The sequence below is a fragment of the Allobosea sp. RAF48 genome (assembly GCF_052114025.1).
Lineage (GTDB): Bacteria > Pseudomonadota > Alphaproteobacteria > Rhizobiales > Beijerinckiaceae > Allobosea.
In genome coordinates this window covers 1-55257 of sequence record NZ_JBFRDZ010000012.1, presented here as the reverse complement: position 1 = coordinate 55257, position 55257 = coordinate 1, and the positions used below count along the sequence as shown (strand labels likewise).

The following is a 55257-nucleotide window of genomic DNA, read 5'->3' as shown; positions in this document are numbered from 1 at the left end:
GGCTTCGACGTCGCCGCGCCAGCTCTCGGTATCGCGGATATAGCGGTGCCCGTCCGTGCCATAGGCGGGCGCCGACACGAAGCGCGCGGCGCCGCCGGCCTCGGTGAAGGCCTTGAGCAGCCTGTTCGCCAGATCCGGCCCGAAGAAGCGGTCGTTGACGCTGTAGATCCAGAGCTCCGGCACATGGGAGTTTCGTCCATAGCGGGCTGCCGCAGCCACGAGTTCGTCAGGCTTGCAGACGTCATCCGGACCGCGCGAGCCGCGCCCGCCTGCGAAGTTCACGACCCCGATCAGCCCTTTGAGCGGCTGCGATGCGGCGGCGATGGACCCCCAGCCGCCGGCGGAGACGCCCATCAGCACGATCCTCGTCGGATCGGCATCGCGACGCGAGGCGACGCTCAACGCAGCGGCCCGGATATCCTCCGCCGTGGCCAGCCCCGCCTGGTAATAGCGCGCACGCTCGCAGCCGCCGTAATCCTCGGCCCAGCGCAAAGGATGCGGGCCGTAGCCGCGCCGGATGGGCACGGCGACCAGAATGCCGCGACGGGCCAGGCTTTCGGCGACCCCGCGGAGCGTGCCTCGGCCGAAATCGCTCCTGCCCGCCGCATCGCGGGGACTGCCATGCGACAGGACGAGCACGGGAAAAGGACCGGCTCCGCTCGGAACGTAGAGATGGACCGGGATCGGCGCGCCGTCGACATGCGCAACGGTGTCTTCGCGTGACTGCGCCCAGAGGGGCGCGCCGGCGAGTATCCACGCAAACGCCAGCGCGAAGGCGGCTGATGCTCTCCGGCGCCGATCAGCGCCAAACCGCCTGAAACGAAGCATATCGAGATTCTCGGGAGCGAGGCAGCGATGACGAAGCAGAATGACACCGGTTGGCGCGATGTCGCAAGGATCGGCCAGGGCAGCTGGTATATCGAGCAAGGCGACAAGAGCGAGGCGATCGCGGCGCTCAGGCGCGGCCTCGATCTCGGTCTCAGCCATATCGACACCGCCGAGATGTATGGCGACGGCCGCTCCGAGGCGATCATCGGCGAGGCCATCGCGGGCCGGCGCGACGAGGTCTTCCTGGTATCGAAGGTGCTGCCGCACAACGCCTCCCGGCAGGGCGTGCGCGCCGCCTGCGAGCGCTCGCTGAAGCATCTGAAGACCGACCGGCTCGATGGCTACCTGCTGCATTGGCGCGGACCGCATCCGCTGGAAGAGACCTTCGCCGCCTTCGAGGCGCTTAAGCAGGAGGGCAAGATCCTCTCCTGGGGCGTCAGCAACTTCGACGAGGACGACCTCGACGAGGCACTCGCCGCCGCCGGCAAGGGCAGGATCGCCTGCAACCAGGTGCTCTACCATCTGCGTGAGCGTGCCATCGAGCACGCCGTGATCCCATGGTGCGAGCGGCACGGCGTCGCCGTCACCGCCTACAGCCCTTTCGGCCATGACGATTTCCCCGCCCCCGGGAGCGCTCAGGGCAAGGTGCTGTCCGAGATCGCCAGGGAGCACGATGCGACGCCGCGGCAGGTCGCGCTCGCCTTCCTGACACGGCGATCGAGCGTCTTTGCGATCCCGAAGGCGGGCAGGGTCACCCATATCGAGGACAATGCCGGGGCGCTGCGTCTTGCCCTCTCGGGGACCGACATCGCCCGCATCGACGCCGCCTTCCCGCGCGGCCGCAAACCACAGGCGTTGCCAATGATTTGATCGGTGCCGGAAACCACGTTCCGTCTTCCCACTTTACAGGCTCCGGCGCCCGCGCTTTCCTAGGGTCAAGGGCGACGGCCACCAGAGCCTCACGAGCGCCCGCTCAGCAGTAGCGTCTTCGGAGTTCGGGCGATGCGTCGCGTTCTCGGCATCTTGGCCGTCTTGTTCCTGTCCGTGCTCAGCGCCGCCCAGGCGCAAGCCGGCGTCGACGTCAGGGTCGACATCGCCGCCCAGCGCATGAAGGTCACCACCAGCGACGGCGAGGTCCATGACTGGAAGATCTCCTCCGGCCGCAGCGGCTTCCGCTCACCGAACGGCGTGTATCGGCCGACCCGTCTCGAGAGGAGCTGGTATTCGCGCAAATATGGCGGAGCGATGCCCTACGCGGTTTTCTTCCGCGGTGGCTACGCCATCCACGGCACGACGGCGGTCGGGGCACTCGGCCGCCCTGCCTCGCATGGCTGCATCCGGCTGCATCCCGCCAATGCCGCCAAGCTGTTCGCACTGGTGAAGAAGTATGGTGCCGGCCAGACCCGGATCGCGCTGAACGGCGCTGCGACCGAAAATCTCTCGCGCTTCGCCAAGGCATCGACGACATCGAAGGCCAAGTTTGCGAAGGCTGCCCCGTCGAAGCAAAAGATCGCCAAGGCCAAGCCTCGCAGCCAGGACAGCACGATCGCGCAGCAACGCCAGGGCCATGGCTGGGAGGCGGCCCGCGGCCAGATCCTGCTGCGCCCGGCCCTGCCGGCCAATGCCTATGGCTACCAGCCCTATTATCCCAGCGGCTATGGCTACGGCTGGCGCTGAGGAGCAAGCCGAAAGCTAGAGCGCTTCCGGCACGATCCTGAGCCAGCCTTCCAGCACCTCGCCCGGCGCAAGCCGCTTCAAGGGAGCAGCCGCGCGTGCCGCCGGCTCGCTCGGCGCGCCGATGGCGTGGCTCTGCGGCTCGACGCAGAGGAAGTCGGCCCCGGGCGGTGCCCAGACGACCGGACAGTTCAGGCTTTCGCTCGCGGTCAGCGTCACGGAGAGTCCGGCCGAGGGCGTCTCGATCCGGGCGCAATCGTCCCAGCCGAGGAAGCTCCAGGCCGTTACGGCACCGGAACGGAACGGGCGCGGGTCGACAAAGGGGCCGCCCTGCACAAAGGTTTCCTGCCCTGTGGCGCGAAAGGCTTCGCCGAAGATGAGCGCACCGCTGGCGCGCATCACGAGGCGCGTATCGGCTGCGCAGGGGAACCAGGGATGGTGGCCGATCCCGAAGGGTAGTGCCGTTTCCGCCTCGTTCTCGATCGAGAGGCGGATGGTCATACCGGCTTCGTCGAGGGAAATGTCCTGGCGGGCGCGGTAGCGATACGGGTCCGCCCCCTCCGTTCGCCGATGCTCGATGAGGGTATGACCGCGGTCATACCGCAGCACCTCCCAAGCGGACTGCCAGCCGAAACCATGGATGGTGCCGGCCGGATCGTTGGCCGGAACCTGGAAGCGGCTCTCACCGTCATCGATCACGCTGCCGAAAGCCCGGTTGGCGAAAGGCAGCATGGCCCAGGTGCCGAAGAAGTTGGGGGAAGCGGTCGTGGCCTCGCTCCCCTGTGGCCGCAGAACATCGTGCCGGCGCCCATCCGGCCCGGTCCAGATCATGCGCGAGACGATGCCGCCGATCTCCGGAATGACCACGGCCTCCAGGCCGCCCGCTTGCAGCTCCAGCATCGCGCTTGTCCGATTCGTCCGTTATCCGAGGTCACAGCGTTGCCGTGATTGCAGGGCGGGCACAAGCCGGCACGCCTTGACCCGGTCCGGCATGGCGGAGACAGTCGCGCGCTAGATCGCCGCGCGTTCTACCGGACGCGGTTACGGCGATCTATATATTTGTTATCGCATCGGATTCTCCCGAGAAGTGGATTCCACTTTTCGGTCCGATGCTATTACCGGAGCCTAGCATGCCCAAACCTCTGATCGCGCTCGACTGGGGCACGACCCGCGCGCGCGCCTTCCTGATCGCGGAGACAGGTGAGGTTCTGCGGCGGCGGATCGCCGATCAGGGCATCCAGTCCGTACCGGCCGGCGGCTACCCCGCCGCCTTCGAGGCCCTCGCCGGGGATTTCCGGCGCGCCGCGCCCGATGCCGCCATCGTGCTCGCCGGCATGGTCGGCAGCCGCAATGGCTGGATCGAAGCGCCTTATGTCGCTTGCCCCGCCTCGCCGGCTGCGATTGCCGCCGCTGCGATCCGCGTCGAGCTCGACAAGGATACGACGGCAACCATCATTCCCGGCCTGAGCTACGACGACGGCGCCTTCGACGTCATGCGCGGCGAGGAAACTCTCATCGTCGGACTTGGTCTCGATGACGGCATCGCCTGCCTGCCGGGCACCCATTCGAAATGGGCAGAGATCAGAGACGGACGGATCACGCGCTTCGCCAGCTTCATGACGGGCGAGATCTACGGGCTGCTACGCAACGGCTCGATCCTGGGCCGCCTGGCGGAGGAAGCTGCCGAAGGCGATGCCGCCAGTGGCGCAGCGCGCGGACGGGCCGGCGCTTTGCGCCCCGGCGGCCTGCTCAATACGGCCTTCGCCGCGCGCACCGAGGTTCTCGCCGGGCGGATGCGCGGCGGCGAGGTCGGCCCCTATCTTTCCGCGCTTCTGGTCGGCCAGGAGATCGCGGGGGCACAGGCTATCTTCGGGAGGCGAAATCAGGTCCACCTCGTCGCCGACGGCGCTCTGGCAGAAAGCTATGGCGGCGCGCTGGCTGCGGCCGGGCTCACCGTGACCATGGTCACGCCCGAGCAGGCCTTTGTCGCGGGCATCCGGCGTCTTGCGAGCGATATCGCCGGATAATCGTCGCCGACGCGCCCCGCCACCGCTGTGCCAATTGCCGAAGCCTCGTGCCGGTAAGCGTGGATTAAGTCTGCGGACAATCCATACCCGGCGCCCGGCCATTGCGGAAAATCCTGCCGAACCTCTTCACCCTTCTTCAGGGCACCATGTTCATGGTCATGGCCTGGATAAGGCTGGGGAAAGATCGTGACATCGCACCCGATGGTATGGGCCTTGGGCGTGGCTGGCTTCGCCATTGTCGGCTCTCTCGGCTACACGCAATGGCTTGCTCCCCGGATCGGGGACCAGACACCATCGGTAGCGGTCGCCTCCGCCGAGCCAGCCGCGCCGGGGCCGCGCCAGCCCGTGACGCTCGCCGTGGCCGCCGACTATCGCGGGCACTACATCGTCCATCCGAGCGTCGAGAACTACCGGATCAAGATGATGGTCGACACCGGCGCCAGCATCGTCGCGCTGACCGCAGCCGACGCCCAGGCGCTCGGCATCAAGTCGGATGCCAATGCGCGCAAGATGATGCTGAGCACGGCCAACGGCACGGTTACGGGCTATCACACGGTGCTGCGCGAAATCCGCCTCGGCGACATCGTCGTGCGCAATGTCGACGCCGTCGTGCTGCCCGAACGCGCCCTTTCGATGAGCCTGCTGGGCAATTCATTTCTGAGCAAGCTACAGGGCTATGAGGTCCAGACCGGGCGGATGGTGCTGCGCGGCTAGAAAAGCGCGCCGGCCGCCCTGAACGAAGGCAGCCTGCCGGCGTCGGCGCTTAGCGTCAGTTGAACTTGGGGCAGCCCGTCACATCGCTGCGAACGATTTGCTCGATATTGTTGTCCCCCGCGGGCTTGCCGTTACGGGGGCGGGAATAGATCGGGTTGTCGCCCAGCGTGGCGTTCGCAATGAACGAGAAGGCATCCTTCCCGATCGGAGGCACGAAGTCATAGCTCGCGCGTGCCATGATCACGGATGTGCTGGGGACTTTGACGCTGCTCGGCAAGGAAACCGTGTCACCACGCGCCGGCACTGTGGCCCCATTGTATCCGCTGGCCCAGCAAATGCGGCCGATGCCGTTGGCATCGATGACGATACTGGCAATCATCATCTTCACTTTCGCGGAGCTGTAAGGCAGCATGATCGTCTCGCCCGCCTTGAAGATGTTGGTGATCTCGGCCGTCGGAATCGTCTGAAGACGTGCCGTCAAATCGCTCAAGGTCGACGTCAGCTGCGTCACTTTGCGATTGATCATGACCATCTGCGCAAGGTTGACCATGCCGAGATATGCCACAGCCAGCACAGGCAGCACCATCGCGAACTCGATGGCGGCCACCCCCCCGCTGTTGCTGCGAAAGCGGAGCCACAGGCCGGGCGATCCCTCGCGGCTCATCTTCGCTCCGAATCTGATCATGGAACGAACGGCTCCGCCCGGAAGGCCACACTCGCAACGATGCCGCGCCGGCCGGAATCCGCGCTGCCTATGTTGGCGAGGCTGGTCGACGCCCAGCTCGTGAGGAACAACTTGTAGTCGAGTACGGCCCGGACGACGACGATCTGGTTCGCGTCGGGCTGGCGGTAGGAAAAGCTGCTCGTATCAAGATTGCGGCCAGCGAGAGGGTTGCTGCTGGAAGTTCCCGTGCTGGCCGCGGAAAAGTCACCATAGGTGCGGACATCGATAGCCAGTTTGCTGCAGTCGATCATGTTCATCGCCCGCGCGCAGACATCGTCGCGGAAAGCGGCTGTATTGACGGAGGCGGTGGTCGAGCTATAGCGGCTACGCGACTCGCCGGTGAGCAGCACGCGCGACGCTTGCGACAGCGATTCCTCCAGGACCTGATTGGTCCAGAACATCAGCCCCGTCTCGATGATCGCCCAGATCAGCATGAAGAAGGGCAATGCGACGAAGCCGAACTCCACCGCCGTCGCCCCGTTCTCGGAACGCCGGAACCGCCGGATGACTGAATGCCCGGCGCGGCTCTCCCGCTCGGCTGCGATGCTCGCCTTCTCCGCTCGCGCAATAGGATGAAACATTTGCTGGCCTCGTCGAGCCCATTGCTCCGACCCGCCGATATCTACGGCAAAACAATTTCAGATCGGTTAGGAGCGTTTCGCCGGCACACCTGGCGAGGCAAAGGTTTCATTTACCTTGCCCGCGGCAAGGCGCCTACGCGCGTGAATCCACTATAGGACAGGATCGCCTGGCAGCGGCATCGCTGCAATTCCGCCGCGGCTCTCACGCATGGGATGCCGCTTGCCGGATCTCTATTTGGACCCAACGCCGGTTGCCTGAGCGTTGCGGCTCGTGGCCTGCGCCCCGACTTCGCCGAAATATTTCTGAGCGTCGCCCAGTTGGGCCGCAGGCTGGCATGTGGGCGTGCAGGAATAGCTTTCGCGCTCCATGCCGCGCTGCACTGTCAGGACCGTATCAGACGCCGCGCCAACCCGAACCACCGATTCCGCGAGCAATGCGCCGGTGCCATCGAGCGCGATCAGATTGGTCACGCCGAAACTCTTGCCGGTGACCACCATCACTCCGTTGCGCTGCACGGACACATCGGCGATGGCGGGATTGCCGACGATGACTGTCTGGGCCTTCTCGGGCAGGCGCACGACCTTGGCGTGATCGACCAGGACCAGTACGCTCTCGTTCTGGCCGTCCTGGGGCGCGGCGACCGCTGGAGCGATGGCCGGACCAACCATGGCGAGGATCATGGCGACCGCCCGAGGCGCGGACAGACGGCACCTTTCCGGCGGGTGATTGGTCGACATGGCGATGCCCCAAGCTCTGCGATGACACCAGACAAGCGCAAACTGATGAACCGAGTCTTAAAACCGCTGGAGGCAGCGAATTCCTGCGTTGTCATCGCAGTTGACGAAGCGGAATAAGCGCGGCACACACGGCTCAAACGCCAAATCAATCCAAATACAACGAACGTATGTCGTCAGTTAAATATCTCATTTACCGATTATTTCATAGATCAAGTCTTGGATATTTTACAGAATCCTTTCTATATATCCGTTAAATGGCCCGTTAACCACAGCGAAGACATCCCGATAAATCAATCAATTCTTGGGTCGCCTTAACCGATCAGCAAGAGGAGGGGGCTAATGTCGTTCTTGTCGCTGACCGAAGCCGCTTCAGAGCGAAGGCAGCCGTCAAACCGTGGTGTAAAGGAGTTCCATCATGACCAATGTTTTCGCTCGCTTCGTCAAGGACGAGTCCGGCGCCACCGCGATCGAGTACGGCCTGATCGCCGCCCTGATCGCCGTCGTCTGCATCACCGTCTGGACCAATATCGGCTCGAACCTCACCGCCAAGTTCCAGAAGGTCGACGACGCACTCAGCAAGTGATCAGAATTCGCGAGCGTAGAGCGCAGCGTCGCTCCCTCGCTTGAACGCCCCGGGTGACCGGGGCGTTCTGCCCTTTACAGCGTGGCTTTGCCATCGGCGTAAGGCTTTGGTGAGACAGTCCTGACAACATCGTCGCGAGGAATGGAGTAGTCGTCCCATGACCCTGTCGCAGATCGTGATCCTCGGCGTCTTTCCCCTCGCCATGGCTTATGCAGCGGCAAGTGATCTCGTCTCGATGACGATCTCGAATCGACTTTGCCTGTCCCTGGTCGTCGCTTTCGCCCTTTGCGCCGTGCTGTTGGGCCTCAGCCTAGAAGACGTCGCCTGGCATCTGGCAGCCGGCATGATCGTTCTCGTCGGGGCCTTCGGCCTGTTCGCGGCAGGCTGGATCGGCGGCGGCGACGCCAAGCTCGCCGCGGCGACCGCTCTCTGGTTCGGCTTCGACCAGCTCATGCCTTACCTCCTGCTTTCCAGCTTCGGTGGCGGCCTGCTGACGCTGCTGATCCTGCGCTTGCGCTCGCACCCGCTGCCTTCTCCTGCAGTGAATTGGGATTGGGCGCAGCGACTGCACGCGCCGAAGGAGGGCGTTCCCTATGGAATAGCTCTTGCGTTCGCCGCTCTGTTCATCCTGCCGGAAACGGCCATCTGGCGCGCCGCGATCGGCGTGTGAACGAGGATGGCGACGTAACGTTACTCCGCGTCAAAAAATATACGTCCGATTAACCATAAGTTGACGTTTCGCGACGACGATCCGGGATGAGGGCCAGCTCCGTCTGGCTGAGGATCGGACGTCGATGAGTCCCGCACGCATCATCATTCTCGTGGTCGCGCTGGCGGCAGGCGTCGGCGCCGCGCTGCTTGTTCAGCAGCCATCGCAGGCCCCGGCGCCGGTCGCCAAGGTCGAGCAGGCGCCAACCGTGCCCGTGCTCGTTGCAGCCAGCGACATCCCGATCGGCAACACGGTGACAGCCAATGATCTGCGGTGGCTGAACTGGCCGATCGCCGGCGTGCCAGGCGGCGTCATCCGCAAGGACGAAACCCCTGAGGCCGAGAAAGAGATCATCGGCCAGGTCGCCCGCTACGCCATTCTCGGCGCCGAGCCGATCCGTCGCGAGAAGCTGATCAGGACCGACGGAACAGGCTTCCTCTCCGCCGTGTTGCCCTCCGGCATGCGCGCGGTGGCGATCAGCACCGACAGCCGCGGTGCCAACACCGCAGGCGGATTCATCCTGCCCAACGACCGTGTCGACGTCATCTGCACCTGGCGCGGCGAGTCCACCTCCGGCCGCGGCGAGGCCCAGGTCAGCGAAACCATCCTCCGCAATATCCGTGTTCTGGCGATCGGCCAGAATGTGCAGGAGCGCAACGGCGAGAAGGTCGTGGTCGGCGAAACCGCGACGCTCGAGGTCGATCCCGGCCAGGTCGAAGTCCTGATCCAGGCGCAGAAGACAGGGACACTCTCCCTGGCTCTGCGCAGCCTGAAGGACGCCAACGAGCCGGCGCCGCCGCCTTCCGCCGACAACTCGATGACCCTCGTGCGCTACGGTGTCATCTCGAAGAGCGCAAAGCCATGACCAGATGCTCGTTTCGCCTCGCCACGGCTCTTGCGCTCGTCTTGATCGCCGACGGCGCCAGCGCGCAGTCGCCCGGCCGGGATGCCGCTCCGGTGCTCAATGTCGGCACCAGCGAGCACGCGATCTCACGCAAGCTCGACCTCTCGATCGGCCGCTCGCTGATCGTCGAACTGCCGCGCGACGCCAAAGAGGTGTTCGTCGCGAATCCGAAGGTCGCCAATGCGGTGGTGAGGACCGCGCGCAAACTCTTCGTCATCGGCATCGCCGATGGCGCGACCTCGATGTTCGTGATGGATGGCGAAGGCCGCCAGATCACTGCGCTCGAGATCAATGTCGGGCGCGATCTCAACGTCCTGCGCCAGACGCTGCGCACCGCGCTGCCGAACTCGCAGATCGAGATCAAGCCCGCCGGCGATTCGATCCTGCTGGTCGGGACTGTTCCCAATGCCTCTGAGGCGACGCAGGCCGTCGACATCGCCAACGCCTTCGTCGGCGTGTCCGACAAGAGCAACGCCAAGGGCGCGGTGATCAACTCGCTGACGATCCGCGACCGCGACCAGGTAATGGTCAAGGTGACGGTGTCGGAGATCTCGCGCAAGGCGATCAAGCAGCTCGGCATCAATTCAACCGGCGAGTGGAAGCTGGGCAAGTTCTCGATCACGCCGAACATCGACAACCCCTTCTCTCTGTCGCCGCAGGCCCTGTCCGCCACAGCGATCGGGGCCGGTATCGGCAATTCGCAGAACTTCACGCTGCGGGCTCTCGAGCGGGCGGGCCTTGCCCGCGTTCTGGCCGAGCCGAACGTCACCGCGATCTCGGGAGAGAGCGCGAAGTTCACGGCCGGCGGCGAAGTTCCGGTCCCCACCGGCTACACCTGCGACCCTGCCAAGGCCGTCTGCTCGCTCGGCGTCCAGTACAAGCCGATCGGCGTCGCCCTCAACTTCACGCCGATCGTGCTCTCGGCCAACAAGATCAGCATGCGTATCGCGACCGAGGTCACCGAGCTCGACTTCGAGAACCAGATCGTACTCCAGGGCGACCGGAACCAGCCCACCGTCACGGTCCCCGCTTTCCGCGTGCGCAAATCCGACACGACGGTCGAATTGCCGTCCGGCGGCACGTTGGCCACCGCCGGCCTGATCCAGCGCGTCTCCAAGACCTCGCTCAACGGCCTGCCCGGGCTGATGAACCTGCCGATCATCGGCGTGCTGTTCCGCTCGCGCGACTACCAGCGCGAGGAGACCGAGCTGATGATCACTGTCACGCCCTACATCGCCAAGCCGATGCAGCCGAACGAGGTCCAAAGGCCCGATGACGGCTTCGTGGAGTCCCATGACGCCCAGGCCGTCCTGCTCGGCCGCCTGAACAAGCTCTACGGCAGCGGCGGCGGCCCAATCCCGCAGGCCTACAAGGGCCGCGTCGGCTTCATCGCCGACTGACCGAACCGGATGGATAGCACCATGATGGATGGCCCGACCATGACGGTTCCTCTCCGGGAGAAAGCCACCGCCACGCACCTGCTGGCACTTGCGCTGACGTTGGGCGCCCTCGCTGGCGGCTGCGCCGGAAAGGGCGCGCAGGCGGACCCTCCTTCCATCTACCCGCCCGATGTCCGGGAAAGGCATCCGATCGTGTTGCGCGACGCGCCACGCTCGCTCGACGTGTTCGTCGGCCGCGCCGGCACCACGCTCGACAGCCGCCAGGCGGAGGACGTCGCGGATTTCGCACAGGCATTCCGCAAGTCCGGCAAGGGCGGCCTTGTCGCGGAAGTTCCGACCGGTTCGAGGCGCGAGCGGGCGACGCACGATACGCTCGCGGGAATCCGCGCGGCGCTGGCGCGCAACGGCGTCTCGCCGAACGCGCTGAACGTCCGCAGCTACCCGGTCCAGGATCCCGGCCTCGCCTCGCCGATCCGGCTGAGCTTCGCGTCGCTGCAAGCCGTCGTGCCACACCAGTGCGGCCAGTGGCCGACGGACCTCGGCGTGTCCGACTTCAAGTTCTCGACATCGAACGAAGCCTACTGGAACTTCGGCTGCGCCACCCAGGCCACATTGGCCGCGCAGGTCGCCGATCCGATCGATCTGGTCAGGGCCCGCGACGAAGGCCGCCCCGACATCGTCAAGCGGATGGGCGCCATCGCGAAGATCCGCGACGGCAAGGATCCCTCGACCCAGTATCGCCAGCAGACACCGCAGATCAATTCAACTGTCGGAGGCAGCAACTGATGCAGCCCGCGACAAGCGAAACACCGGCGGTCGAGGCGAACGGCGACGAGATCATCGCGCCGCTGCCGCGCATCACGCTGCAGGCCTTCTGCGAGACGCCGGCCGTCGCCGCCACGATGCAGGCGGCCATTGCCGACCGGCGCATGGACAAGACCCATGCCCGCATCCAGATGGGCGGAGCGGCCGCAGCCGTCGAAGCCTTCCGGACGGCGCCGACTCCGAACGTCATCGTGCTCGAGACCATGTCCGATGCGGCAACCCTGATCGGGCATCTCGATACGCTGTCGGAGAGCTGCGACCCCGGCACGAAGGTCGTCGTGATCGGCCATGTCAACGACGTGCAGCTCTACCGGGAGCTGCTGCGCCGCGGCGTCAGCGAGTATCTGATCGCGCCGCTCGAGACGCTCGACCTGCTGCGCACCCTCTCGGAACTCTACATCGCACCGGAAGCCCGCCATCTCGGCCGCGTCATCGCGGTGGTCGGCGCCAAGGGCGGCGTCGGCGCCTCGACCATCGCGCACAACATGTCCTGGGCGATCGCCCGGAATCTCGACGCCTCCACCGTGATCGTCGATCTCGACATCGCGTGGGGCACAGCCGGCCTGAACTTCAACCAGGACCCACCTCAAGGGATCGCGGAAGCGGTCTTCGCCCCTGAGCGCCTCGATTCCAACCTGTTGGACAGGCTACTTTCGCGCTGCAGCGACAATCTGGCCCTGCTTGCGGCTCCTGCGGTCCTCGACCGGACCATCGACCTCGATGAGGACGCGCTGGAGCAGCTGCTGGAACTGCTGCGCGCCAGCGTTCCCTGCATCGTCCTCGACGTGCCGCATCAGTGGAGCAGCTGGGTCAAGCGGACGCTCATCGGCGCGGACGAGATCGTGGTAGTCGCCGAGCCGGAGCTCGCCTCCCTGCGCAATGCCAAGAACATCGTCGATCTGTCGCGCGCGACCCGGCCCAACGACGCGGTCGCCCGTCTCGTGCTGAACAAGGTCGGCGTGCCCAAACGACCGGAGATCAATGCCGCCGAGTTCTCCAAGGCGCTCGGCGTCGACGTCCTCTGCACGATCCCTTTCGACGCCCAGCTCTTCGGCACGGCCGCCAACAACGGCCAGATGATCGCCGAGGTCCAGGCCGGCAGCAAGGCAAGCGAGGCTTTCACCCAGATCGCCAGCGCGCTGACCGGACGCGGCGAAGCCAAGCGCGGCCGGCGCAGCCTGTTCGAGCCGCTGGTCGCGAAGCTGAAACGCCGCAAGGCTTCCTGATGACGCGCAACCGGCCAGACGGACAGCCAGTCAGGGGATCGCGCCGAGGAAGCAGGAATGTGCGCGCGCCCGTGGCACGCGCGGGAGTGTGTTGAGATGTTCGGGAAGCGATCCGCGGGCGCGACCGTCGCGCCGAACCTGAGCGCCAGGAGCCCAGCCGCCCTTCAGCCGGCGACGCGCAAGCCGGAGCAGGTCCAGCCCACCGCCGAGGAACGCAAGTTCGCGCCGGTCGAGGCAGCGACGCGCTCCGAAGAATACTATCAGATGAAGAGCATGATCTTCGGGGCGCTGATCGAGGCGATCGATCTGTCGCAGCTTGCGAAGCTCGACTCGGAATCGGCGCGGGAGGAAATCCGCGACATCATCAACGAGATCATCTCGCTGAAGAATGTCGTGCTCTCCATTGCCGAGCAGGAAGAACTGCTCGACGACATCTGCAACGACGTTCTCGGCTACGGACCGCTCGAACCGCTGCTGGCGCGCGACGACATCGCCGACATCATGGTCAACGGTGCGAACCGCACCTTCATCGAGACCGGCGGCAAGATCCAGCTCACCAACATCCGCTTTCGCGACAATGCGCAGTTGATGAACATCTGCCAGCGCATCGTCAGCCAGGTCGGGCGGCGCGTCGACGAAAGCTCGCCGATCTGCGACGCGCGCCTCGCCGACGGCTCGCGCGTCAACGTCATCGGACCGCCGCTCGCGATCGATGGGCCCGCGCTCACCATCCGCAAGTTCAGGAAGGACAAGCTGACGCTCGACCAGCTCGTCAAGTTCGGCGCGATCTCGCCGCCCGGCGCCGAGATCCTGAAGATCATCGGCCGCGTCCGCTGCAACATCGTCATCTCCGGCGGCACCGGTTCCGGCAAGACGACGCTGCTGAACTGCCTGACCAACTTCATCGACGATGACGAGCGCGTCATCACTTGCGAGGACGCCGCCGAGCTCCAGCTCCAGCAGCCGCATGTCGTGCGCCTTGAGACACGCCCGCCCAATCTCGAAGGCACCGGCGCGGTCACGATGCGCGACCTCGTCAAGAACTGCCTGCGCATGCGCCCCGAGCGGATCATCGTCGGCGAGGTGCGCGGACCGGAGGCCTTCGACCTGCTCCAGGCGATGAACACCGGCCATGACGGCTCGATGGGCACGCTCCACGCCAACTCGCCACGCGAATGTCTCAGTCGTATCGAGTCGATGATCACCATGGGCGGCTTCTCGCTGCCGTCGAAGACGCTGCGCGAGATGATCTGCTCCTCGGTCGATGTCATCATCCAGGCACAGCGCCTGCGCGACGGCTCGCGCCGCATCACTCACATCACCGAGGTGATGGGGATGGAAGGCGAGGTCATCACGACGCAGGACCTCATGCTCTACGACGTGCTCGGCGAGGACGCCGCGGGCAAGCTGATCGGCCGCCACCGCTCGACCGGCATCGGCCGCCCGCGCTTCTGGGAGCGGGCTCGTTACTTCGGCGAGGAGCAGCGCCTCGCCACCGCACTCGACCAGCTCGAGCAGGTAAATGATGGCTTTGCAGCCTGAACGGAGGCCCTTGTCGGGAGCCAAGCCATGAATTCGAGCACGCTCGCCATCGCCGCACTGGCCACGCTCGCCGTTGGCGGCGTCGCCTATGCGCTGCTTTATCCTACGCTGAGCGGCGAAAAGCGTGCCGAGAAGCGGCGCAAGGAATTTGCCGGTCCCAGCACGATGCGCAGCATCGACCGGGAAGCACAGGCCAGGGCCAAGCGCGGGCAGGTCGCGCAAAGCCTCAAGGAGATCGAGAACCGCGAGAACGCCCGCAACAAGCTGACGCTCGAAGCGCGCATCGGCCAGGCCGGCCTGAGCTGGACCCGCCAGAAATACTACGTGATCTGCGCTGTGACCGCCGCCGTCGCCGGCCTCGTCCTGCTGATCTTGAGCGGCAATATGATCATGGGGGCTGTCGGTCTGTTCATCGGGGCGCTAGGCCTGCCGGCCTGGTTCCTGAAGCATTGCAAAACGAAACGTCTGAAACGGTTCGCCATTGAGTTCCCCAACGCGCTCGACGTCATCGTCCGCGGCATCAAGGCCGGCCTTCCAGTCAATGATTGCCTGCGCATCATTGCCTCCGAAGCCGTAGAGCCCGTCAGGGGCGAGTTCCGGCAGATCATCGAGGCCCAGACGCTCGGCTTGCCGCTCGCCGAAGCTGCGGGAAAGCTCTACGAGCGGATGCCCTGCGCGGAAGCAAATTTCTTCGGCATCGTGATCGCCATCCAGCAGAGGACCGGCGGCAACCTGTCCGAGACCCTGGCGAACCTCTCGCGCGTCCTGCGCGAGCGGCGCAAGATGCGCGACAAGATCCAGGCGGTCTCGATGGAAGCCAAGGCCTCCGCCGGTATCATCGCCGCCCTGCCGCCGTCGGTTGCTGTTCTCGTCTATCTCTCCACCCCGAGATATATCGAGCTCCTGTGGCTCACCCAGATGGGCAAGCTCGCCCTCGTCGGCTGCGGCATATGGATGCTGATGGGCGTCCTGGTCATGCGCAAGATGATCAATTTCGAGATCTGAGGTGGATGCGTGATTTCCCAGATCGTCGACAAGCTCACCGATCCGCAATTCATGCTTGCGCTGCTGGCCGCCGTCGCGGCCGCGGCCACGGTGCTGACCGTCGCGATCCCGCTGACCGAGGGCAATACCCTCCAGAAGCGTATGAAGAACGTCGCGACGGAGCGCGAGAAGATCCGGGCACGCGAGCGCGATCGGCTCAACCGCCAGAACGAGAAGGTGAGCCTGCGCCAGGAGCCGAAAGCCTACATGCGGCGCATCGTCGAGCAGTTCAAGCTCGGCGACTGGCTGGGAACCGAGAACGCCAGGAAGCAGCTCACCATGGCAGGCTATCGGGGACCGCAGGCGGAAATCGCCTTCCTGTTCTTCCGCCTCGCCGTACCCGTCGGCTTTTTCCTGTTCACGCTGTTCTATCTTTTCGTCATCAACGGTTTCGGCCAGTCGCTGCTTATGAAGATCGCGATCGCGATCGGCGGCGCCTATATCGGCATCAAGGCGCCGGAAGTCTTCCTGTCCAACCAGATCAGCAAGCGGCAGATCTCGATGCGCCTGGCCTTCCCGGACGCGCTAGACCTGCTGCTGATCTGCGTGGAGTCCGGCATGTCGATCGAGCAGGCGTTCCGCAAGGTCGCGAACGAGATCGGCAGCCAGTCCGTGCCCCTGGCCGAGGAGTTCGCTCTCTGCACGGCGGAGCTCTCCTATCTGACCGACCGCAGGGTCGCCTATGAGAACCTCGCGATGCGGACCGGTCTTGAAAGCGTCAAGTCGGTCTCGACGGCGCTGATCCAGGCCGAACGCTATGGCACGCCGCTCGGCACGGCGCTGCGCACCCTGGCGCAGGAGAGCCGCGATCAGCGCATGAACGCCGCCGAGAAGAAGGCCGCCGCCCTGCCGCCTAAACTGACCGTGCCGATGATCCTGTTCTTCCTGCCGGTACTCTTCGTCATCATCATGTTTCCGGCGCTGGTGCAGGTCTTCGGTTGGAAGTGACTTAAGCCTGAACGAGCGACAGGGGCCATCAACGCGGATCGCCGATGATGGCGAGCCGCAGCTATGTAAATCAGCGGTCGCAGGCGGCCGCGCAAACCGTCCGCGCCTCGGCTGCTCCAGCTTTCGCCCGGAGGTTCTGCCAGGCACACCAAGGGAAGCTTCGCAGCTCGGTCAGCCTCGGCGGTCCGTATCGGCCGACCTGTCCGGAGTCTGCGCCAGCGGAGGCTTGGCGGTGGGCTGCCCCCGGCCCTTCGCGCCCTTGAGCAGGTCCCAGCTGTTCTGCTGGCTGACGCTGCGCTTGAGATAGGCGATCGTCGCCGCCGCCTCGGCCGGACTCTGGTCGCGCCGGGCCATGGCCTCGGCCTCGCCGAAGCGGCCCTGAAGCCCGAGCACCAGAACCAGATTCTGGCGCACACGGATGTCGGCCCCCTGCGAGGCTGCCGCCTCGGTGAGAACCCGTTCCGCCTCAGGCAGATGGCGGGACAAGGCGAGCGACAAGCCGTAATTGGACATGATCGTCGGCTCGCCCGGGGCAAGCTTCAGAGCGGCCTGATAAATCTGCTGGGCTCTCTCATGCTCCCCCAGCTGGTCGGCGACCGTGCCCTGCGCCGAGAGGATGCGCCAATCCGGCCGCTCCGGCGAATGGGCACGGGAAAGCACGTCGTCCGCTTCCCGGAAACGCCCGTTATCGGCGAGCGAGCGGCCATAGGCGCCCAGCAGCTCGCGGTCATCCTGGAAGGTCAGGACGGCGCTCTGGAGCACGGCCAGCGCCTGTGCGTTCTGATCGAGCGCCCGCAGCGCCCGCGCATAGGAGAGAGCGGCGTTGCGATCCTTCGGATTGGCCTCATAGCGCTTCGCCCAATTCTCCCGCTCGGCCTGCCAGTCGGCCGCGGTGCGCGGCTGCGCCGCCGGACTGCGTGCAATCGAGCCCGTGACGTCCCCCGGGCCGCCGCGGCTCTGGCAACCCGCAAGGGCCATTGCTCCTAGGCAGACAGCAATCGTCAATCCAAGTCGGCGGGCACGGAAAATCGACAGGTCGGAGGCGAGTTTCGTTCGAATCATGGGCCGGATCGCCTCGCGACAACGTCGTCTGAATGGGTTCCTCTGGTCGTTCGGTGATAAAACGTTAACCCTAATGCATCCTTAATCCCGGCACCCGCCGCTGTCTCAGAACCGATCGACCGACCCGTGAACAGTCTTCTGATCTCCACCTCCGACGCTGCTGTCTCGATTCACGTGGTTTCGTCCCAGACCTGGCCGGCCTTGCAGGCACGGCTCTCGCCGTCCCATCGCAACTTCGCCCTCGCGCAAGGCTTCGCGGCCGGCGCGGGCCAGCATTGCTTCCTTCCGGATTCACAAGGAGCGCTCGCCGCCGTTCTTCTGGGTGTCGAAACTGCGCAGCGGCAGCGCGATCCCTTTGCGCCGTCGCGGCTGTCGGCCCTGCTGCCGGCGGGCGACTATGCGCTCGAAGGCGAGATCGACGATCCGGCGCTCGCTGCGCTCGGCTGGCTGCTGCAGGGCTATCGCTTCGACCGCTACCGCAAGCCGAAGCCACCGCGCGCGCGCCTGTCTCTGCCGGACGGCGTCCACGGCGCAGAGATCAGCCTGATCGCTGAATCGGCTGCACTGGCGCGCGATCTCATCAACACGCCGGCCAATGAGCTGGGACCGGGCGAGATCGAAGCGGCGATCCGCGGGCTGGCCGCCGAGTGCGGCGCGACGATCACCAGCATCGTCGGGGACGACCTGATCACCCGGAACTTCCCGATGATCCACGCGGTCGGCCGCGCCTCCACGCGTGCGCCGCGCCTGGTCGATCTGGTCTGGGGCGATCCGGCCCATCCCAAGGTCACGCTGGTCGGCAAGGGCGTCGCCTTCGACACGGGCGGGCTCAACCTCAAGCCCGACGCCTCGATGCTGCTGATGAAGAAGGACATGGGCGGTGCCGCGGCGGCGATCGCAGCGGCGCGGATGATCATGCTCGCGAAACTGCCGGTGCGGCTGCGGCTCCTGGTGCCGGCGGTGGAGAATGCCGTCTCGGGCAATGCCTTCCGGCCCGGCGATGTGCTGGCGAGCCGCAAGGGGCTCTCGGTCGAGATCGGCAACACCGACGCCGAAGGCCGGCTGATCCTGGCCGACGCGCTGACGCTGGCCGACGAGGAGATGCCGGAACTGCTGATCGATTTCGCCACGCTGACCGGCGCCGCGCGCACTGCGCTCGGACCGGAGCTGCCGCCGTTCTACACCCATGACGAAGGCCTCGCCGCGGAAATCGCGCGGATCGGCATGGCGGTGAACGACCCGGTCTGGCGCATGCCGCTCTGGCGGCCCTATGACGGCCTGCTCGATTCCAAGATCGCCGATGTGAACCATGTCTCCAGCGGCGGCATGGCCGGCTCGGTGACGGCGGCGCTCTTTCTCAACCGCTTCGTCGAGAAGACGCAATCCTACGCGCATTTCGATATCTACGGCTGGAATCCCTCGCCCAAGCCCGGACGACCCGAGGGTGGGGAATGCCAGGGTGCGCGGCTGATCCATGCGCTGGTGAAGCAGCTCTACCCGGCCGGTTAAGGCTGATCGCCGAAGGCGATTGCGCCGCCGCCGGCACAGGATAATGATACGGACCCGTAACGATCGGGAACCGTGCCATCATGCCCTTGGAGATCAGGCCTTCGCAGGCGCTCAGACTGTGGCGGCAGGTGCATCTCGACCTGGTGCGGGACAGCGAAGCCGATCTCTCGGCGCGCCAGACGGCGATCCTGCTGACGGTATATCTCGAACTCCCGCCGCATACGGTGCGGGGGCTGGCGAAGCAGCTCGGCGTGACCAAGCCGGTGATCACCCGCGCGCTCGATACGCTCGGTAAGCTTGGCCTCCTGACACGCAAGCGCGACGAGACCGACCGCCGCAACGTCGTGATCCAGCGCACTGTCGCCGGCGCACTCGCAGTCGAGAGGCTGGCCGATCTGGTGACGGAGCACGCCAAGGAGATCGGCGGAAGCTGACGGCTCTCCCAGCAAGAGCCTCGCCGCGCTAGATTGCACCCATGACGATTCTCGACCGCCGCATCCACGCCTTTCGCCCCGATCTCGCCGCGCGCCATCTGGCCGGGCAGGTCGAGGCCGCCCGCTTCGCCGATCCGCAGCCGATGCGGGTCGTTGTTCCCTCGGCGCCGCTGCGGCGCGAGCCACGCCCCGACGCAGCGCTCGACACCGAGGCGATCGCGGGCGAGCTGGTCGATGTCTACGAGAGCGAGGAGGGCTGGGCCTGGGTCCAGCTCGCGGGCGACGGCTATGTCGGCTACCTGCCCGACGACGCGTTGCGCCCCGACCAGCCCCTGCCGACGCACCGTGTCGCCGCGCTCAGAACTTTCGTCTATCCGGGCCCCTCGATCAAACTGCCGCCGCTTGCGTCGCTTTCGCTGAATGCAGGCGTCGCCGTGCTGGAGGCCAAGGGCGATTTTGCCATCCTCGCCGATGGCGGGCACATCTTCCTGAAGCACCTCGTCCCGGCCGATTGCTTCGAAGCCGATTTCGTCGCGGTCGCCGAGCGTTTCCTCGGGGTGCCCTATCTCTGGGGCGGCAAGACCAGCCTGGGCCTCGACTGCTCCGGACTGACACAGCTTGCGCTCGCCGCAGCCGGGGTCGCTTCGCCGCGCGATTCAGACATGCTGGAGGCCGCACTCGGCCGCGCCGTTTCCTTCGATGAGAGTCTCTCCGGGCTTGAGCGCGGCGATTTGATCTTCTGGAAGGGCCATGTCGGCATCCTGACCGACCCGGATACGCTGCTGCATGCCAACGGCTACACGATGACGGTCCATCGCGAGCCGCTGCGGGAAGCGCGCGACCGCATCCTGACCAAGAGCTTCGGCGCCATCACCAGCATCAAGCGGCTGGGGTAGGGGTCAGGCGAGCCCCTTCAACCGATACAGTGCTTCCAGCGCCTCCCGCGGCGTCATCTCGTCGGGATCGATGGCGGCCAGCGTCTCGCGCAAGCCGTCCGGCTGGTCTTCCGTGACGGCTGGAGCCGACCGGCGCAGCGGCGCGGCGAAGAGCGGGAGATCATCGACCAGCGAGGCGACCGGCTTCTCCCGCTCGGTCTTCTCCAATTCGCCGAGGATGGCGCGGGCCCGCTCGACCACAGCCGGCGGCAGGCCGGCAAGCTTGGCGACCTGAATGCCGTAGGAGCGGTCGGCCGCGCCCGGCACAACCTCATGCAGGAAGACGACCTCGCCCTTCCATTCGGTGACGCGGACGGTGGCGTTGGCCACGCGGTCGAGCCTGTCTCCGAGCGCCGTGAGCTCGTGGTAATGCGTGGCGAACAGGCTGCGGCAGCGGTTGATCTCGTGCAGGTGCTCGATCGCGGCCCAGGCGATGGAGAGGCCGTCGAAAGTCGCCGTCCCGCGGCCGATCTCGTCGAGGATGACGAGCGCGCGCGGGCCGGCCTGATTCAGGATCGCAGCGGTCTCGACCATCTCGACCATGAAGGTCGAACGGCCGCGTGCGAGGTCGTCGGCGGCACCGACCCGCGAGAACAGCCGGTCGACGATGCCGATATGGGCGCGGGCGGCCGGAACGAAGGCCCCCGTCTGGGCGAGAACGGCGATCAGCGCGTTCTGGCGCAGGAAGGTCGATTTACCGGCCATGTTCGGGCCTGTGATCAGGCAGATGCGCCCGCCCCTGGCGTCGGTGCCGGGCGGCGACAATTCGGTGTCGTTGGCGACGAAGGGCTTTCCGTCGCGCTTCAGCGCCGCCTCGACGACGGGATGGCGACCGCGCTCGATGGTGAAGGCGACGCCATCATCGATCTGCGGGCGGCTCCAGCCCTCGCGGACGGCGAGATCGGCGAGAGCCGCGGCGACATCGAGCTCCGCCAACGCCAGAGCCGCGGCCTTGATCGGCTCGGCCTGGGCCAGCACCGCATCGCAGAGCTGAGCGAAGACGGAGAGTTCCAGCTTGAGCGCCCGATCGGCCGCAGAGGCGATCTTGGCCTCGAGCTCGCCGAGCTCGACCGAGGAGAAGCGCATCGCGTCGGACATGGTCTGGCGATGCACGAAAGTCGCGCGCCAGGGCTCCTTCAGGAACTCCTCGCCCATCGCCTGCGGCACCTCGACGAAATAGCCGAGCATGGCGTTGTGCTTGATCCGCAGCGTGCGGCAGCCGGTCTCGGCAGCATAGCGCGCCTGCAATTGCGCGATGACCTTGCGTGAATCGACCTGCAACAGGCGCAGTTCGTCCAGCGTCGCGTCATGCCCCTCGCGGACGAAGCGGCCGTCGCGGCGATTGAGCGGCAGCTCGTCGGCCAGCGCGGCGTTGAGACGAACCGGCAGATCGGGATCGCTCTCGCCCAGCGCCCGCATGGCGCGCGCCAGCTCGGCAGGCAATTCGCCACGCCGGGCGAGCAAGGCGGCGATCGCGCGGGCGGCGTCGAGCCCGGCGCCGAGCGCGGCAAGGTCGCGCGGGCCGCCGCGATCGAGCGAGAGCCGCGCCAGCGCACGCGCAACGTCCGGCACCTTCTCCAGCGCCTGCTGCAGATCCTCGCGCAGGGCACCATCCGCCACCAGGAATTCAACCGCATCGTGGCGCGCCGCAATCGCGGCCGGATCAGTCAACGGGCCGGCGAGGCGCTCGGCCAGCAAGCGCGCTCCGCCCGGCGTCACCGTGCGGTCGATCGTGGCCAACAGACTGCCCTGGCGCTCGCCGCCGAGGGTGCGCGTCAATTCGAGATTGGCGCGGGTGGCGGCATCGATCAGCATCGTCGCCGAGCCGGAATCCCGCACCGGTGCCGACAAGGGCGGCCGGGCGCCGAGCTGGGTGCGCTCGACATAGGCGAGCGCCGCGCCGGCAGCCGCGATCTCAGCGCGGCTGAAAGCGCCGAAGGCGTCGAGCGTGGCGACGCCGAAAAACTCCTTCAGGCGCCGCTCGGCCGAGGCCGCATCGAGCCCGTCGCGCGCGAGCGGTGTCACCGGCACCGCGATCTCGCGCCAGAACTCCTTGAGTTCGGGATCGTCATGGATCGCGTCGGGGCAGACGATCTCGCGCGGCTCCAGACGCGAAAATTCGATGGCGAGCCGCTCCTGCGGGGCCTCCATCACGGTGAAGCGACCGGTCGAGATGTCGATGGCAGCGAGACCGTAGAGCGAGGCCGCCTCTCCCGTTTTGCGGCGTGCGACCGCGACGAGCAGGCTCGCGCGGCCGGGCTCGAGCAGCCGCTCCTCGGTGATGGTGCCGGGGGTGACGAGGCGGACCACGTCGCGCTTCACCACCGATTTATTGCCGCGCTTCTTGGCCTCGGCCGGGTCCTCGGTCTGCTCGCAGACCGCGACGCGATGGCCGGCGGCGATCAGGCGCTGGAGATAATCGTCGGCGCGCTCCACGGGAACGCCGCACATCGGGATATCGTCGCCCTGATGCTTGCCGCGCTTGGTCAGAACGATGCCGAGGGTGCGCGAGGCGATCTCGGCGTCGCGGAAGAACAATTCGTAGAAATCGCCCATCCGGTAGAACAGCAGGCAATCGGGATTGGCCGCCTTGATCTCGACGTACTGCGCCATCATCGGCGTGACGCGCTCGGCGGCAGCGGCCGGCGCGGCGGATTGGGCGGCTTCGGTGGGGGAGCTGTGACGCATCGGGCGGCACGCTAGCAAAAAGCGGCGCCAAGACCATCCGTTAGGACGGCTTTCAACAATTGAAAGCAAGGTTCTTCGGCTCAATCGGCCGAAAGTCTCGACATTGTTGCTGATCAATCTCGCCGAAAGCCTTTTCTTCCTGCTTCTGGCGGGGCTGCTCCTGACCGTCGCCATGCCCCGGATCGGGGAACGATCCTGGCTGCGGCAGGTGATCGTCGGCGTGCTGTTTGCGGCCGGGGCGCTCATCAGCATGGGCAATCCCTTCGAGATCATGCCTGGCCTCGTCGTCGATTCGCGCAACAGCTTCGCCATTCTGGCCGGTCCGATCGGCGGCCCCGGCGCCGCCGTGCTGACGGCCGCGCCGCTCGTCGTGATGCGCTATCTGACCGGCGGTGTCGGCATGGTCACGGGCATTACCGGCATCGTGGCCCGCGCCGTCATCGGAATTGCCTACGCGATCTGGCTGACGCGCCGCCGGCGGCCGCTCGGCGTCGGCGATCTCGCGGCCCTCAGCCTGATAGACGCGCTCTGCCTGCTTGCCTCGGCGGGCCTTATTCCGGGAGAAGCCGGGCAGCGCTTCCTGCGCGAGGCCGTGCCGATCATGATCTTCGTCGGAACGGTCGGCATCTTCCTGACCGGCATCGTCGTCATCAACGACCGTGAAAGGCGCGAAACCGCCTATCGGCTGCGGACGCTGATCGACCGCGCTCCCGGAACGCTCTACCAGCGGATCGTGAGGCCGGACGGGGTCATGACCTACCGGTTCGCTTCCTTCTCCATCGACAAGGTGCTGGGCATCAGCAAGGAGCAGGTCGAACGCGATCCCGACATCTGGCTCGGCAAGATGCTCGCCGAAGATCGCATCCGCTTCGAGCAATTGCGGCGGGAGCAGCAGGAAAGCGAGACGCTGTGGCGCTTCGAGGGCCGTTACCACGCTCCGGATGGCGGCGTCGTCTGGCTGCGCAGCGAGTCGACCAAGCGCCGGCTCGCCGACGGAACTCTCGTCTGGGACGGCATCCTGCTCGACATCACCGCCGAGAAGACGCTGGAAGCGCGCCGCGCCGAAATCGAGATGCTCCGCAAGACCGCGCTCGACGAACTCGCCGGCGATCTGGAACGCACCGTCGGCAAGGCGCTCGCCGATGTCGGGGTTTCGATGCGTGACATGCACGCCGCCGCCAGCCAGATGGTGCAAAGCGCCAGCAAGACGACCCAGCGCGCCGAAGGCGTGACCCGGGAGGCGGAAAGCGCATCGCAGCGGGTCGGCAGCGTCGCGACCGCGGCGGAAGAGATCGAAGCCTCGATCCGGGAACTCACCCGGCAGACGAGCCATGCCGACGAGACGGTGCGCGCCGCCGCCAGCTATGTCCGCAGCACGCGAAGCGACGTTACGGGGCTGACGGAGGCGGCCGACAAGGTTCGCGCCGTGCTCGATTTCATCGAAGAGATCGCAGCCCGCACCAATTTGCTGGCGCTGAACGCCACCATCGAGGCCGCGCGCGCAGGCGCCGCCGGGCGCGGCTTCGCCGTCGTGGCGGGCGAGGTCAAGACGCTCGCGGAGCAGACCCAGAAAGCGACGCGCGACATCGCCGAAACGCTCACCGACATCCGCGGTGCGGCCGCGACTGCCGTCGAGGCCGTGGCCCATATCGAGGACACGATGACGACCATCGAGCGGACATCCGGCGCGATCGCCTCCGTCGTCAGCCGGCAGGCCGACATCGCCTCGACCATCGCCGCCGATGCGCAGGCCGTCGCTCTCAGCGCTGACGCCGTCACCGCCAATGTCAGCGCGGTCGGCACCGAGGTGCGCGTCACCGGCGACGCCGCCATCGGCGTGGCGGACGCCGCCCGCAGGGTCGATGAGCAGGCCGAAGCGCTCGACCGCTATGTCGGTGATTTCGTCCRCAGCGTGCGCAACCGCCTGTAGCATCCGACGCCGCGGTGGTTCACGCGTTACCCGGCAAGAGTTCTGTGGGACTATAACGGCTTGTGGTCCCGTGGCGGGCGGCCGTATGGTCAGCTCCCCCGAGGAAATGCTCAAGAAAAGACGCTTCGATGAACGACCGCCCGACGACCAAGAGAACGCGCCCGACCTTCACGGACCAGGAAGCCCTGCTGTTCCACTCGCAAGGGCGGCCCGGCAAGCTCGAGGTGGTGCCGACGAAGCCGATGGCGACGCAGCGTGACCTGTCGCTGGCCTATTCGCCGGGCGTGGCCGTGCCGGTGCTGGCGATCGCGGAGGACCCGTCGCGCGCCTATGACTACACCACCCGTTCGAACCTCGTCGCGGTGATCTCGAACGGCACCGCCATCCTCGGCCTCGGCAACCTCGGCGCTCTGGCCTCGAAGCCGGTGATGGAGGGCAAATCCGTCCTGTTCAAGCGCTTTGCCGACGTCGACTCGATCGACCTCGAGGTCGACACGGAGGACCCGGACAAGTTCATCGACGCCGTGCGCTATCTCGGCCCGTCCTTCGGCGGCATCAACCTCGAGGACATCAAGGCGCCCGAGTGCTTCATCATCGAGCAGCGCCTGCGCGAATTGATGGACATCCCGGTCTTCCACGACGACCAGCACGGCACCGCGATCATCGCCGCCGCCGGCCTGGTCAACGCGCTCGACCTGACGGGACGCGACATCAAGTCGACAAGGCTCGTCATCAACGGTGCCGGCGCCGCCGCCATCGCCTGCATCGAGCTCCTGAAGGCGATGGGCTTCAAACCCGACAACGTCATCCTCTGCGACACCAAGGGCGTGATCTACCAGGGCCGCACCGAGGGCATGAACCAGTGGAAGTCGGCCCATGCCGCCGTCACCGACCGGCGGACGCTGGCGCAGGCGCTGGAGGGAGCGGACGCCTTCTTCGGCCTCTCGCAGAAGGGTGCGGTGACCAAGGAGATGGTCGCCGCGATGGCGCCGAACCCGATCATCTTCGCCATGGCCAATCCCGATCCGGAGATCACGCCGGAGGAGGTCGCCGCGGTGCGCGACGACGCGATCATGGCGACCGGCCGCTCGGACTATCCCAATCAGGTCAACAACGTCCTCGGCTTCCCCTTCATCTTCCGGGGAGCGCTCGATGTGCGGGCGACCACGATCAACATGGAGATGAAGATCGCTGCAGCGGAGTCGCTGGCGATGCTCGCCCGCGAGGACGTGCCCGACGAGGTTGCGGCAGCCTATCAAGGCGCGCGGCCGCGCTACGGCAAGGATTACATCATCCCCGTGCCGTTCGATCCGCGCCTGATCCATGTCGTGCCGATGGCGGTTGCCAAGGCGGCGATGGATTCCGGCGTCGCCGGCAAGCCGATCGTCGACATGGGGACCTACAAGGCGCAGCTCTCCGCCCGCCGCGACCCGATCGCCGGCACGCTCAACCGCATCTTCGAGCGGGTGAAGCGCTATCCCAAGCGCGTCGTCTTTGCCGAGGGCGAGGAGGAGCAGGTCATCCGCGCCGCAGCGTCCTTCGTCAATCAGGAGCTGGGCCAGGCCATTCTCGTCGGCCGCGAGGAGCGCATCTACGAGACCGCGACCTTCCTCGGCGTCGATCTCGAAGCCAAGGGCATCTCGATCCAGAACGCGCGGCTCTCACACCGCAACAGCGCCTATGCGCAGTATCTCTACGAGCGGCTGCAGCGGCAGGGCTATCTCTTCCGCGACTGCCAGCGCCTGATCAACCAGGACCGCAACCATTTCGCCGCGGCGATGGTGGCGCTCGGCGATGCCGACGCGATGGTGACGGGCGTGACCCGCAACTATTCGATCGCGCTTGAGGAAGTCCGCCGCGTCATCGACGAAAAGCCCGGCCACCGGGTGATCGGCGTCTCGATCGTGATCTCGCGCGACCGCACCGTCCTCGTCGCCGACACCGCGATCACCGAGATGCCGACGGCCCAGGCGCTCTCCGAGATCGCGATCGAGGCGGCCGGCGTCGGCCGCAGGCTCGGCTACGAACCGAAGGTGGCGATGCTCGCCTTCTCGACCTTCGGGCATCCAGCCGGCGAGCGCTCCGAAAAGGTGCGCGACGCGGTGGCGATCCTCGACGGCCAGCGCGTCGATTTCGAGTATGACGGCGAGATGGCGGCGGATGTCGCGCTCAACCGCGAGATCATGACCCAGTACCCGTTCTGCCGACTGTCTGGGCCGGCAAACGTGCTGGTGATGCCGGCCTTCCACTCGGCCTCGATCTCGACAAAGCTGCTGCAGGAACTCGGCGGCGCAACCGTGATCGGGCCGCTGATCGTCGGCCTCGACAAGCCCGTGCAGATCGTGCCGCTCGGCGCGAAGGATTCCGACATCGTCAACATGGCGGCGCTGGCCTCCTTCAACATCGGCGGCTGAGGCGTGCAACTCCGGGGCGGCAAGCCGCCCCGGTTCAGGACGCCTTTTTCTTCCGCGTCTCGGCCGCCTTCTTCGCCGAGGCCGAGCGCTCGGACTGCCGGCGAGCGGCCGCAGCCTCACCGCCGATCCGCCCGCCGCGCTTGGCAGAGACATCGGTGTCGGGCTTGCCGCGGCCGGAGCCCGACTTGTTGCCGCCGCCGCTTTCCTTGTTGACGGTAGCCCAAGCCCGGCGCTCGGCTTCCTCATGCGAGACGCCGCGCTCCTCGTAGCCTTCCTCGATGTGCTCGGCCTTGCGCTTCTGCTTGTCCGTATAGGCTGATTTGTCGCCACGCGGCATGATGAGCCTCCCTTCCTGGAGTCGAGCGTTGAACGCCGGCGGGTAGCGGCTGTTCCCCCGTCCCACCCGTGCCGCCCCGAGGCAGCCGGATTCTACGGGAATGCCGGCATGGCGTGGATCGCCGGCGGCTTCTGGTACCGGCGCACGGCCTGAGCCGGTTGTAGCCCGGCTCTCTCATAGGGCTCATTCGCCGCAGCGGCTTGTGCATCGCTGCCAACGCGCTATCTCTCGGGCCGGGGCGCGGCCGCGCCCTCCCGTCCCCCCCGTGTCGCCGCGATCGAGCTGCGGCGCGCAACCCAGAGAGCGCATGTCGTTCGGCCCGCATGAGCCAGGAATGCACCTGCGCAAGCGCAGCCGCTGGTGGTGGCTCGGCCCGCTGGCGAGCACCGTCATCTTCGGCGCTTCGCTCGTGGTGCTCTGGCACATCATCAGCCAGATGGAGCCGGGCCAGCTCGCCGGTGCCTTCGCCAATGCCAGCCTGCGCCAGCTCGGACTTGCGTCGTGCTTCACGGCGCTGAGCTATCTGCTGCTGACGGGATACGATGCGCTGGCGCTGCGCCGGCTAGGGCTCTCCATCGCCTATCGCACCACGGCGCTCGCCTCCTTCACCAGCTATTCGGTTTCCTTCACGCTCGGCTTCCCGATCGTGACGGGCGGCACGGTTCGCTACTGGATCTATTCACCGAAGGGCGTGCGCGCCTCGGAGGTCGCGAGCCTGACGGTGATCGCCGGCATCACCTTCTGGCTCGGGCTCGGCGCCATCCTCTGCGCCAGCCTGGTCTATTCGGCCGGTTCCGTCGCCATGCTGGCGCGGACCTCGCCACTCGTCGTCCAGATCGTCGGCGGCCTCGTCGGCCTCGGCATCATCGGCTACCTGATCTGGATCGCCACGGGCGAGCGCTCCTTGCGCGTGCGGGGCTGGAACCTGCATCTGCCGGGCCTCGGCACCACGCTCGGCCAGATGGCGCTCGGCGCCTGCGAGGTCAGCGCTGCCGCGGCCGTGCTGTTCGTGCTGCTGCCGGGCGGCTACAATCTCGACTACCCGACCTTCCTGGCCGCCTACATCTTCGCCTGCCTGATCGGCATCGCCAGCCACGCGCCCGGCGGCCTCGGGGTCTTCGAGGCGACGATGCTGGTCGCGCTCAACCGGCTGCCCTACGAGCAGGTGCTCGGAGCGCTGCTGATGTTCCGGGTAATCTACTACGTCGTGCCCTTCATCCTGGCGCTGGCCATGCTGGCGCTGAACGAGATCATCCGCCGGATCCGCCGCCACGAGCCGTGAGGCGGACGCCTATTTCAAGGCGACGATGATCATCAGGAAGGCGAGCAGCAGCAGGAGCTGCCTGAAGCTCCAGTTGATCTTGCGCAGCTGCTCGGCACTGCTCTCCTGCCAATCCTCGTCGGAGTCGTGACCGGGCTCGGCCGCAACCTGATGCGCGGGCACGACCTCGACCAACGGCTCGGGACGGGCCTGCGGCATCCACTCGATGCTGTCGATGAAGCCACGGGCCGGGACAACGGCATTTCCATCGCTTCCCGGCGCTAGATACCAGCGGACCGGACTCCCGGCGGGCAGCTCGCGATCCTCCTCCCGCACCCACAGGCTCGTCGTCGCGCTGAGCGAAACCTCCTGTGCAAGCCCTTTGAGGATGTCCGCCTTGAGCGCCTCGAACACCGATGGGGCCAGAAACACATCGGCAAAGGGCATCTCGGCTCCACCCTCATCGCGATAGCCGAGCATCAGCAGGAGTCGCGGCTGCTCGCTCGACGCGGCGAGCGGACGCAAGGTGAGGCCGATCGCCTCGGCCTCGCCATCGAAGCCGGCGCGCCGCAACACGCCATCCGCCACATGGGCCTCGGCGAGGATGCGCTGCGCGTCCTCGAGGCGCCCGTCGCGGCTCTCGAAGCCGCCGACGATGCGAAGCCGCGCGGCCCTCAGCCGGAAGCGCCGGGCCGAGCCCTGGACGTAGCGGGCCAATGAGCCCTCGATCGCCATCCGCCCTTCACTGACGGAGACGCTGCGCAATGCCGATGATTCGTTCATGCTCCCGTCCTGTTTCGCGGCAACGATAGCAGTTCGAACCGGCGTCGTCAGGCGATGGCTCCTGACAGCATCGCGACAGCGTCGCAGGATAGAGCAATACCGCACCTCGAGGAGGCGATATACATGACGGACGAACTCGTGCTGTACACGAATCCCATGTCGCGCGGTCGGATCGCGCGCTGGATGGTGGAAGAGGTCGGCCAACCCTACCGGGCCGAGATCCTCGGCTTCGGCGCGCCCATGAAGAGCGCGCAATACAAGGCACTCAACCCGATGGGGAAGGTGCCGACACTCGTCCATGGCGACACCGTCGTCACCGAATGCGCCGCGATCTGCGCCTATCTCGCCGATGCCTTTCCGCAGGCCGGGCTGGCGCCGGAGGCGACAAGCCGGCTGCGCGGCCCCTATTATCGCTGGCTGTTTTTCGCTGCCGGGCCGGTCGAAGCCGCCGTCAGCAACAAGGCCTTCGGGCTTGAGGTGCCGCCGGACCGGGCACGCGCGATCGGCTACGGGACCTATGCGGATGTGATGGACACGCTCGAACAGGCCGTCAGCCAGGGGCCGTATCTGCTCGGGGACCGCTTCAGCGCCGCCGACGTCTATGTCGGCTCGCAGATCCTGTGGGGCTTGCAGTTCGGCACGATCGAGAAGCGGCCCGCCTTCGAGGCCTATGGCGCACGATTGGCCAGCAGACCGGCCGCAAAGCGGGCCGACGAGATCGACAGCGCGCTCATGGCCGAGATGCAGAAGACCGGCTGAGCCGGGAAGCGCGCCCGGCGCATGGCGCATGGCCGGCTGGGCGGGTTGCCGGTCCCTGCCGGCAGGTCTAATGCTGCCGCCTGATTATTGCCTGCCGCGGCCATCCGCTTGCAGCCGCCGAGCCAGCTTTCGCGATCGCCATGAACGACATGTCCGCCATCGCCCGGCCGCGCCACGGCATGGGCTTCTACACCTTCGTGGGCCTGACCGCCGCGCTGATGGCCACCAACGCGCTGGCCATCGACTCAATGCTGCCGGCCTTGCCGCAAATGGCGGAGGCGCTGGGCATCGCCGAGGCCAACCAGCGGCAGTGGATCATCACGGCCTATCTGCTCGGTTTCGGCGTCTCCCAGATCTTCTACGGCACGATTTCCGACCGCTACGGCCGCCGGCCGGTGCTGCTCGTCGGCCTGATCGTCTACGTGCTCGCGAGCATCGCCGCGGCCTTCGCCGGCTCGTTCGAGGCGATGATGGCAGCGCGCGTGCTGCAGGGTATCGGCGCTGCGGCGACGCGCGTGCTCGTCGTCTCGATCGTGCGCGACTGCTATTCCGGGCGCGAGATGGCGCGCGTGATGTCGCTCGCCATGATCGTCTTCCTGGCCGTTCCGATCCTGGCGCCCTCGATCGGCCAGGCGATCCTCTGGGTCGCGCCCTGGCGCTGGATCTTCGGCGTGCTGACCGCCTTCGGCGGCGCCGTGCTCATCTGGGTCGCGGTGAAGCTGCCCGAAACCCAGCATCCGGAGGACCGCAAGCCGATCGCCCCCCGGAGCGTCGCCGCCGCCTTCCGCACCACGCTGACGAGCCGCATCGGCGTCGGCTACATGCTGGCGATGGCCTTCGTGCTCGGCGGGCTGTTCGGCTTCATCAATTCGGCGCAGCAGGTCTTCGTCGACGTCTTCCACACACCCGAACTGTTCACGACCGTCTTCGCGCTGATCGCGATGTTCATGGCGGCGTCCTCGCTGTTGAACTCACGCATCGTCGGGCGGCTGGGCATGCGCCGGGTCTCGCATACCGCGCTGCTGGGCTACATCGCGCTGACAAGCGTGCACGCGCTCGTTGCCCTGGCGGGCCATGAGTCGCTATGGAGCTTCGCGATCCTGCAAGGCGGCGCCATGTTCTGCTTCGGCCTGCTCGGCCCGAATTTCGGAGCCATGGCGATGGAGCCGCTCGGCCATGTCGCGGGGACGGCATCCTCGGTGCAGGGCTTCGTCACCACAGTGATCGGCGCGCTTCTGGGCTTCTATATCGGACAGCACTTCAACGGCACCGTCATCCCGCTGACGCTGGGCTTCGCACTCTGCGGCATCGCCGCGCTCGTCATCGTGCTGATCGTGGAAAAGGGCCGGCTGTTCCATCCGGCGCCCGGCCGCGCCTGAGCGGCTCCGCCCGATCCGTCGCCAACGGCGACGGGCATGCCTGGAATCGCCTTCAGTCCGCTCGTGAGCGAAAGAGGTTCGCCGTGGCTCGGGAACAGCGCCGCCGTCGCCGTCCCGCTGTCGCTGCCTGCCCTACGCGACCTTCAGATTCACCGCAGCGCTCTTGCCGGTCTTGCGATCAGGTTCGAGGTCGTAGCTGATCTTCTGGCCTTCGTTCAGGCCACGCAGCCCCGCGCGCGTCACTGCGCTGACGTGCACGAAGATGTCGCCGCCGCCCTCGTCGGGCGTAATGAAGCCGTAGCCCTTGGTCTCGTTGAACCATTTCACGGTTCCCGTACTCACATGCCGCTCCTTCCTTGACGCCTGCCGGACCCGCCCGGCTAGGCAGTGTAGGAGGCAAATCGCGGTGGTTGCAATGACGCGCCGCACAAAACCCTTCCGCGCATGCGAAGACCGGGCCGCAATGCCGCCTGCGCAGGCCCGGTGGCGGTGCAAAGCCGCTTGCGGTCGACGCGTCGCTCCCGCATGAACGGCCCAAGCAAGCGCTGGAGCATTGCGCAAAAAAGTGGGTGCCGGTTTTTTGCAGCAGCAGTGCTCTAAACTTTGAGGACCGAGGGAGCTGCCCGATGAGCAATTATGTGATCGATCCGCCGGCCGCCGTGGCCGTTCCGGTCGCGGGAGGCGGTTCCTTCCCCGTGCGGCGCGTTTTCTGCGTCGGCCGTAATTACGCCGAGCACACCCGCGAGATGGGAGGCGACCCTGATCGCGAGGAGCCGTTCTTCTTCACCAAGCCGGCCGATGCGCTGCTGACCAACGGCGCCGACATGCCTTATCCGACGAAGACCAAGGATCTCCATCATGAGATGGAACTGGTCGTCGCAATCGGCACCGGCGGCAAGGACATCCCGGAATCCGAGGCGCTCGCCCATATCTACGGCTATGCCGCCGGGCTCGACATGACCCGTCGCGACCTGCAGAACGCGGCGAAGAAGACCGGGCGGCCGTGGGACATGTCGAAGGGCTTCGACCTCTCCGGGCCGATCGGAGAGATCGTGTCGGCGAGCCAGGCCGGCCATCCGAGCGCCGGCAAGATCGAACTCACCGTCAACGGCGCCGTGCGCCAGAGCTCCGACCTCGCCAAGCAGATCTGGAACGTCGAGGAGATGATCTCCTATCTCTCGGGCCTGGTCGAGCTCAGGCCCGGCGACCTGATCTTCACCGGCACGCCTGAAGGCGTCGCTGCCGTCGGCAAGGGCGACGTTCTCGAAGGCGAAATCGCCGGCGTCGGCACCGTCCGCACCCGTATCGTCTGAGGCGTCATTCTCGGGCTTGCCCCGAGAATCTCATGACCAGCCGCGCTGGTTTCCGAGATGGTCGGGTCAAGCCCGACCATGACGAGGGTCCAGCCTTCCTCCCCGACAAGACCGAGAGCAGAAACCATGCGCCTGACATCCGACGCCAGCGGCGTCTTCCCGATCGCGCCGACTCCGTTCAACCCGGACGGCAGCATCGACTGGACCTCGGCCGACCGGCTCTTCGAGTTCTACCACGGCATCGGCTCCGACGGCGTCACCGTGCTCGGCATCATGGGCGAGGCGCCCAAGCTCGAGCCCGAGGAGTCGGTCGGCCTCGTCAAGCGCGCGGTCGCGAAGATGGGCGGCAAGCCGATCATCGTCGGCGTCTCCGCGCCCGGCTTCGCGGCGATGCGCTCGCTCGCCGGGCAAGTGATGGATCTCGGCGCCGGCGGGGTAATGATCGCGCCGCCGCCGAGCCTGCGCACCGACGACCAGATCACCGGCTATTATGCCCAGGCGGTCGAGGCCATCGGCTCGGACATCCCCTTCGTCATCCAGGACTATCCGCTGACGCTCTCGGTGGTGATGACGCCGGCGGTGATCCGCAAGATCGTCCAGGACAACCCGTCCTGCGTGATGCTGAAGCACGAGGACTGGCCCGGCCTTGAGAAGATCTCGACGCTGCGCAAGTTCCAGGCGGAAGGGTCGCTGCGGCCGATCTCGATCGTGACCGGCAATGGTGGTCTCTTCCTCGATTTCGAGATGGAGCGCGGGGCAGACGGCGCCAATACCGGCTATGCCTTCCCCGAGTTGCTGATCGACGTGGTGCGCCTGCAGAAGGCCGGCAAGCGCGACGAGGCCCATGACATCTTCGACGCGCATCTGCCGCTGCTGCGCTACGAGCAGCAGCAGGGCGTCGGCCTCGCCGTGCGCAAATACACGATGATGAAGCGCGGCATCCTCACCCACGACGCCCAGCGCAAGCCGGGCGCGGCGCTGAGCGCGGCTGCCAAGACCGAGGTCGACTACCTGCTGGCGCGGCTTGCGAAGCACGACCCGCGCGCGAAGGTCTGATCGGCCAGAACGTCATTCTCGGGCGCCGCGCAGCGGTGACCCGAGAATCGCCGGCAAGAGATGCTCGGGTCAAAGACCGGGCAGGACGCACGAGAATCCGGGCTCAGTGGCCCTTGTGCTCACCCTCGCCGCCCTTGGCGGCGATCGAATCCACCTTGAACTCGACATCGACGGTGCCGGCCTTCTCGAAGGTCAGCGTGCCCTTCATCATCTCGCCCTGCTTCAGCGGCTGCTTCAGCTCCATGAACATGATGTGGTAGCCGCCGGGCTTGAACTCGACCTTGGCGCCGGCCGGGACCTCCACGCCCTGCTCCAGCGGGCGCATGGTCATGATGCCGTCCTTCACCGCCATTTCGTGGACTTCGGCGCGGGCCGCGAACGGTACGGAGACCGAAACCAGCCGATCGGGCGTGGTTCCCGTATTCTCGATGCTGAGATAACCGCCGCCGACCTTGGCGCCGGCCGGAGTCGCGCGCGACCAGGGATGGCCGATCTTGAGCGGGCCCGCCTTGAACTCATGGGCGGCAGCGATGCTGGCGGAAAGCGCGAGCACGGCCGCGGCGAGCGAAAGGGAAAGCTTCATAATGGATATCCTGAACGGACGGGCCGCTGACGCAGCCTCATGAGAAGGTGCCGTCGCTCCTCGGGAGCGGACAGGCCGGAATTCGATGTGAATGGACAGGCGGAGGTTTCAGCCGGCCGGCGGAGCGCGCGACCGCGCGAGCCCGGTTGCGAACCGATGCGGCAGCCCCGCGGCGAGCGACATAGGCGAGGCCAGGCGGACGGCCAACCGCACCGGCGCGGGCGTATCCTCCACCGGAGCGCCGGCGAGGACAGGATTGAGCGGACAGCCCTTGCAATGGGCGAGATCGCTGGCCGGGGCCGGCGCACCTTCCTCGGGCACCGGGGCGCCGGAGCAGAGGATGGCGCCGTCCCTTGCCGTGAAGGCCGCCAGGGCCGGAGCCGGCGCAAGCGCCAAGGCCAGCACGCAAAGCGCATAGGCTGTCGCCAGCCAAGCTCCGAGCCCGGAGCGGCGAAGGCGATCGAGAAGGGCGGCGCGAGCCTGCATGGCGGCAGATGGCGCCGCTTCCCCGGCTTCGTCAAGCCGCGCATTGCCGCATCATTGGCGGAGCGCAAAGAGCGTCTGGAGAATATTATTCTCCGACGTATAGTTTCTTTAAAAGAACGGACCGGTTGACAAAGAGGACGATCCCCGCCAGATTGCGAACGTTCCCGGAGCGATCCGGGCACCGCGGAGATTTGAGCGAGCAGCTTGCGCCGCGTCACCAAACGCTAAAGCGCCACGACCGGGTCGTGGGCTCCAGATTGAGGAGACTGACATGGCCGTTGCCAAAGCAAGCCGAAGCCCGATCCGCTTCCGCCCGACCCTCTGCTGCTGTCGACGCTGAGATCGCAAGGGCCGCAAGGCCGTTTCCATCCGATCGTTTCGACGAACACGCCGCAAGATGCGGCGAAAGGCAGAGCCATGTCCCCGCTTCATTCCGCCTCCAGCCGGCCCCGCCCGGCACTGCAAGCCTATGTCATCGAAATCGGCGAGGATCAGGTCGGCCTCGTCAGCCGCCGCACCGACGAGCGCGACTTCACCTTCATCGCCGCCTCCTCGGCTTTCCGGGCCCTGGACGGGCAACGCTTCGCCACGCCCGGCGCGGCAGAGAACGCCGCGCGCCGGCTTGCCCGGCCGCGCCGCCACGGCCCGCTGCGGCTGGCCTCGTGAGGCAGTGATGCAAATCCTGTCATCCCTCTGGAACGCCGCCGCAGCCTGGTTCAACCGGGCCGTGCCAGCGGCCTTCGACCCGCTCGACGCGACAAGCGCGGACGACCGGCGCCGCTCGATCCACGACCTGACCATCGAGCAGCTCGGCATCGCCCACTGGTCCTGCCACACCCATTTCTGAGGACATGATGAACGCCCCCGTCAGCCCCGGCGCGTTGAGCGCCGGCGCCTTGCCCATCGCCATTGCAGAGCCAGCCATCCGCTTCGAGCAGGTCGGCAAGACCTTTGCGGCGCGCAGCGGCCAGCAGGCCGTGAGCGCGCTCGCCGGCATCGATCTCGACGTGCCCGCCGGCAGCATCCTCGGCGTGATCGGTCGCTCCGGCGCCGGCAAGTCGACGCTGATCCGCCTCGTCAACGGGCTGGAGCGCGCCACGGCGGGCCGCATCCTGATCGAGGGCAAGGAGGTCACGAACCTCACCGAGGCGGGCTGGCGCGCGCAGCGCCGCCGCATCGGCATGATCTTCCAGCACTTCAACCTGCTGTCCTCGCGCACGGTCTTCGACAACGTCGCGCTACCACTGGAGATCGCCGGCACGCCGCGCGCCGAGATCACCGCGAAGGTCGAGCGGCTGCTCAAGCTCGTCGGCCTCGCCGACAAGACCGCGCGTTATCCGGCGGAACTCTCGGGCGGGCAGAAACAGCGCGTCGGCATCGCCCGCGCGCTCGCCACCGATCCCAAGGTACTGCTCTGCGACGAGGCGACCTCGGCGCTCGACCCGGAGACGACCCGTTCGATCCTGGCGTTGCTGAAGCAGGTCAATCGCGAGCTCGGCATCACCATCCTGCTGATCACCCACGAGATCCCCGTCATCAAGGAGATCTGCGACCGTGTCGCGGTGATCGAGGACGGGCGCATTGTCGAGCAGGGCGAAACCTTCTCCGTCTTCACCAACCCGCAGCACCCGACGACGGCACGCTTCGTCGAGGCGGTGACCGGCGTCGAGGTGCCCGAGCATCTCGCCGGCCGCATCCGCACGCAGGCTCGCCCGGGCGACAACCTGGTGCTGCGCATCACCTTCATCGGCGAGAACGCCACCGCCCCGGTGATCAGCCGGCTGAGCGCGGTCGTAGGCGTCGACGTCAACATCCTGGCCGGGCGGATCGACGCCATCGCAGGCCAGCCCTTCGGCAGCCTGCTCGTCAGCGTGCCCTCGCGCGCGCCGGAAAGCGACGCCGTGCTCGGCGCGCTGAAGGGCCTCGGACTCAAGGCGGAGGTCATCGGCCATGTCTCCTGAACTCATCCGCCTGATCTGGCAGTCGACGCTGGACACACTCGCCATGGTGGCCGTCTCGGCCGGCATCGGCACGCTGCTGGGGCTGCCGCTCGGCGTCTTCCTGGCCACCAGCAAGCGCGGCGAGCTTTTTGCGGCGCCCGCGGCCAACGCCCTGCTCGGCGTGCTGGTCAACGCTACCCGCTCGACGCCCTTCATCATCCTCGTCGTCGCGATCATCCCCTTCACCCGGCTGCTCGCCGGCACCTCGATCGGCACCGCAGCCGCCATCGTGCCGCTGACCGTCGCAGCGACGCCCTTCATCGCCCGTCTGATCGAAGGCGCGGTGCGCGAGGTCGACCAGGGGCTGGTCGAGGCCGCGCGCGCCATGGGCGCCACGCCCGTCCAGATCGTCCGCAAGGTGCTGGTACCCGAGGCGCTGCCTGCCATCGTGCTCGGCCTCACCCTCGCCGTGGTCAGCCTGATCGGCTTCTCGGCCATGGTCGGCGCGGTCGGCGGTGGCGGACTCGGCGACCTCGGCATCCGCTACGGCTACCAGCGTTTCATGCCCGACGTGATGGCGACCGTCGTCGCCGTGCTCATCGTCCTCGTCCAGCTCGTGCAGAGCTTCGGCGACCGCCTCGCGCGCCGCCTCAACAAGCGCCTGCGCCACGCCTGACCCGTCATTTCTTCTGCTTCACATCGAAGGAAACCACTATCATGACGACCTCTTTCAGCCGCCGCGCCGCTCTCGTCGCCGGCTTCTCCCTGGCGCTCGCCGCCGGCCCGGCCTTCGCCCAGCAGAACCAGGTGATCCGCATCGGCGCGACGCCCGGCCCGCATGCCGAGATCCTCGAGAAGGTGAAGCCGCTCGCGGCGCAGAAGGGCCTGGATCTCAAGATCACCGAGTTTTCCGACTATGTCGTGCCCAATCAGGCGCTCGATGCCGGCGAGCTGGAGGCCAACTCCTTCCAGCACGAGCCCTATCTCGACAACCAGGTGAAGGACCGCGGCTACAAGATCGTCAAGGCCGGCCTCACCGTGAACTTCCCGATCGGCATCTACTCGTCGAAGTACAAGAGCTGGGCCGAGATTCCGGACGGCGCCACCATCGCCATCCCGAACGACCCGACCAATGGCGGGCGCGTGCTGCTGCTGCTGCAGGACAAGGGCGTAATCAAGCTCAAGGACGGCGTCGGCTTCAAGCCGACCGTCGCCGACATCACCGCCAACCCGAAGAAGTTCAAGATCATCGAGCTCGAGGCCGCCCAGACGCCGCGCTCGCTGGCCGATGTCGCCGCCGCGGCGATCAACACCAACTACGCTGTCGACGCCAAGATCGACCCGGCCTCCGCCATCCTGCGCGAGGACGCCAAGGGCCCCTATGTCAACCTGATCGTGGTCCGTGCCGCCGACAAGGACAAGCCCTGGGTCAAGACGCTGGTGGATGTCTATCACAGCCCGGAGATCAAGAGCTTCATCGCCGAGCGCTACAAGGGCGCCGTCCTCGCCGGCTGGTGACCATTTCCTCCCACCTGGCTCTCCAGTCATATGGCCAGGCGCCTTGCCCCGGATGCACCGCATCCGGGGCTTTTCTTTTTATCGCGTCATGGCCGGGCTTGACCCGACCATCTCGGAAACCAGCGTGCTCTGGTCATGAGATTCTCGCGTCTGCGCTTCGCTTCGCCCGAGAATGACGCGGGCGGTTCGTCAGTTGCCGATCTTGCCGAAGGCGAAGAACTGGGTCTCGCCGGAAGAGTCGTCGACGCCGTCATTGTCGGTGACGACGAAGAGGTGCCCGGCCTTGTCGACCGCCATGCCCTCGACCTTGTCGAGGCCGTAGCCGCCGGCCTTCATCAGATCGGGCGTCAGGTCGCGCAGCAGGGTCTTCTCGACGGTCGGGATTTCCGCCGCGCCGATCGCGGCGGGCTTCAGGCCCTTCATCGAGAAGGTCTGGAGCGTCTTCACAGCCTTGGCGCCGAAGCCGTTGTCGCGCTCGATCACGGCGAAGCGATCATCGCCAAGGGCAACCAGCTCGGAGAGGCCCATCCAGAAGCCGGCAGCCGGCTGGGACAGCGGATAGTGCAGTACACCCCATTCCTTGGTCGCCGGCTTGTAGGAGAGGATCTTGGTCCTGCCCTTGGGGTCGTCCTTCCACTCGCGCTGCACGGCAAGCGAGACCGTCTCGTCGGCGCCCGTGCCTGTCACAGCCACGCCCTCGAAGCCGAAGCGGACCGCATGCTTCGCCAGAGCTTCCGGCAGGACGATCTCCTCCTCAACCTCGCCCTTGGCCGAGACGCGCAGCAGGATATCGGCGAGCGGTGCGTCCTTCTTCTCGGGATTGCCCTCGGAAGCCAGCCAGAAGCCGCCGCCCTCGCGCGTCGCGATGCCTTCGAGATCGTAGGAGGCGGGCTTGCCGTCCTTGGTCACGGTGATCGCGCCGGTGATGCGGGCCGGCTTCTGCGTCGCGTCGATCTGAAGGATGCGCGAGGGCGCATAGGCGCTGTCGGTGATCGAGAAGAGCTTGCCTGGCGCGGTCCGATCGGCGGCCAGACCGGAGAGCGCGCCCCAGCCGATCGGCAGGCCGTTCTCGTCCTCGGACTGGATGGTCGGGTAGATAGCCGCCTGCTCGGAGCGGCGATAGATCATCACGGCCGAACGCGCCCCGCCCTTCTCGCCGGCATCGGTTTCCGAGGCGGAAACGAAAAGGTCGCGCTGCGGGATTGCAAGCAGTCCCTCCGGGCCGATGCCGGTCGGCAGCGCCTGCAGGAAGCGCGGCGCCTTGCCGGCACCCTCGTCCTTGTAGACCAGCACCAGCGAGGCGCGCTCCAGCCCGACGAAGATCAGCCGGTCATTGCCGTAGGTCGCGACCTCGATGCCCTCGGGCTCGCTGCCCTTGGCGGCGGAGCGCTTCTCGGGATAATGGCCGAGCCGCATGGCGAGGTGGTCGACATCCGAGCCGGAATCGAACTCGACCGTCCCATCCTTCCGAAAGATCGTGAAGCCGCGTGAGCCGCCCTTCCAGTCGCCCTCATTGGCGGTGACGAAGCGGTCATTGTCGATCCAGCGCACGGCGTCGGGCTCACGCGCGACGCCCTTCAGCTCCTCTGTCGGGCTGATCTTGCCGTCGCGGGTCTTGTCGATGTTCTTCAGATCGACCGAGCCGGCCGAGAAATGGGTCACCACCTTGCCGGTCTTCGAATCGACGATGATGAGGTGGTTGTTCTCCTGCAGCGTCACCACGACGAGTCCGTCCTGATTGACGTCGACGAATTCCGGCTCCGGATCGGTCGGCTCGACGGTGGCGAGGCCGGTCAGATCGACGACCTGGCGGGTGGCGCAGTCGATGGCGCCATCCTTGATGCCGATCAGGGTCAGGTTGCCGGCGGGGAGTTGCGGCAGGGCGCCCTTGTTGAGCTTCTCGTCGCGCTCGTTCTCGATCGCGATGGCGATCCTGCTCTTGTCCTTGGTGAGCGTCACCGAGTCGGGCTGGCCACCGAGATCGCATTTCGCCACGACCTGTTTGGTCTTGAGGTCGACGGTGGCGAGATGGCCGGCCGGCTCCTTGAAATTGTCGCCGGAGGTGACGACGGCGACGAAGGCCTTGTCACCGAGGATCGTCACGGACGTGGACTCGCCTTCAAGCGGCACGAAGCCCGCGGGCTTCGGGTTGGCCGGATCGGCGATGTCGATGATGCCGAGCGCCTTTTGCTCGGCATCGGTATAGGCGAGCAGCATACCGTCCTCGCTAGCCGCGATGATCTCGGAGACGGTCTTCTTGGCGGGATCGCGGTCGGTCGGCAGGTTCTGCGGCACCGAGAAGGTGGCGATGCGGTTGAACAGCGGCTCCGCGCCGGCGGTGCCGGCGAGGAGCAGGGAGGCGAGAGCCGCGAGGACGAGAGGCTGGCGCATGGAACAGACCCGCTGACGGAAAAGGATATCCGCGGCTAGAGAGCCCATGCGACAGCCGCGTGACAATCTCAGCGCAGGCCCGCGCCATCCATGCCCAGCAGGGCTTCGGCCTGCACCGGCGAGCGCCGGAAACCGATCATCTCCAGCTCGGTGACGACGGCGACGGCCACAGCCTGGGCGAGCACGAAAGCGATGCCGAGCCCGGTCGGCGCGAACCAGCCGAGCAACAGGATCGCGATGCTCTCGACAATCCAGAGCAGGTTGACGCCGATGATCGCATAGACGGCGAGGCGCGGCAGGAGCCTGCGGCTGGCGAGGAAGCCCAGCAGCACCGCGCAAGGCAGCAGCACGGCCCCCGCGCCGAGCAGGAAACCTTCCGGCAGGCCGAGCGGACCGGCGAGCGGACCGGCGGCGGTGGCGAGCAGGAGGCCCATGCCGGCACAGGCGGCGGCATCGAGCGCAAGAGCGTTACGCAGCAGAGGCGAGGACTGGATGAGCGACATGACATTCTCCTTGCGGCTTGCCGGGCGGTCAGCCCGTTGTCGATGCCGGAGATGCTGCCGCTTTCTGGGAGAGGCGTCGATTAAGCGGGAGGTAATTGGAACGGCCGGCGGGGATCGCTAGCTTGGCTGCCATGAACACGCATCACGCCCCATCCATCGGCGCCCTGCTCCGTGACTGGCGCCAGCTTCGCCGCTTCAGCCAGCTCGACCTCGCGCTCGAAGCCGAGATCTCTCAGAAGCATCTGAGCTTCATCGAAAGCGGCCGCTCGCGCCCGAGCCGGGAGATGGTGCTGCTGCTCGCCGAGCATCTGGCCGTGCCGCTGCGCGAGCGCAATGCGCTGCTGTTCGCCGCGGGCTATGCGCCGATCTATCTGGCGCGCTCGCTGGAAGACCCGTCGCTGAAGGCGGCGAAGGGCGCGATCGACCTCATCCTCAGGGGGCACGAGCCCTATCCGGCGCTCGCGGTCGACCGGCACTGGACGCTGCTCGCCGCCAATGGTGCGGTGACCCGGCTGCTCGGCCTCGTCGCCGACGCCGAGTTGCTGCGGCCGCCGGTGAATGTGCTGCGCCTGTCGCTGCATCCGGACGGGCTCGCTCCGTTCATCGCCAATCTCGGCGAATGGCGGGCCCATCTGCTCGCCCGGCTGCGCCAGCAGGTGCGGGCGACGGCGGATGGCACTCTGGGCGCCCTGCTGAACGAGCTTTCGGAATACCCCTATCCGGCCGAGGCGAAGAAGGCGCGCCATGATGCCGAGATGGAAGCCGGTATCGTCGTGCCGATGCAGTTGCGGCTCGGGGATGTAGTGCTGTCGCTGATCTCGACGACGACGGTGTTCGGCACCCCGGTCGACATCACGCTGTCCGAACTCGCCCTGGAAACCTTCTTCCCAGCCGACGCCGAAACGGCCGAGGCGCTGCGGGCGCTCGCGGCGAACGGCAGCGGAACGGCGTGATCGCCCGGAACCTTTCCGCCCAGGCTCCGTTCCTTATGCGACGCGACGGATGTCGCACCAGGACCAGAAGGAGCTTCGCTATGGGCAGCACGACCGACAAGATCAAGGGCATGGCCAACGAGGCCGCCGGCAACGTCAAGCAGGCCGCCGGCAAGGCGCTCGACAAGCCCGACCTCCAGGCCGAGGGCAAGGCCCAGGAAATGAAGGGCGAGGCCCAGCAGGCAATCGGCAAGGGCAAGGACGCCGTCAAGAAGGCCGTCGACAAGATCTGAGGCTTCGGTCTCAAAAGCAAAGGGCCGCCGAAAGGCGGCCCTTTTCATGTTTGCCTACGTGCGGCTCAGGCCGTGCCGCCGAGCCCGCCCAGGAAATCCTTGACCCGGCCGAAGAAGCCGGCCGTCTCGGGGTGGTTATTGTGCGAGCTCTCGCGCTCGAACTCCTCCAGGAGCTCGCGCTGGCGCGCTGTGAGCTTCTGCGGCGTCTCGACCACGACCTGGATGTAGAGATCGCCGACGTCGCGCGAGCGCAACACGCTCATGCCCTTGCCCTTCAGGCGGAACTGCTTGCCGGTCTGGGTACCCTCGGGAATCTTCACCCGCGCCTGCTCGCCCGAGAGCGTCGGCACCTCGATCTCGCCGCCGAGCGCCGCCGACACCAGGCCGATCGGCACGCGGCAGAACAGGTCCGCGCCGTCGCGCTGGAAGATCGCGTGCGGCTTGATCGAGAGGAAGATGTAGAGATCGCCCGCGGGCCCGCCGCGCAGACCAGCCTCGCCTTCGCCGGCAAGCCGGATGCGGGTGCCGTCCTCGACACCAGCCGGAATATTGACCGAAAGCGTCCGCTCGCGCGTGACGCGGCCGGCGCCCTGGCAGTTCTTGCAGGGATCGTCGATGATCTCGCCGCGGCCGGAACAGGTCGGGCAAGTCCGCTCGACCGAGAAGAAGCCCTGATTGGCGCGGACGCGGCCATGGCCGCCGCAGGTCGGGCACTGCCGCGACTTCGAGCCGGGCTTGGCGCCGGTGCCCGAGCAAGCCTCGCAGGAAACCGAGGTCGGCACGCGGATCGAGGCGTTCTTGCCGGTGAAGGCCTCTTCCAGCCCGATCTCGAGATTGTAGCGCAGATCGGCGCCGCGCTCGCGGCCATTGGCACTGCGTGGGCCACCCCGCCTCGCATCGCCGAAGAAGGAATCGAAGATGTCCGACATGAAGTCGGAGAAATCGGCGTTGCCGCCTGGGCCGCCGCCGCCATTCTCGAAGGCCTGGTGGCCGAAGCGGTCATAGGCGGCGCGCTTCTGGCCGTCGGAGAGGACCTGATAGGCCTCGTTGATTTCCTTGAACTTGATCTCGGCTTCCTTGTCGCCGGGATTCTTGTCCGGGTGATGCTGCATCGCGAGCTTGCGGAACGAGCCCTTGAGCTCGACTTCGGTCACGGTCCGGCTGACGCCGAGGATCTCGTAGTAATCGCGCTTCGACATCGATCGAACAGCCCCTTCGCCTCCCATGCGTCATGGCCGGGCTCGACCCGGCCATCTCCGGCAGGAAGGCGCTTCCTTCTTCGCGACGCCTTCTCGGGAACGAGATGGCCGGGTCAAGCCCGGCCATGACGTTCCCGAGGAAGGCGGGCGCGGGTTACGCGCTCTTCTTCTTGTCGTCCGAGACGTCCTTGAAGTCGGCGTCGATGACGTCGTCCTTCTTGGCGTCTGCCGCCGCTTCGCCTTCGGCCGCGGCGCCATTCGTCTCGGCCTGGCTGGCGGCATACATCGCCTCGCCGAGCTTCATGGAGGCCTGCATCAGCTCGTTGGTGCGAGCCTGGATGGCCTCGGCGTCCTCGCCGGTGAGCGCGGTCTTCAGCGCCTCGACCGCGGTCTCGATCGCCGACTTGTCGGCCTCGGTGACCTTGTCGCCATAGTCCTTCAGCGACTTCTCGGTCGAGTGAACGAGGCTCTCGCCCTGGTTCTTGGCCTCGACCAGCTCGCGGCGCTTCTTGTCCTCGGCCGCATTGGCCTCGGCGTCCTTCACCATCTTCTGGATGTCGGCCTCGCTGAGGCCGCCCGAAGCCTGGATCTTGATCTGCTGCTCCTTGTTGGTGGCCTTGTCCTTCGCCGTCACCGAAACGATGCCGTTGGCGTCGATGTCGAAGGTCACCTCGATCTGCGGCATGCCGCGCGGGGCCGGCGGAATGCCCATCAGGTCGAACTGGCCGAGCAGCTTGTTGTCGGCCGCCATCTCGCGCTCGCCCTGGAAGACCCGGATCGTCACCGCGTTCTGGTTGTCCTCGGCGGTGGAGAAGACCTGGCTCTTCTTGGTCGGGATCGTGGTGTTGCGGTCGATCAGGCGCGTAAAGACACCGCCAAGCGTCTCGATGCCGAGCGACAGCGGGGTCACGTCGAGCAGCAGCACGTCCTTGACGTCGCCCTGGAGCACGCCGGCCTGGATCGCAGCGCCGATGGCGACGACTTCGTCAGGGTTGACGCCCTTGTGCGGCTCCTTGCCGAAGAACTGCTTCACGACCTCCTGCACCTTCGGCATGCGGGTCATGCCGCCGACGAGGACCACCTCGTCGATCTGGCCCGCCGAGAGGCCGGCATCCTTGAGCGCCTTCTTGCAGGGCTCGATGGTGCGCTGGATCAGATCGTCGACCAGGCTCTCGAACTTGGCGCGCGAAAGCTTGATGGCGAGGTGCTTCGGACCCGAGGCATCCGCCGTGATGTAGGGCAGGTTGATCTCGGTCTGCGAGGCGCTCGATAGTTCGATCTTGGCCTTCTCGGCCGCTTCCTTCAGGCGCTGGAGAGCGAGCTTGTCCTTCTTCAGGTCGATGCCCTGCTCGCGCTTGAACTCGTCCGCGAGGTACTCGACCAGGCGCATGTCGAAATCCTCGCCGCCGAGGAAGGTGTCGCCGTTGGTCGACTTCACCTCGAACACGCCATCGCCGATCTCGAGGATCGAGACGTCGAAGGTGCCGCCGCCGAGGTCATAGACCGCGATGGTGCCGGCCTGCTTCTTGTCGAGGCCATAGGCGAGCGCTGCCGCCGTCGGCTCGTTGATGATTCTGAGCACCTCGAGGCCGGCGATCTTGCCGGCATCCTTCGTCGCCTGGCGCTGGGCGTCGTTGAAATAGGCGGGAACCGTGATGACGGCCTGGGTGACGGGCTGGCCAAGATAGGCCTCCGCCGTCTCCTTCATCTTGGTGAGCGTGAAGGCCGAGATCTGCGACGGCGAATAATCCTTGCCGTCGGCGGACACCCAGGCATCTCCGTTCGAGGCCTTCGTGATCTTGTAGGGGACCAGCTTGAGGTCCTTCTGCGTCATCGGGTCGTCGTAGGTGCGGCCGATGAGGCGCTTGATCGCGAAGAAAGTGCGCTCCGGATTGGTGACGGCCTGGCGCTTCGCAGGCTGGCCGACAAGGCGCTCGCCGTCATCCGTGATGGCGACGATTGAGGGCGTGGTGCGCGCGCCCTCGGAATTCTCGATGACCTTGGGCGTCGAGCCTTCCATCACTGCAACGCAGCTGTTGGTCGTGCCGAGGTCGATACCAATGACTTTACCCATGGATGGGATCCCTTTCGATTGAGCAGATCGCCGACCTGCGACGCATTCACGCCGCCTGCCGGCCCATGGACCGGGCCGCCCCCGCTTCAGCGGCGAACGAACCGGCATTCCACGTTTGACGGTGGTTAAACCGCCCCTTGGCGGCGTATATAGTGAGGGTGTTCCTACCCTTGCAAGACAGGCGAGCCGATTAAGAATCGGGGATTGTGGGGTTTTGGGCTGCACCGGCGCTTTCCGCCGCGACTGTGTCCTTGCGGCCCTTGCGCCCGCTCGCACCTGCCTTCATGCAGGAAGGCCGTTCCGTTTGCGCATGGACACCATGAGCCGATCGACGCGCATCGCCCTTTCTCTGGCGGCTATCTCAGCCGCAATGACGGCGCTCGCGCAGGCGCAGCCCCTGCAATTGCCGGGCGCGCAGCCGTTCAATGCGCCGGGCACGCAGCAGGGCGCCCCCTCGCAGCCCGGCACGCCCGCCGCGCCGCGCCCGCCGAGCATGCCTGCGATCAAGATCCCGACCGAGGAGGGAATCCTCGGCAGGCCCCTTCACCGGAACGGCCATCACGGCGAGGCGACTTTCACGAAAATCGCCAGCGGCTTTGGGATGAAGCTCGACCTCGACGGCTTCCAGCCTGTCAATCTCGTCGAGCCCTGCTCCGTTTCCTTCGGCGATGCGCCCGTCCCGGTCACGGCGCTCGGGCGCCCGGCCGGGGTGCCGCGCTACCGGCTGGAAGCGCCGATCTGCCCGATCGTCTTCGATGTGCTCGATGGCGCCGTCCTCGTCGTGGAACCGAGCGAACCCTGCGTCGTCGAGGCAGCCCAATGCCGGATCGATCCGCGTGGCCTGTGGGGGCCGGACGCGCGGACGATCGCCGCGCAGGCGAAAGAGATCGAACGGGCGCGCGGCGCCGCCGAGCGCGCCGTCCGCGAGGGCTACCGGACCCTGACGGCCAAGTCGGACGCCGTCGAGCAGCGCTCGATCGCCCGCGAGCAGGCGGGATTCTCCTCCGAGCGCGAAACCATCTGCCGCGATTTCCAGCGCGAGGGCCAGATGGGCTTCTGTGCTGCCCGGATCACGGAAGCACGCGCCGCCGCGCTACGCGTCCGGCTCGGCCTCAGCGCCGACCCCAAGCCTGCCGCCAAGCCGAAGCCGCGCCCGGCGCCAAAGCCCGCGCCGCTCTCGCTCACGCCGACGCAGTAGAAGGCTGGCGGACCTCTCCCGCGGCCCCCGGCGCCCCCTGCGATTAAGGCTGCGTTCACTACCTTTTCCGGCTTCCTCGCCGGCCGCACAAGGCAGCGCGCATCTTTACGATTGCTCCGGGACTGGCTGCTTACAAGCCGGAGCACACTGCTTTTGGGGGACCGAATAGAATGCGCCTTTTTGATTGGGGATTTGCAAGGAAAGGTCTGGCGGCAGTGCTCGCCGGCCTGCTCGCCAGCGCCGCGCCGGCCCAGGCCTGCACGAACATTCTGATGATCGCCGCCGACGGCACGCCGGTTTACGGCCGCACCCTCGAATATGCGCTCCAGACACCGTCCGACGTCGTCGTGGTCCCGCGGAACTATGCCTTCGTCGGGACCCGTCCCGCCAACATGCCGGCCCCCAAGTGGAACACGCGTTATGCTTTCGTCGGCGTGATGAGCTTCGGCCAGCCTTTCGTCTCCGACGGCATGAACGAGAAGGGGCTCGCCGGCGGTGCCCTGTATTTCCCGGACTTCGTGGGCTACACGCCGGTGGCGCAAGCCGATCCGAACACTGCGCTCGCGCCCTGGGAATTCCTGAGCTGGGTCCTGTCGAACTTCGCCACGGTCGCGGAGGTCAAGGAAGCCCTCAACAAGGCCGTGATCGTCGACCTTCCGGCGCCGATCGTGAATTTCACACTACCGTTCCACTTCCCGATTCACGATGCGACAGGCGCCTCGATCGTGATCGAGCCCGTGGACGGCAAGCTGAAAGTCTATGACAATCCGCTCGGCGTGCTGACGAATTCTCCGACCTTCGACTGGCACCTCAACAATATCCGCAACTACGTCAAGATTTCGCCGGTCTCGGCCGATCCGCTCAAGATCGGCGGCACGACGTTCGAACCCTTCGGACAGGGGTCCGGACTGCTCGGCATCCCCGGTGATCCGACGCCGCCGTCGCGCTTCATCCGCGCGCTCGGCTACGTCGCCTCGGCGAAGCAGGCTCCCGATGGTCCGCAGGCGGTGCGTCTCGTCGAGCACATCATGAACAACTTCGACATCCCCGTCGGCTTCATCAACTCGGCGGCGAAGGGCGGAGAGCTCGAGTATACGCAGTGGACCTCGGTCGCAGATCTGCGGGCCAAGAAGTACTACATCAAGAGCTATCAGGATCAGGTCCTGCGCATGCTCGACCTGACCAGCTTCGACCTCGACGCCAAGGCACTTCAGGTTGCACCGTTCAAACCGAACCCGGTGCCTCCGGCGCTTCAATTCGCGAAGCCGTAAGCTCAAAGCCGCCCCCGCTCACTCCGTGAGATCGGGGGCGGCTCTTCCCTGGATCATCAACCGACCGGCCCAATGGGCCAAAGCCCGCGCCCGATCGGCCCCGTCGTCAGGGCGAGACCGTCAGCGGCAGCGAGACCGTAAGCAGGCCGACGGTTCCACGCGCGCGGTTCTCGACGGCAAACTCGCGCAGGACCTTGATGCGAGTCGATATCGGCGTCTTTCCGACCGTGAAATTGTAGGCGAGCGTGCCGCCGAGCGCCGTCACGCGCCCCTTGTAGGGACCGAGCTGTGCGCCGGACCCGCTATCGCCGGTGACCTGCTGATAGTGATAGCCGATCACGCCGGCGGAAAGCGCGCTGGTCAACGCCTTCGAGGCGGCCCATTCCAGGTGGAACTCGGTGCCCGTCCGGTAATCAGTGGCCGGATTGGTGCCGTTGAACGTCACGCCGGCGACACCGGACAGATCGACACCGGTTTCCGGATCGAACCAGGTGAGGGCACCGGACAGGTCCGTTGCCCAGCGGTGGAAGGCAAGATTGGCGAGTTCGCCGTTGCGGTACTCGCCCGCCGGTGCGTTCACCATGACGGTCGCGTTCCAATGGAACTTGCCGGCATGCCAGCCGAGCATCGTCGAGAACACGGGATCGCCGACCATCGTCGCATTGTCGCGCACATTGGAGCCGATCAGGCGGTTCGTTCGTGGCGAATCGTATTCGACACCGGCCCCGACCCTGACGCGGCCGACAGGCAGGGTGGCTCCAAACGCGAGATTGCCGCCGGCGATCTCCCAGGGAGTCACCCACGTGCCGCTCAGGAAATCGGCCCGTGCCTGGCTGCGCACATCGGCGACGAAGCGGCCGCCGGAAGGCAGGGACTTCCGGGCATCGAGCTTCGCGTCGTAGCTATAGGTATCACTCTCGAAATAGACCCCGGGCGGCGGCAGGTAACCCGCCATCGGGCCGCGACCGCCAAGCAGGTAGAAGCCCGTGCCGTTCTCGGCCGCGCGCGCATCTCCCTGAGCCCCGAAAACACCGGCAACAAGGCCGAGCGCCATCACGCCGAACCGGACTGGCCGGCGCGATTCGCAGGCTTGGTTAGTCATCATGTCGTCTATCGCCCCCCGGCGCGGTCGCCGCCAGCCGGGCGAATCAGCTGGGCGAGCCTAGAGCGCTTGCGGGCGGCGGTGAATCCCCAATCGGCCTTGTCCCACTAGCGTCGGGCGCGCGCCATTCGGGCTTGCAGCGATCGCTCATCCAGCGTCGCAACCGCATCGATCAGCTCGACCGCGAAGCTGCCAGGGCCATGGCAGCGCTCGGCCGCGATTTCGCCCGCAATGCCATAGGCCGTCAGCGCGGCTCCGGCCGCGATCACCGGGTCTGGTTCGACCGCAAGACAGGCTGCGGCCAGCGCGCTCGAAGCGCAGCCGAGCCCGGTCACGCGGCTCATCAGCGGATGCCCGAAGGCAACAGAGAGCTTTCCGGAAGGCCCGTCGATCATGTCGACAGCCCCTGTCGTCGCGCGCGTGACCCCGGAGGACTGTTCAAGCAGTCCGGCCAACGCCGCCATCTCGACCGCATTGCCGCGCACGACGACGCCCGGTAGCCGCAACACCTCCCCGGCCAGCTTCAACCGGAGTGGCGACAGCTCGACGAAGACAGGGTCGAGCACGAGCGGGATGCCGCCGTCCCGCGCCGCAGCAAGGAGCTTCGGGATGGCGCGCTCGCCCTCCGGACTGATCGTCCCGAGATTGATCAGGATCGCGCCGGCACCGGCTGCAACAGCCGCAACCTCCTCGGGATGACCAGCCATCGAGGGCACGGCTCCGAAGGCGAGCAGCATGTTGGCGGTGACGTTCTGCGCCACCGTATTGGTCAGGCAATGGACGCGCGGGCGGCGCTCGGCCACCCGCGCGAGGATCGACGCGACCTGGGCCGCGTCGAGGCTGTCGTTCATACCGCTCATTCGGCCGCAGGTAGATAGATGCTGCCGCCCTTGTCGAGGAATTCCTTCGACTTGGCGGCCATGCCTTCGTCGGCCAAAGCCTCCAGTGCCTTGCGTTCGTTTTCACCCATCGCCTGCACCTCGGCGCGCAGATCCTGCGTGATCTTCATCGAGCAGAATTTCGGCCCGCACATCGAGCAGAAATGGGCGACCTTGTGGGCGTCCTTCGGCAGGGTCTCGTCATGGAACTCGCGCGCCGTGTCGGGGTCGAGCGCGAGGTTGAACTGGTCCTCCCAGCGGAAGTCGAAACGGGCACGGGAGACCGCGTCGTCCCGGATCTTCGCCGCCGGATGGCCCTTGGCGAGGTCGGCGGCATGGGCCGCGATCCGATAGGTGATGACGCCGGTCTTGACGTCGTCGCGGTTCGGCAGCCCGAGATGCTCCTTCGGCGTGACGTAGCAGAGCATGGCGCAGCCATACCAGCCGATCATCGCAGCCCCGATGCCGGAGGTGATGTGGTCATAGCCCGGCGCGATGTCGGTGGTCAGCGGTCCGAGCGTGTAGAACGGCGCCTCGCCGCATTCGCGCAGCTGCTTGTCCATGTTCTCCTTGATCTTGTGCATCGGCACATGGCCGGGGCCCTCGATCATCACCTGGCAGCCCTTGTCCCAGGCGACCTTGGTCAGCTCGCCGAGCGTCTCGAGTTCTGCGAACTGAGCCCGGTCGTTGGCGTCGGCGATCGAGCCGGGGCGCAGGCCGTCGCCGAGCGAGAACGAGACGTCATATTTGCGCATGATCTCGCAGATCTCGTCGAAGCGCTCGTAGAGGAAGCTCTCGCGGTGATGCGCCAGGCACCAGCGCGCCATGATCGAGCCGCCGCGCGAGACGATGCCGGTGACGCGGTTGGCGGTCAGCGGGACGTAAGGAAGCCGCACGCCGGCATGGATGGTGAAATAGTCGACGCCCTGCTCGGCCTGCTCGATCAGCGTGTCCTTGAACACCTCCCAATCGAGCTTGATCGGATCGCCGCCGACCTTCTCCAACGCCTGATAGATCGGCACGGTGCCGATCGGCACCGGCGAATTGCGCAGGATCCAGGAGCGGATGTTGTGGATGTTGCGGCCGGTGGAGAGGTCCATCACCGTGTCGGCGCCCCAGCGGATCGCCCAGACCAGCTTCTCGACCTCCTCGGCCGCGCCGGAGGTGACGGCGGAGTTGCCGATATTGGCGTTGATCTTGACCAGGAAGTTGCGGCCGATCGCCATCGGCTCCAGCTCGGGGTGGTTGATGTTGGCCGGGATGATCGCGCGCCCGCGGGCGATCTCGTCGCGGACGAATTCGGGCGTCACGAATTCCGGCACGCTGGCACCGAAGCTCTCGCCATCGGCATGCCGCTCCCGCGCGCCTTCCAGCATGGCGGCACGACCGAGATTCTCGCGATGGGCGACATAGATCATCTCGGGCGTGATGATGCCCGCCTTCGCGAACTCGTACTGCGTCGTCATCTGGCCCGGCTTCGCCTCGAGGATCGGGCGCTGCGCCGGGCAGGCGGGCACGAGCTGCGCTTCGCTGATATGGCCGTTGTCGGCAGCGGTGACGGCCCGGCCGGGCACGGTCTGGAAGCCGCGGGCATCGAGCCAGGCCCGGCGCGGCTGCGTCAGCCCGGCGTTGAGGTCGATTTTCGCCTCGGTCTCGGTATAGGGGCCGGAGGGATCATAGATGCGCACCGGCGGCTCGGCATCGGTGGTCAGCACGACCTCGCGGAACGGCACGCGCATTTCGGGATGTTCGGGGGCTGCGACATAAATCTTGCGCGAGCCGATGATCGGGCCGGTCGTCACGCTTTGCGGCGCGGTTTTGACGCTGTTCTTCTGGGGTTTGATATGGGCATTCATGGGGATCTCCTCCTTGGTACAGGTCAGGAGATCCGGCGTCGAAGCGGTTCAGTCGCTGTCTGCGGGCAAGGCTTTGCGCCCTGCGATCGCGTTCCAGTCCCTCCGCCGGTATGACCCGGATCAGGTTCGACGGGTTCGGCTTCGGAAGCCATCTCAGCCCTTGCGGGCACCCCTCGGAACGGTACGGAGGTTAGGCGCTGCGAGGCCGCTTGGCAACGGGTGATGCGGCAGACGATCAGAAGGCGGGAATTCTTCAGGCGGAGCGGTCGACAAGGGCGCCCTGCCCGGCCGGGAGCATCGCCTTGCTCTGGTCGACGCTCTGCTGGAGCATGGTGACGAGGCTATGATCGGCCTGCGCGTTCTGTTTGATCATCTCGGCGGACAGCGCCTGCTGCGTCGAGGCGGCCTGCATCGTGACGATGCTGCGGGCAAGGGAGACGGCGTCGCTCATGCCGGCGACGCTAATGCGCCCGCCTTGCCAAATCCTGAACGGCCTCAGGGCCTGATGATCGACGGCACCGCACGCGGCATCGGCAGGTCGCGACCGGGCTGCGGCGGGCCAGCCTGTGCTCCGTCATCGCGCTGTTCACGCCTGTCGGCGCGCGGCGGCGCGGCCCGTTCGCCGGCCGGCGGCCGCACGGCCCCATCTGCCCGGGGCCTCACCGGCACGCCAGGAGCACGCTGTTTCACGGCGGGAGGAACATTCTGAGCCGATGCCGGAAACGGCGCGAAGTAACCCGCGAGCATCAGGCCTGCCATCGCCAGAGCGGACATCTTCATGGCTGCATCTCCCATCGGCTCTCCCTGCGGAAGAGGAACCGCCACGGGCGTGCGGGGGTTCCTCGCGCGCCGCAAAGAACGGGGCTGCCCATGGAGCAGCCCCGTGCGGGATCAGCGGTTCTGACCGGTCAGCAGCGGCGTGATGCGCCGCAGCGTCACGCGCCGATTCTCGCGCGCGGCGTCCTGGGTCTGAACCTTCAGATACTGCTCGCCATAGCCCTGGGTGGTCAGGTTTTCAGGCGGGATCTGGAAGTCGCGCGTCAGGATCTCGGCGACCGACTGGGCCCGGCGATCCGAGAGCGAGAGATTGTCGACATCGGAGCCGACGGCATCGGTATGCCCCTCGACGAGGAAGACCTCGTTCGGCGAGCTCTGCAGGGCCCGCCGGACCGAATCCGCGATCACGGCCAGACGCTGACCCTGGTCCGGCGAAACCTGCCAGGAACCGGTGTCGAAGTTGATCGTATCGATATCGACGCTGCGCATGCGGGCACGCAGATCCGGCGAGTAGCGGACCTCGTCGAGCGTGTAGCGGCGCGGGATCGCGGCGATCGGCGGCGCCATGATCGTCTCGTAGATCAGTGCCTCGTCGGCCTGGTCGGCATCGACGATATAGCGCTCGCGGGGGATCGGCAGCGGCGGCGGCGGCAGCACGACGACATCATCGGCGAAGCGCCCGGGACGGTCACGCAAGGTGTTGTCGATGATCACCACCTCACGGTCGTCGCGATCGATGCGGATACGGCGGATCAGGCGGCCCTCCTCATCGGTGACGGTGACGATACGCGTGCCGTCGGGACGCTCGAACACGGTCCGCATCTCGCCGTCGCGGCGCTCGGAGCGGCCTTGCCAGCCGAGATCGCGGAAGCGCTGGTCCTCGTCGCGGCGGATGATGGCGCGTCCATCGTCGTCGCGGATGATGGTGCGGCCAGGCTCGCGGATGACGGTGACATCACCTTCGCGCCGTTCCTCGCGCCGCGCCCGGATATCGTCGAAGCGCTGCGCTCCCTGAACGGCCATGATGCCGCCGATCGCGCCGACCCCGAGACCGATCGCCCCGGCCACACCCGGCGAGATTCCGCCGCGACGGCCTTCGCGCTGTGGCGGCTGAGTGGGGAAGACGCCGCCGGCCGGCGGCTGCGCCGGCGCCATGCCGGGCTGGGTCGGTGCGACACCGGGTTGCACCGGCGCCGAGGCGCCAGGAACCGCGGCGGGAGGCGCGCCCGGAGCGGGGCGACCGGGCTGAGCGGGCACCGCTCCTGCAGGCGGCGTGGCAGGGGGCGGGGGCGAAGGCGGAGAGGCAGCGCCGGGTTGCGCCGGGGCTGGGACGACGGGAGCCGCGGCCGGAGGCGTTGCCGGGCGCAGCGGCTGCGCCGGAGCTGCGCCGGCCGGCGGTACCGGAACTGCGGCGCCCGGCTGAGCCGGAACGCCGGGAGCAACAGCAGGCGGCGTCGCCGGGCGCGGCTGCCCGGCCGGGACCGTGGGAGCCGTGCCAGGCTGYGGCGCTGCGCCCGGCGGGCGCTGGAACGGAGCAGCCGACGGAGGGACGGCCGGCCCTCCGCGCGGAACCACGGAGGGTGGCGCGCCGGCGCCGGGCTGAACCGATGTGCCGGGAGCAGCGGAAGGTGGCGCCCCGGGCGGGCGAGGCTGCCCTGCGGGAGCCGAGGGAGCCACACCCGGCTGCGGTGCAGCCGCCGGAGGACGCGCTTGAGGCGGAGCAGCGGAGGGCGGAACAGCCGGGCCGCCGCGCGGCACGACCGAAGGCGGCGAGCCGGGCTGGGCCGGAGCCGGCGGCGGAGCGGCCTGCGGGCGCAGGCCGGGTTGCGCTCCGGGCGCGGCAGCGGGCGGCGCAGGCGGCTGAGGTGCGGCGCGCGGCGGTGTCGGCATGACGGGCTCCGCCGGCGGACGCGGCGGTGTCGGCCGGGC

54 protein-coding genes and 1 riboswitch (1 of these 55 only partly in view) are annotated in these 55257 nt (G+C 66.8%); of the genes, 32 read left to right on the top strand and 22 right to left on the bottom strand.

What is annotated here, in order from left to right:
• Window positions 1-828 carry the 5' portion of an alpha/beta hydrolase family protein gene (locus tag AB4Z10_RS20215; RefSeq protein ID WP_441472183.1) on the bottom strand. 36 nt of this gene lie to the left of the window's left edge, so 828 of the gene's 864 nt are visible here — the first part of the coding sequence; it begins with the start codon at window positions 826-828; its stop codon lies beyond the left edge, outside the window.
• Between the two features lie 27 nt (window positions 829-855).
• Between AB4Z10_RS20215 and AB4Z10_RS20210 the strand changes: the two genes are divergently transcribed.
• Entirely contained in the window at window positions 856-1698 is an 843-nt protein-coding gene (locus tag AB4Z10_RS20210; protein ID WP_441472182.1) for an aldo/keto reductase, read from the top strand.
• A 132-nt stretch (window positions 1699-1830) separates the two neighbouring features.
• Window positions 1831-2505 (top strand): L,D-transpeptidase, encoded by a 675-nt coding sequence (locus AB4Z10_RS20205; protein ID WP_441472181.1) that lies wholly within the window; start codon window positions 1831-1833, stop codon window positions 2503-2505.
• Between the two features lie 15 nt (window positions 2506-2520).
• Here the strand turns inward: AB4Z10_RS20205 and AB4Z10_RS20200 are convergent, their stop codons facing one another.
• Complete coding sequence (locus AB4Z10_RS20200) at window positions 2521-3402, bottom strand: aldose epimerase family protein (RefSeq protein WP_441472180.1); 882 nt, start codon at window positions 3400-3402, stop codon at window positions 2521-2523.
• Between the two features lie 230 nt (window positions 3403-3632).
• Here AB4Z10_RS20200 and AB4Z10_RS20195 point away from each other — a divergent pair, with 230 nt between their 5' ends.
• On the top strand, window positions 3633-4529 hold the full coding sequence (locus AB4Z10_RS20195) for a 2-dehydro-3-deoxygalactonokinase (RefSeq protein WP_441472179.1): 897 nt from the start codon (window positions 3633-3635) through the stop codon (window positions 4527-4529).
• Window positions 4530-4715: 186 nt separating this feature from the next.
• Window positions 4716-5243, top strand: a complete 528-nt coding sequence (locus tag AB4Z10_RS20190) for a retropepsin-like aspartic protease family protein (RefSeq protein ID WP_441472178.1) — start codon at window positions 4716-4718, stop codon at window positions 5241-5243.
• A 55-nt stretch (window positions 5244-5298) separates the two neighbouring features.
• Here the strand turns inward: AB4Z10_RS20190 and AB4Z10_RS20185 are convergent, their stop codons facing one another.
• From AB4Z10_RS20185 to AB4Z10_RS20175, 3 genes are all read right to left on the bottom strand, one after another.
• On the bottom strand, window positions 5299-5907 hold the full coding sequence (locus tag AB4Z10_RS20185) for a TadE/TadG family type IV pilus assembly protein (protein ID WP_441472177.1): 609 nt from the start codon (window positions 5905-5907) through the stop codon (window positions 5299-5301).
• Between the two features lie 17 nt (window positions 5908-5924).
• Window positions 5925-6434: a TadE/TadG family type IV pilus assembly protein gene (locus tag AB4Z10_RS20180; protein WP_441472176.1), complete on the bottom strand. Its 510-nt coding sequence runs from the start codon at window positions 6432-6434 to the stop codon at window positions 5925-5927.
• Window positions 6435-6779: 345 nt separating this feature from the next.
• Entirely contained in the window at window positions 6780-7229 is a 450-nt protein-coding gene (locus tag AB4Z10_RS20175) for a pilus assembly protein N-terminal domain-containing protein (protein ID WP_441472175.1), read from the bottom strand.
• 472 nt (window positions 7230-7701) lie between these two features.
• Between AB4Z10_RS20175 and AB4Z10_RS20170 the strand changes: the two genes are divergently transcribed.
• From AB4Z10_RS20170 to AB4Z10_RS20130, 9 genes are all read left to right on the top strand, one after another.
• On the top strand, window positions 7702-7869 hold the full coding sequence (locus tag AB4Z10_RS20170) for a Flp family type IVb pilin (protein WP_441472174.1): 168 nt from the start codon (window positions 7702-7704) through the stop codon (window positions 7867-7869).
• Window positions 7870-8026: 157 nt separating this feature from the next.
• Entirely contained in the window at window positions 8027-8539 is a 513-nt protein-coding gene (locus AB4Z10_RS20165; protein WP_441472173.1) for an A24 family peptidase, read from the top strand.
• Window positions 8540-8663: 124 nt separating this feature from the next.
• Entirely contained in the window at window positions 8664-9443 is a 780-nt protein-coding gene (cpaB, locus tag AB4Z10_RS20160; RefSeq protein WP_441472172.1) for a Flp pilus assembly protein CpaB, read from the top strand.
• A complete protein-coding gene (locus AB4Z10_RS20155) occupies window positions 9440-10882 on the top strand; it encodes a type II and III secretion system protein family protein (protein ID WP_441472171.1) in 1443 nt (480 codons plus the stop codon). The genes cpaB and AB4Z10_RS20155 overlap by 4 nt, the downstream gene beginning before the upstream one ends.
• 39 nt (window positions 10883-10921) lie before the next feature.
• Complete coding sequence (locus tag AB4Z10_RS20150) at window positions 10922-11668, top strand: CpaD family pilus assembly protein (protein WP_441472170.1); 747 nt, start codon at window positions 10922-10924, stop codon at window positions 11666-11668.
• Entirely contained in the window at window positions 11668-12933 is a 1266-nt protein-coding gene (locus AB4Z10_RS20145; RefSeq protein WP_441472169.1) for an AAA family ATPase, read from the top strand. The genes AB4Z10_RS20150 and AB4Z10_RS20145 overlap by 1 nt, the downstream gene beginning before the upstream one ends.
• Window positions 12934-13029: 96 nt before the next feature.
• Window positions 13030-14475, top strand: a complete 1446-nt coding sequence (locus tag AB4Z10_RS20140) for a CpaF family protein (RefSeq protein ID WP_441472168.1) — start codon at window positions 13030-13032, stop codon at window positions 14473-14475.
• A 27-nt stretch (window positions 14476-14502) separates the two neighbouring features.
• Window positions 14503-15480: a type II secretion system F family protein gene (locus AB4Z10_RS20135; RefSeq protein WP_441472167.1), complete on the top strand. Its 978-nt coding sequence runs from the start codon at window positions 14503-14505 to the stop codon at window positions 15478-15480.
• Between the two features lie 9 nt (window positions 15481-15489).
• On the top strand, window positions 15490-16467 hold the full coding sequence (locus tag AB4Z10_RS20130) for a type II secretion system F family protein (protein WP_441472166.1): 978 nt from the start codon (window positions 15490-15492) through the stop codon (window positions 16465-16467).
• A gap of 171 nt (window positions 16468-16638) precedes the next feature.
• On the opposite strand, the gene AB4Z10_RS20125 is transcribed toward AB4Z10_RS20130, so the two are convergent.
• Window positions 16639-17445 (bottom strand): tetratricopeptide repeat protein, encoded by an 807-nt coding sequence (locus tag AB4Z10_RS20125; protein ID WP_441472165.1) that lies wholly within the window; start codon window positions 17443-17445, stop codon window positions 16639-16641.
• Between the two features lie 210 nt (window positions 17446-17655).
• Here AB4Z10_RS20125 and AB4Z10_RS20120 point away from each other — a divergent pair, with 210 nt between their 5' ends.
• The 3 genes from AB4Z10_RS20120 (at window position 17656) to AB4Z10_RS20110 (ending at window position 20368) form a co-directional block, all read left to right on the top strand.
• Window positions 17656-19038: a leucyl aminopeptidase family protein gene (locus AB4Z10_RS20120; protein ID WP_441472164.1), complete on the top strand. Its 1383-nt coding sequence runs from the start codon at window positions 17656-17658 to the stop codon at window positions 19036-19038.
• Between the two features lie 80 nt (window positions 19039-19118).
• A complete protein-coding gene (locus AB4Z10_RS20115; protein ID WP_441472163.1) occupies window positions 19119-19472 on the top strand; it encodes a MarR family winged helix-turn-helix transcriptional regulator in 354 nt (117 codons plus the stop codon).
• A 41-nt stretch (window positions 19473-19513) separates the two neighbouring features.
• Window positions 19514-20368, top strand: a complete 855-nt coding sequence (locus AB4Z10_RS20110; protein WP_441472162.1) for a C40 family peptidase — start codon at window positions 19514-19516, stop codon at window positions 20366-20368.
• Between the two features lie 3 nt (window positions 20369-20371).
• On the opposite strand, the gene mutS is transcribed toward AB4Z10_RS20110, so the two are convergent.
• On the bottom strand, window positions 20372-23095 hold the full coding sequence (gene mutS, locus AB4Z10_RS20105; protein ID WP_441472161.1) for a DNA mismatch repair protein MutS: 2724 nt from the start codon (window positions 23093-23095) through the stop codon (window positions 20372-20374).
• A 103-nt stretch (window positions 23096-23198) separates the two neighbouring features.
• On the opposite strand from mutS, the gene AB4Z10_RS20100 reads away from it, so the two are divergent.
• Window positions 23199-25025 carry a methyl-accepting chemotaxis protein gene (locus tag AB4Z10_RS20100; protein ID WP_441472160.1) on the top strand — a complete coding sequence of 609 codons (1827 nt, stop codon included), beginning with the start codon at window positions 23199-23201 and terminating at the stop codon, window positions 25023-25025.
• Between the two features lie 128 nt (window positions 25026-25153).
• Window positions 25154-27439: an NADP-dependent malic enzyme gene (locus tag AB4Z10_RS20095; RefSeq protein ID WP_441472159.1), complete on the top strand. Its 2286-nt coding sequence runs from the start codon at window positions 25154-25156 to the stop codon at window positions 27437-27439.
• Between the two features lie 34 nt (window positions 27440-27473).
• Here AB4Z10_RS20095 and AB4Z10_RS20090 read toward each other — a convergent pair whose 3' ends face one another.
• Window positions 27474-27776 (bottom strand): plasmid stabilization protein, encoded by a 303-nt coding sequence (locus AB4Z10_RS20090; RefSeq protein ID WP_441472158.1) that lies wholly within the window; start codon window positions 27774-27776, stop codon window positions 27474-27476.
• 334 nt (window positions 27777-28110) lie between these two features.
• On the opposite strand from AB4Z10_RS20090, the gene AB4Z10_RS20085 reads away from it, so the two are divergent.
• Window positions 28111-29058, top strand: coding sequence for a lysylphosphatidylglycerol synthase domain-containing protein (locus AB4Z10_RS20085; RefSeq protein WP_441472157.1), 948 nt, complete (start codon window positions 28111-28113; stop codon window positions 29056-29058).
• 9 nt (window positions 29059-29067) lie between these two features.
• Here AB4Z10_RS20085 and AB4Z10_RS20080 read toward each other — a convergent pair whose 3' ends face one another.
• Complete coding sequence (locus AB4Z10_RS20080; RefSeq protein WP_441472156.1) at window positions 29068-29820, bottom strand: hypothetical protein; 753 nt, start codon at window positions 29818-29820, stop codon at window positions 29068-29070.
• Between the two features lie 123 nt (window positions 29821-29943).
• On the opposite strand from AB4Z10_RS20080, the gene AB4Z10_RS20075 reads away from it, so the two are divergent.
• The gene (locus AB4Z10_RS20075; protein ID WP_441472155.1) at window positions 29944-30579 is read left to right on the top strand and encodes a glutathione S-transferase family protein; all 636 of its coding nucleotides are present in this window, start codon (window positions 29944-29946) and stop codon (window positions 30577-30579) included.
• 140 nt (window positions 30580-30719) lie between these two features.
• On the top strand, window positions 30720-31958 hold the full coding sequence (locus AB4Z10_RS20070) for a multidrug effflux MFS transporter (protein ID WP_441472154.1): 1239 nt from the start codon (window positions 30720-30722) through the stop codon (window positions 31956-31958).
• Between the two features lie 132 nt (window positions 31959-32090).
• Here the strand turns inward: AB4Z10_RS20070 and AB4Z10_RS20065 are convergent, their stop codons facing one another.
• Window positions 32091-32300, bottom strand: coding sequence for a cold-shock protein (locus AB4Z10_RS20065; RefSeq protein WP_441472153.1), 210 nt, complete (start codon window positions 32298-32300; stop codon window positions 32091-32093).
• 284 nt (window positions 32301-32584) lie between these two features.
• On the opposite strand from AB4Z10_RS20065, the gene AB4Z10_RS20060 reads away from it, so the two are divergent.
• Complete coding sequence (locus tag AB4Z10_RS20060; protein WP_441472152.1) at window positions 32585-33271, top strand: fumarylacetoacetate hydrolase family protein; 687 nt, start codon at window positions 32585-32587, stop codon at window positions 33269-33271.
• A gap of 126 nt (window positions 33272-33397) precedes the next feature.
• Entirely contained in the window at window positions 33398-34327 is a 930-nt protein-coding gene (locus tag AB4Z10_RS20055) for a dihydrodipicolinate synthase family protein (protein ID WP_441472151.1), read from the top strand.
• Window positions 34328-34430: 103 nt separating this feature from the next.
• Here the strand turns inward: AB4Z10_RS20055 and AB4Z10_RS20050 are convergent, their stop codons facing one another.
• Both AB4Z10_RS20050 and AB4Z10_RS20045 read right to left on the bottom strand, forming a co-directional pair.
• The gene (locus AB4Z10_RS20050; protein ID WP_441472150.1) at window positions 34431-34910 is read right to left on the bottom strand and encodes a copper chaperone PCu(A)C; all 480 of its coding nucleotides are present in this window, start codon (window positions 34908-34910) and stop codon (window positions 34431-34433) included.
• 108 nt (window positions 34911-35018) lie between these two features.
• Entirely contained in the window at window positions 35019-35396 is a 378-nt protein-coding gene (locus AB4Z10_RS20045) for a hypothetical protein (RefSeq protein ID WP_441472149.1), read from the bottom strand.
• 417 nt (window positions 35397-35813) lie between these two features.
• On the opposite strand from AB4Z10_RS20045, the gene AB4Z10_RS20040 reads away from it, so the two are divergent.
• Genes AB4Z10_RS20040 through AB4Z10_RS20020 form a run of 5 tightly spaced genes read left to right on the top strand, consistent with a single transcriptional unit; the run spans window position 35814 to window position 38854 of the window.
• Window positions 35814-36062: a hypothetical protein gene (locus AB4Z10_RS20040; protein ID WP_441472148.1), complete on the top strand. Its 249-nt coding sequence runs from the start codon at window positions 35814-35816 to the stop codon at window positions 36060-36062.
• 7 nt (window positions 36063-36069) lie between these two features.
• Entirely contained in the window at window positions 36070-36243 is a 174-nt protein-coding gene (locus AB4Z10_RS20035; RefSeq protein ID WP_441472147.1) for a hypothetical protein, read from the top strand.
• Window positions 36244-36250: 7 nt separating this feature from the next.
• Window positions 36251-37357 (top strand): methionine ABC transporter ATP-binding protein, encoded by a 1107-nt coding sequence (locus AB4Z10_RS20030; RefSeq protein WP_441472146.1) that lies wholly within the window; start codon window positions 36251-36253, stop codon window positions 37355-37357.
• Window positions 37347-38012, top strand: coding sequence for a methionine ABC transporter permease (locus AB4Z10_RS20025; protein WP_149131599.1), 666 nt, complete (start codon window positions 37347-37349; stop codon window positions 38010-38012). The genes AB4Z10_RS20030 and AB4Z10_RS20025 overlap by 11 nt, the downstream gene beginning before the upstream one ends.
• A gap of 41 nt (window positions 38013-38053) precedes the next feature.
• A complete protein-coding gene (locus AB4Z10_RS20020) occupies window positions 38054-38854 on the top strand; it encodes a MetQ/NlpA family ABC transporter substrate-binding protein (RefSeq protein ID WP_441472145.1) in 801 nt (266 codons plus the stop codon).
• Between the two features lie 189 nt (window positions 38855-39043).
• Here the strand turns inward: AB4Z10_RS20020 and AB4Z10_RS20015 are convergent, their stop codons facing one another.
• Window positions 39044-41245 carry an esterase-like activity of phytase family protein gene (locus AB4Z10_RS20015; protein ID WP_441472144.1) on the bottom strand — a complete coding sequence of 734 codons (2202 nt, stop codon included), beginning with the start codon at window positions 41243-41245 and terminating at the stop codon, window positions 39044-39046.
• 68 nt (window positions 41246-41313) lie between these two features.
• Window positions 41314-41748 carry a hypothetical protein gene (locus AB4Z10_RS20010; RefSeq protein WP_441472143.1) on the bottom strand — a complete coding sequence of 145 codons (435 nt, stop codon included), beginning with the start codon at window positions 41746-41748 and terminating at the stop codon, window positions 41314-41316.
• Window positions 41749-41879: 131 nt separating this feature from the next.
• Here AB4Z10_RS20010 and AB4Z10_RS20005 point away from each other — a divergent pair, with 131 nt between their 5' ends.
• The gene (locus AB4Z10_RS20005; protein WP_441472402.1) at window positions 41880-42701 is read left to right on the top strand and encodes a helix-turn-helix domain-containing protein; all 822 of its coding nucleotides are present in this window, start codon (window positions 41880-41882) and stop codon (window positions 42699-42701) included.
• A gap of 80 nt (window positions 42702-42781) precedes the next feature.
• Entirely contained in the window at window positions 42782-42973 is a 192-nt protein-coding gene (locus AB4Z10_RS20000) for a CsbD family protein (protein WP_441472142.1), read from the top strand.
• Between the two features lie 65 nt (window positions 42974-43038).
• On the opposite strand, the gene dnaJ is transcribed toward AB4Z10_RS20000, so the two are convergent.
• Both dnaJ and dnaK read right to left on the bottom strand, forming a co-directional pair.
• Window positions 43039-44172, bottom strand: a complete 1134-nt coding sequence (gene dnaJ, locus AB4Z10_RS19995; RefSeq protein ID WP_441472141.1) for a molecular chaperone DnaJ — start codon at window positions 44170-44172, stop codon at window positions 43039-43041.
• A 154-nt stretch (window positions 44173-44326) separates the two neighbouring features.
• Window positions 44327-46246: a molecular chaperone DnaK gene (gene dnaK / locus AB4Z10_RS19990; protein WP_441472140.1), complete on the bottom strand. Its 1920-nt coding sequence runs from the start codon at window positions 46244-46246 to the stop codon at window positions 44327-44329.
• Between the two features lie 319 nt (window positions 46247-46565).
• Between dnaK and AB4Z10_RS19985 the strand changes: the two genes are divergently transcribed.
• Together AB4Z10_RS19985 and AB4Z10_RS19980 are read left to right on the top strand one after the other, a co-directional pair.
• On the top strand, window positions 46566-47444 hold the full coding sequence (locus AB4Z10_RS19985; protein ID WP_441472139.1) for a hypothetical protein: 879 nt from the start codon (window positions 46566-46568) through the stop codon (window positions 47442-47444).
• Window positions 47445-47614: 170 nt separating this feature from the next.
• On the top strand, window positions 47615-48715 hold the full coding sequence (locus AB4Z10_RS19980; protein WP_441472138.1) for a linear amide C-N hydrolase: 1101 nt from the start codon (window positions 47615-47617) through the stop codon (window positions 48713-48715).
• A 106-nt stretch (window positions 48716-48821) separates the two neighbouring features.
• On the opposite strand, the gene AB4Z10_RS19975 is transcribed toward AB4Z10_RS19980, so the two are convergent.
• The 6 genes from AB4Z10_RS19975 to AB4Z10_RS19950 form a co-directional block, all read right to left on the bottom strand.
• Window positions 48822-49820 (bottom strand): SphA family protein, encoded by a 999-nt coding sequence (locus AB4Z10_RS19975; RefSeq protein WP_441472137.1) that lies wholly within the window; start codon window positions 49818-49820, stop codon window positions 48822-48824.
• Window positions 49821-49924: 104 nt separating this feature from the next.
• Window positions 49925-50668: a hydroxyethylthiazole kinase gene (locus AB4Z10_RS19970; RefSeq protein ID WP_441472136.1), complete on the bottom strand. Its 744-nt coding sequence runs from the start codon at window positions 50666-50668 to the stop codon at window positions 49925-49927.
• A 5-nt stretch (window positions 50669-50673) separates the two neighbouring features.
• A complete protein-coding gene (gene thiC, locus AB4Z10_RS19965; protein ID WP_441472135.1) occupies window positions 50674-52551 on the bottom strand; it encodes a phosphomethylpyrimidine synthase ThiC in 1878 nt (625 codons plus the stop codon).
• A gap of 79 nt (window positions 52552-52630) precedes the next feature.
• A riboswitch (TPP riboswitch) is annotated at window positions 52631-52735 on the bottom strand.
• 69 nt (window positions 52736-52804) lie between these two features.
• Complete coding sequence (locus tag AB4Z10_RS19960) at window positions 52805-53002, bottom strand: hypothetical protein (protein WP_441472134.1); 198 nt, start codon at window positions 53000-53002, stop codon at window positions 52805-52807.
• A 44-nt stretch (window positions 53003-53046) separates the two neighbouring features.
• Entirely contained in the window at window positions 53047-53331 is a 285-nt protein-coding gene (locus AB4Z10_RS19955) for a hypothetical protein (protein WP_441472133.1), read from the bottom strand.
• A gap of 111 nt (window positions 53332-53442) precedes the next feature.
• Window positions 53443-54516, bottom strand: coding sequence for an OmpA family protein (locus tag AB4Z10_RS19950; protein ID WP_441472132.1), 1074 nt, complete (start codon window positions 54514-54516; stop codon window positions 53443-53445).
• Window positions 54517-55257: the final 741 nt, after the last annotated feature.

Excerpts from the sequence above, each read along its gene's own strand:
- AB4Z10_RS19980 (WP_441472138.1), top strand. The coding sequence starts at position 47,615 with ATGCGCCTTTTTGATTGGGGATTTGCAAGGAAAGGTCTGGCGGCAGTG.
- AB4Z10_RS20050 (WP_441472150.1), bottom strand. The coding sequence starts at position 34,910 with ATGAAGCTTTCCCTTTCGCTCGCCGCGGCCGTGCTCGCGCTTTCCGCC.
- AB4Z10_RS20060 (WP_441472152.1), top strand. The coding sequence starts at position 32,585 with ATGAGCAATTATGTGATCGATCCGCCGGCCGCCGTGGCCGTTCCGGTC.
- AB4Z10_RS20005 (WP_441472402.1), top strand. The coding sequence starts at position 41,880 with ATGAACACGCATCACGCCCCATCCATCGGCGCCCTGCTCCGTGACTGG.
- AB4Z10_RS20095 (WP_441472159.1), top strand. The coding sequence starts at position 25,154 with ATGAACGACCGCCCGACGACCAAGAGAACGCGCCCGACCTTCACGGAC.
- AB4Z10_RS19955 (WP_441472133.1), bottom strand. The coding sequence starts at position 53,331 with ATGAAGATGTCCGCTCTGGCGATGGCAGGCCTGATGCTCGCGGGTTAC.
- AB4Z10_RS20075 (WP_441472155.1), top strand. The coding sequence starts at position 29,944 with ATGACGGACGAACTCGTGCTGTACACGAATCCCATGTCGCGCGGTCGG.
- dnaK (WP_441472140.1), bottom strand. The coding sequence starts at position 46,246 with ATGGGTAAAGTCATTGGTATCGACCTCGGCACGACCAACAGCTGCGTT.
- AB4Z10_RS20125 (WP_441472165.1), bottom strand. The coding sequence starts at position 17,445 with ATGGCCCTTGCGGGTTGCCAGAGCCGCGGCGGCCCGGGGGACGTCACG.
- AB4Z10_RS20165 (WP_441472173.1), top strand. The coding sequence starts at position 8,027 with ATGACCCTGTCGCAGATCGTGATCCTCGGCGTCTTTCCCCTCGCCATG.
- mutS (WP_441472161.1), bottom strand. The coding sequence starts at position 23,095 with ATGCGTCACAGCTCCCCCACCGAAGCCGCCCAATCCGCCGCGCCGGCC.
- AB4Z10_RS20015 (WP_441472144.1), bottom strand. The coding sequence starts at position 41,245 with ATGCGCCAGCCTCTCGTCCTCGCGGCTCTCGCCTCCCTGCTCCTCGCC.
- AB4Z10_RS20110 (WP_441472162.1), top strand. The coding sequence starts at position 19,514 with ATGACGATTCTCGACCGCCGCATCCACGCCTTTCGCCCCGATCTCGCC.
- AB4Z10_RS19975 (WP_441472137.1), bottom strand. The coding sequence starts at position 49,820 with ATGATGACTAACCAAGCCTGCGAATCGCGCCGGCCAGTCCGGTTCGGC.
- AB4Z10_RS20115 (WP_441472163.1), top strand. The coding sequence starts at position 19,119 with ATGCCCTTGGAGATCAGGCCTTCGCAGGCGCTCAGACTGTGGCGGCAG.
- AB4Z10_RS20200 (WP_441472180.1), bottom strand. The coding sequence starts at position 3,402 with ATGCTGGAGCTGCAAGCGGGCGGCCTGGAGGCCGTGGTCATTCCGGAG.
- AB4Z10_RS20150 (WP_441472170.1), top strand. The coding sequence starts at position 10,922 with ATGACGGTTCCTCTCCGGGAGAAAGCCACCGCCACGCACCTGCTGGCA.
- AB4Z10_RS20030 (WP_441472146.1), top strand. The coding sequence starts at position 36,251 with ATGAACGCCCCCGTCAGCCCCGGCGCGTTGAGCGCCGGCGCCTTGCCC.
- AB4Z10_RS20205 (WP_441472181.1), top strand. The coding sequence starts at position 1,831 with ATGCGTCGCGTTCTCGGCATCTTGGCCGTCTTGTTCCTGTCCGTGCTC.
- AB4Z10_RS20010 (WP_441472143.1), bottom strand. The coding sequence starts at position 41,748 with ATGTCGCTCATCCAGTCCTCGCCTCTGCTGCGTAACGCTCTTGCGCTC.
- AB4Z10_RS20040 (WP_441472148.1), top strand. The coding sequence starts at position 35,814 with ATGTCCCCGCTTCATTCCGCCTCCAGCCGGCCCCGCCCGGCACTGCAA.
- AB4Z10_RS20090 (WP_441472158.1), bottom strand. The coding sequence starts at position 27,776 with ATGCCGCGTGGCGACAAATCAGCCTATACGGACAAGCAGAAGCGCAAG.
- AB4Z10_RS20080 (WP_441472156.1), bottom strand. The coding sequence starts at position 29,820 with ATGAACGAATCATCGGCATTGCGCAGCGTCTCCGTCAGTGAAGGGCGG.
- dnaJ (WP_441472141.1), bottom strand. The coding sequence starts at position 44,172 with ATGTCGAAGCGCGATTACTACGAGATCCTCGGCGTCAGCCGGACCGTG.
- AB4Z10_RS19970 (WP_441472136.1), bottom strand. The coding sequence starts at position 50,668 with ATGAACGACAGCCTCGACGCGGCCCAGGTCGCGTCGATCCTCGCGCGG.
- AB4Z10_RS19985 (WP_441472139.1), top strand. The coding sequence starts at position 46,566 with ATGAGCCGATCGACGCGCATCGCCCTTTCTCTGGCGGCTATCTCAGCC.
- AB4Z10_RS20135 (WP_441472167.1), top strand. The coding sequence starts at position 14,503 with ATGAATTCGAGCACGCTCGCCATCGCCGCACTGGCCACGCTCGCCGTT.
- AB4Z10_RS20085 (WP_441472157.1), top strand. The coding sequence starts at position 28,111 with ATGCACCTGCGCAAGCGCAGCCGCTGGTGGTGGCTCGGCCCGCTGGCG.
- AB4Z10_RS20025 (WP_149131599.1), top strand. The coding sequence starts at position 37,347 with ATGTCTCCTGAACTCATCCGCCTGATCTGGCAGTCGACGCTGGACACA.
- AB4Z10_RS20145 (WP_441472169.1), top strand. The coding sequence starts at position 11,668 with ATGCAGCCCGCGACAAGCGAAACACCGGCGGTCGAGGCGAACGGCGAC.
- AB4Z10_RS19960 (WP_441472134.1), bottom strand. The coding sequence starts at position 53,002 with ATGAGCGACGCCGTCTCCCTTGCCCGCAGCATCGTCACGATGCAGGCC.
- AB4Z10_RS20185 (WP_441472177.1), bottom strand. The coding sequence starts at position 5,907 with ATGAGCCGCGAGGGATCGCCCGGCCTGTGGCTCCGCTTTCGCAGCAAC.
- AB4Z10_RS20020 (WP_441472145.1), top strand. The coding sequence starts at position 38,054 with ATGACGACCTCTTTCAGCCGCCGCGCCGCTCTCGTCGCCGGCTTCTCC.
- AB4Z10_RS20195 (WP_441472179.1), top strand. The coding sequence starts at position 3,633 with ATGCCCAAACCTCTGATCGCGCTCGACTGGGGCACGACCCGCGCGCGC.
- AB4Z10_RS20210 (WP_441472182.1), top strand. The coding sequence starts at position 856 with ATGACGAAGCAGAATGACACCGGTTGGCGCGATGTCGCAAGGATCGGC.
- thiC (WP_441472135.1), bottom strand. The coding sequence starts at position 52,551 with ATGAATGCCCATATCAAACCCCAGAAGAACAGCGTCAAAACCGCGCCG.
- AB4Z10_RS20000 (WP_441472142.1), top strand. The coding sequence starts at position 42,782 with ATGGGCAGCACGACCGACAAGATCAAGGGCATGGCCAACGAGGCCGCC.
- AB4Z10_RS20140 (WP_441472168.1), top strand. The coding sequence starts at position 13,030 with ATGTTCGGGAAGCGATCCGCGGGCGCGACCGTCGCGCCGAACCTGAGC.
- cpaB (WP_441472172.1), top strand. The coding sequence starts at position 8,664 with ATGAGTCCCGCACGCATCATCATTCTCGTGGTCGCGCTGGCGGCAGGC.
- AB4Z10_RS20055 (WP_441472151.1), top strand. The coding sequence starts at position 33,398 with ATGCGCCTGACATCCGACGCCAGCGGCGTCTTCCCGATCGCGCCGACT.
- AB4Z10_RS20155 (WP_441472171.1), top strand. The coding sequence starts at position 9,440 with ATGACCAGATGCTCGTTTCGCCTCGCCACGGCTCTTGCGCTCGTCTTG.
- AB4Z10_RS20035 (WP_441472147.1), top strand. The coding sequence starts at position 36,070 with ATGCAAATCCTGTCATCCCTCTGGAACGCCGCCGCAGCCTGGTTCAAC.
- AB4Z10_RS20175 (WP_441472175.1), bottom strand. The coding sequence starts at position 7,229 with ATGATCCTCGCCATGGTTGGTCCGGCCATCGCTCCAGCGGTCGCCGCG.
- AB4Z10_RS20170 (WP_441472174.1), top strand. The coding sequence starts at position 7,702 with ATGACCAATGTTTTCGCTCGCTTCGTCAAGGACGAGTCCGGCGCCACC.
- AB4Z10_RS20045 (WP_441472149.1), bottom strand. The coding sequence starts at position 35,396 with ATGCAGGCTCGCGCCGCCCTTCTCGATCGCCTTCGCCGCTCCGGGCTC.
- AB4Z10_RS20070 (WP_441472154.1), top strand. The coding sequence starts at position 30,720 with ATGAACGACATGTCCGCCATCGCCCGGCCGCGCCACGGCATGGGCTTC.